The following is a 57671-nucleotide window of genomic DNA, read 5'->3' on the forward strand; positions in this document are numbered from 1 at the left end:
TTTTTGAACCGCAAGAGCTTAATAATAATGTAGCGATAAAGACTAAAGTTATTTTATTCATTTATAATAATTGATATTGTTAATACAAAATTATGATGAATAGAAGTCTTAAAAATTGATGTATGTTAAGAAACACCACTATGTGTAATTTCTTTTCTAATTCTACTTAAACTTTCTGTTGTTATTCCTAAATAAGAAGCAATATGGTAATTTTTAACACTTTGTTCGATATTAGGATAAGTAGTTATAAAAGATAGATATCTTTCTTTAGCAGTTTGAGAAAGGCTAGCAAGAATCCTTTTTTGAAAGCTAGCAAAAGCTCCTTCCATTTTTTTTCTAAAAAAGGTTTCTAACTGCGGAATCTCTTTCAATAGTTCTTCCATGTTAGACCTTGATATCTTATAAACGATAGTATCTTGAATGGTTTCAATATTCATAATAGATTTACCAGTATTAAAAAAAGCCGTGTAGTCACTAATCCACCAATCATTAATGGCAAATTGAATGGTATGCTCTTTACCAGCAGTATCAATAAAATAAGTGCGTAGACAACCTTGATCAACATAATATTGATGAAACACTGTGTCATGCGCCTGTAGTAAAGAGCTTCCTTTTTTTAAAAGCATACGTTCCATTTTTTCATCAATCATTCTACTTTCATTTTGAGAAAGTACAGTGTCTTTAAAGATTTGAGATATTATGGAATTGTATATGGTCATTATTAATTGATTAAAATTGTTATGGATTAGTAGACCATAACGCAGCACTTTTAAGCATCGCTCTTTTAGGTAACTTTAATCCTGCAACAATTAGTTCTGCAAAATCTTCTGGTTGTAAAACGCTGTCTTCAGAGTCCTTGCTTGCAATTCCTAAATCTATAGACATATCTGATGCAATAGTGCTAGGTGTAAGAGTACATACTCTAATGTTATTCTTGCGTACTTCTTTCATTAACGATTCTGACATACCTATAACAGCAAATTTTGATGCAGAATATGCTGATGTGCTTGCATTACCATTCAATCCTGCTGTAGAAGATACATTAATAATTTCTCCATGGTTTTGTTCAATAAGATGTGGTAAAACTTCTTTAGTCACATAATACATACCCATGACATTAGTTTGTATAATCTGACTCCATTGTTCTACTGGCATATCATTCAAAGTACCAAAAGCAGCAATACCGGCATTATTCACTAATATATCAATAGAACCTAGAGTGTCTATTAATGACTTTATACCAGTCTGGACCTCTTCATAATTACCTACATCAAATGTGGCATAAGTAGCTTTAACTCCTAACTGTTCTAGTTCAGTAACAGTTGCCTTAAGAGCATCTTCATTTCTTCCTGTAATGGCTACATCTATCCCTTCTTTAGCAAATGCAATTGCAGTTGCTTTTCCTAGACCACGACTACCACCAGTGATAATTGCTTTTTTACCTTTTAAATCTTGCATGTATTTAGTTTTAAAGAATAATGATCAAAATAAATAAACTTTTATAGCATTATATTTTGATTAAAATTAGTATTTATTAAGATGGCTAAATTATAGGTTTTGAGCGGTTATAACCATCTAGTTAATATTAATGATTTGTGAATAATTTTTTAGTGTTAAAGAATTATTTACTTGCATTTTTATATTGAAAATATGCCTTATAACTACTAGAAAAACCTAAATGATGAATAGCCATAGTATAAACAAAAACCATTACCAAGACTGGAATTTTATTTACAAAAGGACCATCTATAGAGACTAAACCTATGACCGCACCTAGTAAGGCTAGAGAGAATAAAACGATAGCTATTATTCTAGCCCATTGTTTTGCTTGAAATACAAATATTAATAAAATAACCGTTAGTAAAAATCTTACACCTTGCTGTACTAGTTTTGAAGAATTGATTTCTGGTAGGGCAGATTGATAGAAATATATGGTATGAATAGAAACCAGCAGAATACTAATAGAAATTAAGATGGTTCTACGTTTGCCTAGTTGTGCTAATTCGTTCATTATTATAGAATAATTTTATTGATAGCCTGCGGCCTGTAGATTAAATAACTTCTCATATAATTTAGGCTGTGACATAAGTTCTTCATGTGTACCTATTTCTGCTACCGTACCATTTTCAAGGACTAATATGCGATCTGCCATTCTAACGGTAGAAAATCGATGTGAGATGATAATACTAGTTTTACCTTTAGTAAGTCCTATAAATCGCTCAAATACATCATACTCAGCTTGTGCGTCGAGAGCACTAGTAGGTTCGTCAAGTACAATAACATCGGCATCTTTCATATAGGCACGAGCTAGAGCTACTTTTTGCCATTGTCCACCACTTAGTTCTTGACCTTTTGCAAAACGTCTTCCTAATTGTTGATCAATTCCGTCTTTCATAACTTCGACTACTTGGTTAGCGAGACTGCGATCTGCTGCGTCGTGTATCATCGGGTCGTTAGTTAATTCATCTATGTTTCCAACAGCGATGTTTTCGCGTAAGCTAAATTCATACTTAAAAAAATCTTGAAATATGACTCCAAAACGTTTTCTATACTCTTGTTTATTGAACTTAGAGATGTTGATTCCGTCTAGTAAGATTTCACCTTTTGTAGGTTCATAAAAACGTAAAATCAATTTGATCAAGGTCGTTTTTCCAGCTCCATTTTGTCCCACAAATGCCATTTTTTCTCCAGCTCTAATTTTAAAATTGATGCCTTTAAGGACTTCTATGTCACTACCTGCATATCCAAAATGAACGTTTCTGATTTCAAAACCTTCTTTTATTTCTGCAGGAATAGGAGTGTAGACAGTCGCCTCATCAGTGACCTCAATATCTAAAAAATCAAAATAATCTCTCAGATATAAGGAGCTTTCTGAAATGGCTGTAAATCTTGAAAAGAAGCCTTGTAAATTATTGCGCAGTCTATTAAACGAACCAGATAAGAACGTTAATTCACCAATACTTAAGGTACCTGAAATTACTTTAAAAATGATAAAAATATAAGCTCCATAATAAGATAATATTCCCAATACATTAAATAGAGAGCCATAAATGCTTTGCTTTAAGGATAGCTTTTTATTGATCTCATAATAATCACCAGATAATTTTCTAAATCGTGCAGCGATATAATCGGTTAGCCCAAAAAGCTTGACCTCTTTGGCGGTCTGATTATTAGCTCCTATAAACCTTAGATAGTCCAACTCACGACGTTCTGCCGTCCAGCTGCGTGCCACAGAGTAGCGGTGAGAGCTGTATTTTGCCTCATTTATAAATGATGGTATGATACTTAATACTAATAGGATGATAAGTAAAGGCTCAAAGTAAATTAAACCGGCAATTAACGATCCTATAGAGATAATACTTTGTATCTGACTTAAAGAGGCGCTCATCAATCCTACACGACCACTAGTTTGTTGTCTTGCGCGCTCTAGCTTATCATAAAAATCTGGATCTTCTAATTGTTCTAGAGTTAGTTCATTAGTTTTTCTAATGATTTTTTCTGAAGATGCATTAGAATATAAATCACCTATAAGTCCGTCCGTTAAATTGATCAATCGATTCAATAAATCAGCTATAATGGCTATTCCTAGTTCAATACCTACATAGGTCCATAATTGTGTCAGGTCTTGTTGATCCAGTGAAATTTGTAAAATCACCTCATCGATGATTAATTTACCGACCCATAAAAGTGCTACAGGACTAATAGCGGTAAGCAATCTTGCCACAAAATTGGTCACAAATAATTTAGGACTGGCACGCCATATTTCTTTAAAAAACCTAGGTAAAGTCTTTAATGCACTGAAAGAGAACGTTTTTCCCTTTTTACTTTGTTCTTTTATTGATGCAGGTGCTCTTCTCGCCACGTTATTTATTTATAAGGTAAAGGTAAAACGATTTATACAGTTCGCTTATGCAAAAAGGTATTTTAAACAATCCTTAAGAACTTTAAAAAACGTCTACTTTACTAGTAAAACATATTAAATACTCGAGCTTCTTTAAATGTAAGGATTACCGCCATAATGTCTAGGATATTTTTTGCTCCAATCTTTACGCTTATTATAAATCAATAGTTTAAGTTCATTCAATTCTGGATGGCTTTTTTCTAGCTTTTTCATCACTGTAGACATTTCTTTTACTTGTTCTACCGTTATGTGCTCATTCCATATTAGTTGAGTTCCATATTTCTCTATCGCTTGAATACGATGATGCTTCACAGCATTTTGAAAATGATGCCAGTCAGCATCTATAATTTTAGCGTCTCTCTTTTTTATTATTGATAAATAGTAGAAGAAGAAAATCACAATGGCAAGAGTAACCACCATTGTAATTGCAATTATGATGGCATTACTCATCAAAGTAAATGTTTTAATTATTTATCTTCCTTTTTTAAATCCACCATTTCAATGATGTATGGCTCAGTACCCAACATGATAAAGTCTACATGCAACGTGAAGAGTACATCCTTTTGAGATTTATCTTTAAAAATTAATAAGCCTTCATAACCTGGCTGTCCTAATTTGAATATCGCTCGTGTTTTATAGAGCAAATCCACATATTCAACTTTCTTCCAATTGATATTGAGTTTTTGTGCCGCGTCTCTTATGCCGTCGTGGTCTTCTTTAAGTAGTTCTGCATATCGAGTTCTACTCACTGCTTTTATAATTTCTTTATCCTCATCAGACATTAATAAATCTGGTGAGTCTGCAGCTTTATTTAAAAGAATAAGAGAAACCATATGACTCTTATAAGTCGATAAACCAAAAGCTTCTCGATCACTGATATCTTCAATTAATTCATAAGCTTTTTTCTTCATTAAGTTTACCGTTTCATTCTGTGCGGTACTCAATTGGAAAAATAAAAGTAGAAGTAGGGCTGTGGTGATGTTTTTCATAGAATAAAATCAAAGCCTAAATATAAAACTTTAAGCTTGGTCTTATTTTAATCAGTTGATAATTTAAATGGGTTGTATTGATGAAATTTTATACCGTTTAGGCAAATGGTCTATATTTGGACAAACTAAATTGGTCAACCAATTTTAGTAATTTACTAGCTCATGAATTTAAAGATTGATTATTCTATTAAAAAGCATCTGATATACATCATTTTATCAATTTTATTCGTTGCTATCGTTTACGCCTGCTCAGCTCATAAGAACACTATTCAAGGTAACTCAATATCTACTAAATTAGATCCTAATTTAACTCCTTCTGAAAATTTTGACTTATCGCATTGGAAAATCACATTGTCTTCTGGAAAAGAAAGAACGGTAGAAGAAATAAATAATGGATTTACACTTAACAATCAGTTTTACACCGATCCAAAAGATGGTGGAATGGTCTTCAAAAATTATCCTAAAGGTGCTGGGACGACACAAAACTCCACTTATTCCAGAGTAGAACTACGTGAAATGTTGCGAGGAAATAATTCCAGTATAAACACTAAAGGAATCACAGGTAACAATTGGGTTTTTAGTTCATCAACGATTGAGAATCAAGAAAAGGCTGGAGCGATTGATGGTGTTTTAAAAGCAACTTTAAAAGTTAATCGTGTTACTGAAACCTCTGGCAGCAAGGAACAAGTAGGAAGAATAATAATAGGACAAATTCATGCAAGTGATGATGAACCTATACGTTTATATTATCACAAACAACCTGATCATAGAAAAGGAGCTATTTACTTTGCGCACGAGCCTCGCTATTCACAAGAACTATATATTAACATGATAGGTAATTATGTAGACGAAAAGGGTAGTGCTGTCGGAAAATATAATGGAGCAAGTAGTCCTAGTAATGGAATAGCGCTTGATGAAGAGTTCTCTTATAAAATTGAGGCAAGAGGTAATTCATTAAAAGTAGATCTCTATGATAATGACGGGAAAAATATCGCTTCTGAAGAAGTAGACATGACCAGAAGTGGCTTTGCAAATGACTGGATGTACTTTAAAGCAGGAGTATATTCTGGTAATAAAAAAGTACTGAGTTCCTCAGATTTTGAGCAAGTTACTTTTTATAATTTAGAGGTTGTGCATTAATAACTATTAATGATTCTACATTGAGTATTTCTTAGCATGTTGATTAATTGTCGACCATTGATTATGCTGTTATGGACTTTGATCCTATAAGGTTGCTTTCTCTTGAAAGTGAAAATAACCACTAAAAGAAAGTCCCTAAACCATTTAGCTTAGGGACTCTTATAATGTTTGATTTTTTAATCGTATTAAATTTACATTAAATCAAAACGATCTAGCTGCATCACTTTAGTCCATGCTGCTACAAAATCGTTTACAAAACGCTCTTTAGCATCTTCACTAGCATAAACTTCAGACAATGCTCTTAGTTCAGAATTAGAACCGAAAATTAGATCAACGCGTGTTGCATTCCATTTTTTCTTATTAGTGTTGCGCTCTACAATATCAAAAAGATTCTTATTGTTCTCTACAGGCTTCCAACTATAATCCATGCTCAACAGATTTTTAAAGAAATCATTTGATAAAGTTCCAGGCTGCTCAGTCAAGATCCCTGTGGCAGAACCATCATAATTAGCGCCTAGCGCACGCATTCCACCTACTAAGACAGTCATTTCTGGTGCGCTCAATGTTAATTGCTGAGCCTTATCTACTAATAACTGTTCTGGAGTTAATGTATATTCCTTTTGCTGGAAGTTTGTAAATCCATCTGCCATCGGTTTCAATAAGTTAGTACCATCCATATCTGTTTGATCTTGTGTAGCATCAGTTCTACCAGGTGTAAAAGGTACTTCTATTGAGTAGCCTGCTTTTTTTGCAGCATTTTCAATGGCAACATTTCCACCTAGCACCACAAGATCTGCTATAGATATCTTTTTGCTTGAAGTATCAAAATCGTTTTTAATATCTCGATAAACCTTAAGTACTTTCTTTAACTGTGCTGGATTGTTTGAGGCCCAATTCACCTGCGGCTCTAGTTGTATTCTACCACCATTTGCTCCACCACGACGGTCTCCATGACGGTAAGTAGATGCAGCGTTCCATGCCGTTGTAACAAGCTCATTAGTTGTTAATCCATAAGCCTTTATTTTTCCTTTAAGTGTATTAACATCATTTGTAGATACTAGATTGTAGTCTCTAGCTGGTATTGGGTCTTGCCAGATAAATTGCTCTTGCGGCACTTCAGGTCCTAGATAAGTAGTGCTAGGTCCCATGTCTCTATGAGTTAGTTTGAACCACGCTTTCGCGAAAGCGGCATCAAATTCCTCTGGGTTTTCATAAAATCTCTTAGAAATCTTAAGGTATTCTGGATCTTTTATTAAAGATAAATCGGTCACTAACATTGTAGGAGCAACTTGCTTATTCTTATCAAACGCATGCGGATACATTTTCTCTGGATTAACGGCCTCAAACTGGTGTGCGCCTCCTGGACTTTTAGTTAGTTTCCATTCATGTTCAAAAAGACTTTTAAAATAACCAATTCCCCATTGAGTAGGTGTATTAGTCCATGTAACTTCTAGTCCAGAGGTAACAGCATCAGCTCCTTTACCGCTTTTGTGTGAGCTTTTCCATCCCATGCCTTGATCTTCAATTGCGGCACCTTCTGGAGCAGCACCTAAATTTTCACCGCTTGAAGCACCATGTGTTTTACCTAATGTATGTCCACCAGCGATTAGTGCCACGGTTTCTTCATCATTCATTCCCATACGTCCAAAAGTCTGACGAATATCGTGTGCTGCTAATACAGGATCTGGATTACCATTAGGACCTTCTGGATTTACATATATCAATCCCATTTGAGAGGCTGCTAGTGGTGTTTCTAATTCTCTATCTTCGTTGAATCGTTCATCACCTAACATTTCGCTTTCAGAACCCCAATAAACATTAGTCTGTGGTTCCCATGTGTCTTCACGACCACCAGCAAATCCTAATGTTTCAAGCCCCATGTTTTCAAAAGAAACATTTCCGGCTAGAATCATTAAATCAGCCCAAGAGATTTTTTGTCCATATTTTTGTTTTACTGGCCATAATAATCTTCTAGCTTTATCAAGGTTAGCATTATCTGCCCAGCTATTTTGTGGCGCAAATCGTTGTTTACCTTCTCGAGTACCACCACGACCATCACCAGTTCTATAGGTACCAGCACTGTGCCATGCCATTCTTATGAATAGTCCACCATAGTTACCAAAATCTGCCGGCCACCAGTCTTTTGAGTCTGTTAAGGCTAGTTCAATGTCTTTCTTAAGTGCTTCATAGTCTAGGCTTTCAAATTCTTTTTTATAGTTGAATTCTTCTCCTAGTGGATTAGACATATCACTGTTTTGACGTAGGACACTTAAGTCTAAAGAATTAGGCCACCATTGTTGATTAGTCTTTCCTTCACCCTTTATCATCGATCCGGCTGACTTTGTGCTGCCGAAACCAAGCGGACATTCTGCCTTACTTGTTGCAGCTACATCAGTAGGTTTATTCATGTGGAAGGTGTAATAATAGCCTCCAAAAAGACCTAGTAAAGCGACTATCGCTATACTTGAATAAATTAATATTGTTTTCATGTTAATTGATTTATTCGCAAACTTATCATAATTACAATCTATCAATAATAATTATCCATAAATATATTCTATTGAAATATTATGTAAAGTAATTTACCTATTCATACAATAACTTGCCCTTAGAAGAAGGTATTGAATCTATATGGAGTGGTGGTAGTGGTGTCTTAATGATAACACACAGTATATAACTTTATCGTTATCATTTTTATCACATTTGTTAGGTATTGGATAATATAAAAAAAATCCTTGAACTATAAGTTCAAGGATTTTTAAATATATCCAGTTAATTGAGTTCAATTAACTGTTAATTAAATTAGCTATGCTTATTTAACTTCTTCAAAATCTACATCTTCAACATCGCTTGTGTCATCACCAGCTTGTTGTTGTGCGCCAGCGTCTGGTCCAGGTTGTCCACCTTGAGCATCTGCTTGTGCTTTGTACATTTCTTCACTTGCTGCTGTCCAAACGGTGTTTAGTTTTTCTAGAGCAGGATCGATTACTGCGATGTCTTTGGTCTCATAAGCTTTCTTTAATTCCTCAAGAGCATCTGTAATAGGAGCTTTCTTGTCTTCTGGTAACTTATCACCAAATTCTTCTAACTGTTGTTCAGTTTGGAAAATCATCTGGTCAGCCGCATTTAATTTGTCTGCAGTTTCTTTTGCTTTCTTATCAGCATCAGCATTTGCAGCAGCGTCTGCTTTCATTTTCTCGATTTCTTCCTCACTTAATCCGCTAGAAGCTTCAATACGTATGTCTTGTTTTTTACCAGTCGCTTTATCTTCAGCACTTACTTTGATGATACCATTAGCATCTATATCAAAAGTTACTTCGATTTGTGGGGTACCACGACGCGCTGGTGGAATGTCAGATAAGTGGAAACGACCTATCGTTTTATTATCTGCCGCCATAGAACGTTCTCCTTGTAGTACATGAATCTCAACACTTGGTTGATTATCTGCTGCAGTAGAGAATACTTGTGACTTTTTAGTAGGGATTGTTGTGTTAGCATCAATCAACTTAGTCATCACACCACCCATAGTTTCAATTCCTAGAGAAAGTGGCGTTACATCTAGTAAAAGTACATCTTTTACATCACCAGTTAATACACCACCTTGAATGGCAGCACCTATCGCAACAACCTCATCTGGATTCACACCTTTAGAAGGCGCTTTACCAAAGAACTTCTCAACAGCTTCCTGTACTGCAGGAATACGAGTTGATCCACCTACAAGGATAATCTCATCGATATCACCTGTTGAAAGACCAGCGTTTTTCAAGGCTGTCTGACATGGCTCAATAGTTCTTTTTACTAAGTCGTTAATTAATTTCTCAAAAGCAGATCTAGTAAGTGTTTTTACAAGGTGCTTAGGACCACTAGCAGTAGCGGTAACATATGGTAAGTTAATTTCAGTTTGTGCACTTGAAGAAAGCTCGATTTTTGCTTTCTCAGCAGCTTCTTTAAGACGTTGTAGAGCCATAGGATCTTGTCTAAGGTCTATATCTTCTGCAGCTTTAAACTCATCTGCTAACCAGTCGATGATTTTTTGATCAACATCATCACCACCTAGGTGTGTATCACCATCTGTTGATAATACCTCAAATACACCGTCACCTAGTTCTAGGATAGAAACGTCATGTGTTCCACCACCAAAGTCAAATACCACGATCTTTTGATCTGTATCTTTTTTATCCATACCATAAGCTAGTGCAGCAGCAGTAGGCTCATTAATGATACGCTCTACCTTAAGACCAGCGATCTCACCAGCTTCTTTAGTTGCTTGACGTTGAGAATCATTAAAATATGCAGGTACTGTAATTACTGCACCAGTTACTTCTTGTCCTAGATAATCTTCTGCTGTTTTCTTCATTTTTTGAAGAATCATAGCACTTAATTCTTGTGGTGTGTACAAACGACCATCGATATCTACACGTGGTGTATCGTTGTCACCTTTAACTACACTGTAAGGTACACGTGAAGCTTCATTGCTAGACTCGCTAAATTTGTTACCCATAAAACGCTTTACAGATGCAACCGTTTTAGTTGGGTTAGTTACCGCTTGTCTTTTTGCAGGATCACCTACTTTAATCTCACCACCTTCTACAAAAGCGATTACAGATGGAGTAGTACGTTTTCCTTCAGCATTAGGAATTACTACAGGCTCGCTTCCTTCCATTACAGAAACACAGCTGTTTGTCGTCCCTAAGTCTATTCCGATTATTTTACTCATTATAAATGTATTTTAATTTTAATGTTCAATTTTTTTACACTTTCCTTAGGTCAATGTTTGTGCCATGACACCGATCGTGACACGATGTCATTATTGTTGTAAAACTGTCATTATTAAAGTTGTTGTCATCTCGCTTTCGCGAAAGCGTATCTCACCTTTCATCATCGAATAAAATGATCTATACTATTTATAAATGATGTAGAATATAGTCTCGAACTGGAATCAGGACTGCCTGAATGGTACTTAAAAATTATTTTTAATATAATGCTGAGATGTCAGTAAGAAGTACTTTATGAATCTGTCGCTTTTTTAAAACTTCTTATTAGATATATAAATATGAAAAATACCAGAGTTATCCATGGTGCTCCATGCATAAAGGTATCCCAGTAATCCATTAATCCCATGCCGTGACCACCACCAGCTATCCATTTAATTTTTCCCCAGATATGAGGCTCAGGATGAAATGGTGCAAGCCCTAATGTAAGACTAGCTATTAATGCGAGAAGTATATTACGTTTTATGTTCATGATAGCAATATAGGAATTGTTAGGAAAAAAAGCTGCTTTCAAATGGTAGAGCCATTATGCTATCTTATCTTAGCACTTCAAAATAAAAAAGCTATGTCAGAAGAAGTAAGAAAGCAGGAACCACAGGTGCTTTGGAATCATTTTGCAGATTTAAATGCCGTACCACGACCTTCAAAAAAGGAGGAACGCGTACGAGCTTTTATGGTAGATTTTGGTAAAAACTTAGGTCTTGAGGTTATTGAAGATGCCATAGGAAATGTAATCATTAAAAAACCTGCGAGTCCTGGAATGGAAGATTGCAAAACGATCATCATGCAATCCCATATTGATATGGTACATCAAAAAAATAACGATACTGATTTTGATTTCCTTACACAAGGAATTGATATGTATGTTGATGGAGACATTATCGCAGCCCATGGTACAACACTAGGAGCAGATAATGGAATAGGAGTAGCAGCAATTATGTCTGTTTTATCTTCTAATGATATTACACATCCTGCGATAGAGGCATTATTTACTATTGATGAAGAAACTGGTATGACAGGTGCAAAAGAACTGGATAAGACAATCTTATCAGGAACTATTCTTTTAAATCTAGATACTGAGGAAGATGATGAGATAGATATAGGTTGTGCTGGTGGTGTTGATATCACAGCAACTAAAATATATGAGTTAGAAAATATACCGGTAGATTATACTACTGCAGTTCTTACCGTTAAAGGTCTTAATGGTGGACATAGTGGTATGGATATCATTAAAGGGCTGGGAAATGCCAATAAAATGATGACTCGCTTGCTAAATGCTATGCAAAAGGCAGGAGATGTTCATATAGAAAGTATTCATGGTGGTAGCTTGCGTAATGCAATACCGCGTGAGGCAAGTGCAATTATCAGTTTTAAGAAAACTGATGAGCTAATGGATAAATTTAATCGTTGTAAAAGGGCTATACACGATGAGTATAAATCGCTAGAAGCAAAGCTAAAGATTTCTTTAACAGATACTACTGCCGCAAAACTGGTTTTAAATGCAGTTGATAGTCGTTATCTAGTATTTACTTTATTAGGTATTCATAATGGTGTTTACCGTATGAGTCCATATATTGCAGATTTAGTAGAGACTTCTAATAATCTTGCACGTGTAATATTAGAAAATGGAGAGTTACAAATAGCATGTTTAACACGTTCTTCAGTAGATAGTTCTAAAACAGATCTAGCCTCATCGATAAGTGGTGTAATGAAACTAGCAGGAATGAATGTAGAACTTTCTGGAGATTATCCTGGGTGGCAACCTAATACTGATAGTGTCATTTTAGAAATTGCAAAGACTAAGTATGAAACATTATTTGAACACACGCCTAGAGTAGTGGCATGCCATGCAGGTCTAGAGTGTGGTATTTTAGGAGAACGTTATCCTGGATTAGATATGATATCTTTCGGCCCTAATATTAGAGGAGCTCATAGTCCTGATGAGCATGTGGAAATTCCGTCTGTTCAAAAATTCTGGAAGTATTTACTAGAGATTTTAAAAGAAATCCCTAAAAATTAATAGAACTTTTAATTATTTTCATAAAGAAAAGCCCTTACTGTTTAACCAGTTAGGGCTTTCTTGTGGAATTATAAAGTCCCGATTACTTTATAATTACCTTCCTTATTTGAGGTCCATAACTAGTTTGCATGGTTACTATATAGTTTCCTGTAGCTATTTGTTCTACTGGTATCTTGATTATTCCTTGTTGTTCACTGACATCCCATGACTTAACTTCTTGTCCTAACATGTTAGTAAATATCACGGTATCTATATCCATTTGAATTCCTTTTTTAATGTGCAATGATTGTTGTCCAGAAGGAGTGAATAGTATGATATCGTTTTCAGTCAAAGGATTATTGTCGTTACTTAGTGTTGTTGGGTCGTTAAACACAATAGAAAATCTATCATTATAATCTCCTACTGCAAGTGGATCACTTACATAATTAGCATTTCTTAAATTATGATAGGTGTTATGAAGTGCATCTTTAAGATAAATATCAAGTGAGGTATCCACATTTTTAAGTTCATCAATTTTTATTGTAATAGTACCAGTAGTACCTACTTTAATATGAAGTGGTAAAACGGTAGTAATATCTACTTGATCTATAGCTTGTATATTTAACTCTTCATTATTTAAGTTGAAAGACATATCATCAATTTGTGGATCATATTGGTAACCATCAAAAGCTCTATCAAAGCCAGCGCTAGCATTAGGATCTATTGTAAGTAATAATTGTCTATGAATAAGATTAGGAGAATCAAATCCGAATCTGAACTTAGGCCTTAGGTCTGCTGTTGTATTATAATCAGAGAATGCATTGTTATTTGCATTACTTCCTGGTGCTGCTACAAATATGCTGTTACCAGAAGCTTCTGTAACAAATTGTCTTTGATCATTTCTAAAACGTATACTACCATTAGATATACCTGTTACAAAAAAGCCTTGTGCGACGGGAATAAATCTCTCTGGCTGTTTTACAGCAATACCACCTTGATTAACAGATGGGTGAGATGTACCTATTGTAGCATTACCTAGTCCACCAGATAGATTGTACATTGCATATCCACCTTGATACAGCTGTAGTTGATGAGAATTGCCACCCCAATGTTCCCATAGATATATGGTCCCATCTAAATCTGGATTATCATTAATAAATTCATGTGCATCAAGGGCACTAGGATAAGGATTCCCCACTAAATAGATATTGCCATCAAAAACAGTAAGATCGATATCTCCATTATTAGGCTTACCTACAAATACATAGTTTTGATCACTAGTAGAAGCTCCAGTGCCTTTCATGGTCCATCCTTCACCAGCTTTTAAAGTTCCATTAGGTCCTAAATAGGTCCAGTTGGAGTATTGTCCAGCAAGTAGGTTAGAATATTTATATAACCATCTACCAGATATTGTCGCAGCTGTGGTAGCATTACCTGGCAGACCATCTCTTACAGCTGTAGATGTCCAATTTAAATCTCTAGGAGTATCTACAAGAGTACCATCTTTAAGAACATCACTAATTGAGAAATCAGTATTGATACTGCTAGCATTTATTAAGCTTACTGGAGAAGACCAGTAGTTGTAACTAAACTTATCTGATGTACCTTGTTGGTCTCTTTCAATTTTCCCAGTACTAGTAGCTACTAAATCACTATTTGTATTTTGAATTAATTGAGATTCACCCTTTAAATCAATAGTTCCATCTAATAATAAGTGATGCGTTACAGTTAGTCCATGATTATTATTGACATTAATTTGATCTGACTCAACCATTAAACCTAATAAGGTAACATCTGTATTATTGATATCTAGCTCGTGATTTGTTTTTACGATGTTCCAATCAATTTTTACCGTAGCTCCATTAATATTTCTAAAGCTTCCAGGTGTATAAAGTTCTGATCCATTTTCCCATGAATTGATATCTTCCCAATCGTTGTTAGAGGATGATACGTAGGGTAGTGGTGCCTTTTGGAGATCCATTGAGAAACGATCTCTATCATATAGTTGAGCGTATCCTTTATTGATTGAATTATCATTAAGAGCTGTACCTATATAACTATTTAAATCATAGTAAGCCGTTAATTGATCCCAATCAATAGTTACGACTTCATTCTTAGTAACTGTTGTAGGTAAAATTTCTCCTTGAACTTGACTAGATATATCTTGAATTTCTTGATTCATGATATATCTTATTTGTGATTCTGTCAAAGTTTGATTCCATATTCTCAATTCATCTAGTCCACCTTTCCATTCATTATTTAGGGAACCGTTATTATTTCTACGAGCACCAATACTAAATAGATTTGAATTAGCAATAGGGGCAGTTCTTGTTACTTCATTATCTAGAACACCATCAATGTATAATTTTAAAGTTCCATCATAAGTAACGGCGACATGTCTCCATACATTATTTGTTAATGCGGTATTGCTTGTTAAACTTTGGTTAGAGCCATTATTCCACCACATGATTAATTTATTAGACCTATTTAAGTAAAAGTGGTAACCAGAACTACCTTGCCTTTTTGATAAAATAGTTTTCGCATTATTACGGTCATTATTACCATAACTATTGACCCAAGCAGAAATAGTAAAATTGCTATTTAAATTAACACCTTTTTCAACATTTAAATGATCGTCAGATCCGTCAAAAATCATTCCTCTAGAAGTATAAACTTTAGTAGCTGTTCCTATACTAAAGAACTGTATACCATCAAAGTCATTTTTGACTCTGTAATAGTCTCCATCTTCTTCAAAAAATATAGTTTTGTAGTTTGTATTAAAATTTTCATCATCTGCTACAAGTAAAACGTATTCCATTTCATTTGTAAGAGTAGGTAAATTGCTCAGATCATTTTTATGAACTCTTAACTCTACCGTAGGAATATCTGAATTGACTTCCTTAATTTTCCAGACGCGATTCATTTTATCAGTTGAGGTAGTTACTGTGTTAGTAAGACCGACTTGATATGTGACAGGAGTAGGGCTAGTGTTTGTATCTGCACCGTTATGTCCCCAAATTAAAAACTCCTTATCTGTATTAAAATTATTAGGATTATCTGTTCCTAGGTCTTCAACAATCCCTAAACCTATAGCGACAATCGATGTAGAGTTTTCGCTTTTTGATTGTTTTTGGTTTAACTCAGAATTATCATCTCTTCCTATAGCTGCCACATCATAATTATACGTAGCATTTGAGCTATAATCCCAGATAAGGTTATCACTACTATCTATATAGTCCCAATCTGCTTGATGATCATCTAAAGTACTAGATGCTTGATGTAATGATATACCATTTTTAATAGCTAAATAAGAGTAAACTTTTTGCTGATCACTTACTAATAATCTATCTGAATAACTGAAGACTTCTGTAATCTGGCCATTGAGGTGCGTTTCAAAAGGAAGTCCATTCAACTGATACCTTCCAGCTCCTAAATAGTATGGTTTGTCTAAAAATCCATTGAAAAGTAATGTTTCACCACTTGAAGAAGTAACTCCAGTAGCATTATCTACTTTTCTACCATTAATATAAATTTCAGTAGTTTTATTTAATGGATCATTTTTTACATTAATAATATTTACATCGTTAAATCTTCTCGATGGATCACTATATGCTCTTCCATAACCTTCATAATTATTAGTCAAGTTTGTAGGAACTGTTTCTACACTGTGGGCAAGTACCTCATTTGAATAACGTGCAGATACTGGTCCCCAACCTAATCCAGACGGGTCTTTAGCAGGATTTATCCCTGATACCTTTGCACTTAACACCATCGTTTCTCCCGCGTTTGAATTACTAATATCTAAAGTAGATTTTACTACAATCCAATAATCATTTGAATTAAATCCACCTTTTCCTTTCATATGTTGTTGTGTAGCTCTGTCAAAATCAACAGCAGGATTGAAGTTTACATTTTTATCAATATTATTGACATAAAATGGAGCATTTGCAGCAGCTTCCTTAGCATCGTTATCTAAGGCCATATCTTCCCAACTTAAAAGTTGTGTACCATTAGAACTTGTGATATCCGTAGCTCTAAGCCATAAGGATAAATCGTCACTTACGTTTGCAGGACCATCAGGTGCAGTGGGAGCAACCATAGGTACACCTCTTATAATAATATTATCTATTAAAACACCATCATCTCTAGTGCTATCAGCATCTGATGCAAATACGATTCTGAATTTGACTAATGCATTATTATTAAGAATAGTAGGTAATATATTTGAAGCATTTTCAAACCTACTATCATTACTTCCAAGAGTAGAATTATCACCTACCCAACCGTGGGAATTATTAGAGAGCGCATCTACATTATTACCATTATACCAGTTAACACCAGAGTTTTGAGCACCTAATACATTCCATGTTACACCATTATTTGCACTGTATTCTACTCGCATTCCATCATTCGCATCATTAGTATTAGTTCTAAAGTCTAACTGAAACTCCATATCTGTATAGCCTAATGTAGAAATTGTTGGACTTTCTAATGTTGCTCGTGAATTACTAGGATAATTATTAAAAGTATTAGTATAGAAGTATAAACCTTCACCTTTTTCAAAAGTAGTGCCTAAAGTCCAATTAAGGTTGGTTCCAGTACTAGTCCAACCATTTGCTCCAGAATCAAAATTTTCATAAAAAAATGTATTTCTTTTTGGCGTAGAAGTTGAAGTAACCTCAAATGTATAAGTTGCCTCATCTGGATCGTTTGAAGTTATTGTACATGTCGCAGAACTTGTTCCAGGTGTAGGTCTTGATACGTATGCAAAAAAGCTTAAACTACCACCACTAGGAATGATTCCAGTTGGTTGTTCAACCACATCATAATATGCTCCACCAGTACCAGAAAAAGTGACTGGATTACTTCCAGTCATTATCAATTGTTCAGTACCGACATTACTAATTGTGAATCTTTGATAAATTCTTTCAGGACCTTCTATAGATCCAAAATTTGTATTATTAGTGGTACTTGTAGTAGTTGTTCCATCTAAAATCTCTACATTATTAGATATAATCGATATGTCTGGGACAGTGTACATCTTAGAATCGATTATATCGTTATTAAAACTTATATCTATTGCTTTAACATTTGTTATGAATAGTATGCATATTAGTGTTATTAAATTTAATTTCATTTCTGTAAGGTTCAAAGTATGGGGAGATTTTTTATTATACGCTTTCGCGAAAGCGTGATAGAACAAATTCCATGATTCAAACTGTAATTAGTCTGAATCACGGATTATGTTGATAGTGTTGAGATTATTGGATAATGACTTTTCTAGACTGAGTACCGTAGTTAGTTTCCATAGAAACGATATAATTACCGCTTGCAATTTGATCTGTAGGTACAGTTATGATACCGTTTTGATCTGATACAGACCAAGTCTTAACTTGTTGTCCTAACATATTAGTTAATGAAATAGAATCGATAGTCATTTCAACTCCTTTTTTGATATTAAGGCTTTGTAGTCCTTGAGGAGTGTAAATAATTAGATCATCTTCATTTAAAACTACATCATCGTTACTAAGTGTTGTAGGATTGTCAAAGACAATAAAAAATCTGTCATTGTAGTTTCCTGCCCATAATTGTGGACTAGTATAATCACTAGCTCTTAAATCATGGAAGGTGTTAGTAACACTATCTTTAAGGTATATACCTTGAGAAGGATCTACATTCTCTAATTCATCAATTTTTATAGTGATAACACCTGTAGTTCCTATTTTAACATTAAGTGGTAGGATTGTGCTTTGAGAAATTTGATCTATACCTTGAATGTTTAAATTGTTGTTTCCTACTTTAAAAGACATGTCGTCAGTTTGAGTATCATATTGATGACCGTCAAAACCTCTATCAAATGCAGTACTCGCATTAGGATCAATAGTTAATAATAGTTGTCTGTGAATAACACTAGGAGAATCAAAACCAAATCTAAACTTAGGTCTAAGATCACCTTGAGTATTATATCCAGAAAATGGATTATTGTTTGCGTTACTGCCTGGTGCAGCAACAAAAATACTGTTACCAGAAGACTCTTTTACAAATTGACGTTGATCATTACGGAATTTTACTGTACCGTTAGATATTCCTGACACAAAGAATCCTTGAGCTACAGGAATAAAACGTCCTGGTTCTTTTGTAGCAATTCCACCTTGATTAACTGATGGGTGAGAGGTACCATATGTAGCGTTACCCAATCCACCAGAAAGATTGTACATGGCATATCCACCTTGATATTGTTGTAACTGGTGAGAGTTACCACCCCAATGTTCCCAGAAGTAAACAGTACCGTCAATGTTAGGATTATCATTAATAAACTCGTGTGCATCTAGTGCGCTAGGATATGGATTACCTACTAGATAGTCGTTACCATTATTGATAGGTAAATCGATATCACCATTATTAGGCTTACCTACAAAAACATAGTTTTGCTCATCTGCAGTTCCACCAGCACCGGTACCTTTCATGGTCCAGCCTTCACCAGGACTAAGGTTTGTGTTTTGATCGACTAGTTGCCAGTTAGAATACTGACCACCTGTTTGATTACCATATTTATACAACCATCTAGTAGAAATAGTAGCAGCTGTACTAGCGGTTCCTGCTGCACCATCACGTGTGTTATAGTTAGTAAAGTTTAAGTCACGAGGATTGTTAACATAAGTACCGTCTTTAAGTACACCTGCTATACTGAAACCATCATTGTTAGTAGTATTACTGATTCTACTTACTGGTGATGTCCAGTAATTGTAGTTAAATTTATCTGCAGTTCCTTGTTGATCTCTTTCTAAGTGTCCTGCACTAGTAGCTACTAGGTCACTATCCTCTGTTTGAATTAATTGAGATTCTCCTATTAAATCTATAATACCATCTAGTTCTAGATAATGTGTTATGGTAAGTCCGTGATCATTATCAACATTAATTTGACCAGATTGTGACATTAAACCTAGTAAAGCAATGTCTGTATTCAAAATGTCTAGGTCATGATTAGATCTAACAATGTTCCAATCTATTTTTACTGTTGCCCCATTGATATTTCTGTAACTACCTGGAGTGAATTGTTTATTTCCATTTTCCCAAGAGCTTTGGTCTTCCCATGTACCATTACCATTTGATTCATATGGTAGTGGAGCTGTTTGACTTTTAAGTTCAAAAAAGTTTTCGTTTGCCATACGACCATATCCTTCATTTACAGACTCATCGTTAAGAGCTGTACCAATAAAGCTATTCATACTGTAATAAGCATTAAGCTCATCCCAGTCTAGTGAGGCTATTTCATTTTTAGAAACGGTATAAGGAATGATTGTTCCATTTACAAGGTCAGAGTTATTTTCTAACTCTTGGTTCATGATAAATCTGATCTGATCCGTCGTTAGTGGAATGTTCCACATTCTTATTTCATCTAGTTCACCTTTCCAATGCTCTATGACATTACTTTCATCTTCAAATCTTGCGCCTATGCTTAGAGTATTAGAATCTGCAGTAGGAGGAACTAAAGATGCTGTATTATCAATTACACCATCAATATATAAAGTGACATCAGTTCCATTATAAGTAACTGCAATATGTCTCCAGGCATTATCTGCAACTGACGTATTTGAAATAATTTCTTGCGCACCACTATTATTCCACCATACAGCAACTCTATTGTCTGGTCTTAAATACATTTGAAAACCAGAGTTACCTGTTCTTTTTGCAACAATTGTTTTATTAGAGCTAGTGCTGTTAGCTCCTTCACTATAAATCCATACAGAGCATGTAAATCTACCACCTAAACCGTCAGACTCTGGGATTTCGATGTGATCATCTATACCATCAAATGAAATACTACGCTCTTCTTGTTTTACATAAGTTATCCCTATAGAAAAGTATTTAGTTCCATCAAAATCATATTTAGCTCTTTGATATGCGCCATCTTCCTTAAAAAATGCTGTTTCTAGATTAGTTGCAAAGTTTTCATCATCTGCAACGATTAGTACATATTTACTGTCATTAGTTAATGCTGGTAAACCACTAAAATCAGATGTTGATATTCTAACTTCAGTTTTAGTGATCTCATTTGTTGCAACCTCTTTGATTTTCCAAATACGGTTAATTCTAGTAATGTTGGTCTCAACTGCATTTACTATACCTAGATCATAATCTAGTGTAGTGGAATATGCATTTAAATCCTGTCCATTATGACCCCATACAAGAAAGTCCTTGTCGTTTAAAAAAGTATTTAAATTATCTGTTCCTAAATCTTCAACTTTGTCAAGACCTATTGCAACGATAGATGTAGAGTTTTCACTTTTAGATTGCTTTTGATTCAAGTCAGAATTATCATCTCTACCTATCGCAGCTACATCATAGTTATAATTAGTATTATTACTATAGTCCCATATGATATTATTATCACTGTTCAGATAATCCCAGTCTGCTCTATGGTCATCTAACGTACTTGCAGGATTATGAAGTGATACCCCATTTTTAATCGCTAGGTAAGAATAGATACGTTGCTGTACTGCAGCATTCAGTTTATCTCTGTAACTGAAAACCTCAGTTATCTGACCGTCTAAATGTGTTTCAAAAGGAAGGCCATTTAATTGATATCTACCTGCTCCTAGATAGAAAGGCTTATTTGAGAACCCTTCAAAATTTAAAGTTTGATTGCTTATAGTTGTTTGACCAGTGGAATTATCAATTTTTCGACCATTAAGGTATATTTCTGTTTGATTATTTGTTGGATTATTCTTTACATTAATAATATGTACATCATCAAAGGATCTTGAAGCGTCAGAAAAAGCGCGACCATAACCACTATTTGCATCATTTTCAGAAACAGTTCCTACACTGTGAGCAAGCACTTCATTAGTATATCTCGCAGAAACTGGTCCCCAACCTAATCCTGAAGGATCTTTTGCAGGATTGACAGGCGCATATTTTGCACCTATTAACATGGTTTCACCTGCAAGAGAATTAGTCATATCAATGCTACTTCTTACAACAACCCAATAATCATTAGAGTTAAAACCACCTTTACCTCTCATATGTTGTTGTTGAGAACGGTCAAAGTTAACAGTAGGATTAAAATTGATGTTTTGGGCAACATTATTTGCAAAAGTTGGAGCATCAGACGCAATTTCAGTTGCGTGATTACCTATCGCCATATCGTTCCAGTTAGTAAGTAAACTACCATCTGTTTGTGGTATATCTTGAGATCTTAACCATAAAGTAAGGTTATCGCTCACATCTGCAGGACCATCAGCAGCCATAGGTAAGGCTAGAGGAGAACCAGTAATGATAACATTATCAATTAAGACTCCATCATCTCGTTGTCCATTATTATCAGATTCAAATCTTACTCTAAATCTTACTAATGGATTATTATATAAAACAACAGGTAATTCGTGAGAAGCTTCTTCAAATCGGCTTAGACTAGAATCTAAAGCAGAATTATCACCTACCCAAGCGTGAGCGTTATTTGCTATTCCATCAACATCACTACCATTGTACCAGTTATCTCCACTACCTACAGCACCTAAAGTACTCCAGGTAGTACCACCATTTGCACTATACTCTACACGCATTCCATCTTCAGTATCAGCAGTATTTGTTCTGAAGTCTATCCAAAACTTTAAATTAGTATATCCTAATGTTGATATCGTAGGACTAGTTAATACAGCCTCAGCATTGTTAGGGTAATTATTAAAATTATCGGTATACCAGTAATCACCTTCACCTTTTTCAAAAGTTGTACCTAGTGTCCATTTAAATGACCCTGTATTAGATGTCCAACCAGCAGCTCCATTATCAAAGTTCTCATAATACATAGTGTATTGAGGAGCTACAGATTGAGCTGTGATATTAAAATTATAGGTTCCTTCATCACTGTCATTACTTATTATAGTAATAGTCGCGTTACTTGTTCCAGCAGTTGCTCTGCTAAAATTAATTGTAAAACTTTCAGATGATCCTCCTGTAATGGTTGCATTAGGCTGTGTTACAACAGAGAAATCTGCAGCGTTAACACCTGTAATTTCTACCCTAGGAGATCCAGTTAAGATTAAATCATTACTTCCAGAATTAGTAATGGTAAATACAGAACTTAATGTTCCAGTACCTTCTATAATACCTAAATCAGTTCCATCAATCGTGTCTGGTGTTGTATCATTATCACTTATTAAACTACCATTACCGTATATATCTATTTCTTGAGGACCCGATACACAAGCAGATCCACCACCATATACATCAAAATTAGCTGTAGAACTGGCACCACCACCATGGTTAGTACTCAATACTACATTACCACCAGAAGTGATAGTTACATTTGCTCCAGTACCATTCCATTGATCGCCATACCTATCGTACATTCTAATACTATAATTATTAGCATCAGTTAAACAACCCATGTTTACTGATGTATTGTAACTAGTGTTTGTACCAGTATAACAACTTGCAGGGTTACATAAATTTAATAGGGTAGTGCCGCTAGGATCATATACACGTAAATAATTTTCGCCAGACCAGGCTGGCCAGTTAACAGTTACTATTACTTCACTAGTTTGTGCTACTGATAATAGCGTCGTGAAGAATAGTAAAGCACTTAATAAGAAAGTTTTACAATTTAGGAAGGTAAAATTTTTCATAATCGTCTACAATTAATTTTTCGGGTGCAGTAAAATTAATGTAGTATAGCGATGAAATTTAGTATTTCATCCTAAAAATCGTCAAACAACCTATTTTTAATGTATTTAATCGATATAATTAACTTTAGTTAATTCTAAATAGCTTATTCCTTACGCTTTCGCGAAAGCGTTCTTGAAAAATTTAGTCTTTTAATCCTATCTTTACTTTTTAGAATAAGCAATATGAATCAAAAGCCTACCTTAAAAGTACTTGCAGAAAAATTACAACTTTCTACATCTACAGTCTCTAAAGCCTTAAAAGACAGTGCCGAAATAAGCATAGAAACTAAAGTACGTGTTAAAGAACTAGCTAAATTAATGGGGTACAGGCCTAATACGGCTGCGGCTTCTTTAAGAAATAGAGAAACTAGAACGATAGCTGTGGTACTTCCTGAAATCGTTAATGATTTTTTTGGACAAGTATTGATGGGTATAGAGGAAGAGGCCTCTCAACATAATTACAAGATTGTAATATGTATTTCTAATGAGTCTTATGTAAAGGAGCGTGATTATGTAGAAATGTTCTCTAATGGCGCCGTAGATGGTTTCATCATTGCCGCTTCCATGGAAACTCAAGAGCTTAATCAATATGACCATTATAATGATATTCTCAATTCTGGTTTAAAACTAGTCATGTTTGATCGTGTTATAGATGATCTAGATTGTGATAAAATAATAGTTGATGATGCCGCATCTGGATCTAGATTAGTCGATTTCTTAAAGAAAAAAGGAGATCGTAGTTTATGTGTAGCCTCTACTATAAGTAAATTGAGTGTAGGACAATTGAGAGAGCAAGGAATAAAGTTAAAGGTTGATAACTGTCCAGATTTAAAATTAGAATATGTTTTAGAAGATGATGACCAGCTTTTTATGCAAAAGATGGAAAAGACTCTTAAAGCTAATAAAACTGATGCAATTATAGCACTAGATCAACGCTCTGGGATTATGGCTCTTAATAAGACAAAAGAATTAAATATTAAAGTGCCTGAGGAATTACAAATAATATGTTATTCTAATAGTACAATGGCAAAGTATTCTTATCCACAATTGACTGTAGTAGATCAACATTCTAAGGAATTAGGTAAAAAGACTTTTACTAGAATTTTTAATTTAATGAAGAATAAAGATGAGGTGCAAGTGACTCGTATTCATACTTTAAAAACAACTTTACTAGAAAGAGGTACTACTAGAAAATAAAAAAAGTCCTCTTAAAAAGAGGACTTTTGTAGCGTGGGGCGGGCACGATCCGCCGACCTCAGCATTATGAGTGCTGCGCTCTAACCAGCTGAGCTACCACGCCGTGTTAAGCAAACTTGCCTAAGCGGCTGCAAATATATACTTATTTCTTTATTCCAACCAAATCTAATTCTCTTAATATTTTTCTGAAATTGATTTTTTCTTTTCAGGATTAATCTACTATATTGCCATCAAAGTAATTATCTCATGCAAGAACCAATCAAATTTAACCTGGAGTTTCCTATTCATGTATCGCCAGCTTTATTATATCAATACATAGCAACACCTTCTGGAATGTCAGAGTGGTTTGCAGATAACGTAAATAGTAGAGGAGAGTACTTTAGATTTATATGGGATGGATCTGAAGAAAAAGCAAAAATTGTTAAACGAGTAAGTGAAGAAAGAGCACGTTTTCAATGGGATTATGATGAGGATACAAAAAAATTCTTTGAAATGAGTATTCAAGTGGATGAGATTACAAAGGATGTTTCTTTAATGATAACTGATTTTGGAGATGATGAAGATGAGGTAGAGGATCAAAAAATGTTTTGGGAAAATCAAATTGGAGAGTTAAAAAAAGTACTAGGTTCTAGTTAAACCTAATTTCTATACCTAATTTTGAGCCCTGAATTAAACAGGGCTTTTTTTATGATTAATATTGACGGAGAGTTAAAATCTAGTGATAATGCTACTATAGCTTATAATAATAGAGGAACCTTTTATGGAGATGGTATTTTTGAGACAATAAGATGTTTCAATGGGCAACCTCTTCTATTTGAGGCTCATTATTTTAGACTTATGTCTGGTATGCGCATATTGAGAATGGATATACCTGATACGTTTACACCAGAGTTTATAGAAGAGTCTGTTATAAATTTATTGAATCATAACCAACTCAATACCGGACACGCGAGAATAAGATTCACTGTATGGCGTCAAACAGGTGGTTTATATTCTCCTTTAAATAATGGAGTGCATTACAGCATACATTCTTCAAAACTGGATGGATCTTACCAGAATGATATAAACCGCACTGCAGAGCTGTTTAAAGACCACTACGTCCTATCAGGATTATTAAATACTATTAAGTCGACTAATAAAATAGTGAATGTTCTAGCTGGTCGTTATGCCTTAGATAACGATTATGAAGAATTGTTTTTAGTCAATGAAAAGAAAATGATTACTGAAGGTATTTCTGGTAATGTTTTTGTAAGAACAGGGAATAAGGTGAAAACACCGCCTGTATTAGATGGTTGCCTTAATGGTTTAATGAGAGAACAAGTTATACAACAGTTAAAGCGCATGCTTGATTATGATGTTAAAGAAGAAACATTATCCCCATTTGAACTACAGCGAGCAGATGAAATTTTCACTACCAACGTTGTTAAGGGTATACAAAGCGTAGACAAATACAGGAAAAAAGAATTTAATCGTGTATTAGCAACAGAATTACTTGAAATATTTAATGATAAATTTTTAATTAATTATAAGAAGGGTTTTCAGGTGCATTCGACCACAACTTATAACTACCACCTAATTCTAGCATTTCTTTTTTCCATAGCCCATGTATTTCATCAGATAAAATAAGATCTGATGATGTGTTAGGTTTTATTATCCAGGAGTGCTCATTAATCTCTTGTAGCAGCTGATCTTTATGCCAACCAGAATAGCCTAAGAAAAATTTTATTTCTTCGCCAGTGATTTTATCATCGCTTATAAGTTGATGGACTCTTTGAAAATCACCACCCCAATAGATATTGTCAGCGATTAGATGTGAATTAGGAATAAGATCAGGAATAGAGTGTAGAAAATATAAATTATCCATTTCTACGGGACCACCTTGAAAGACAGGCAGTTCTAGTCCTATCTCAGGAATTAAATCATTAAGTGTGAACTGTAAAGGTTTATTTAATATAAAACCTACAATTCCATTGTCATCATACTCTGTTAGAAGTACCACTGACCTTGAAAATGATTCATCACCTATTATATTAGGTTCTGAGACCAGTAGACTTCCTTTATGTAGCTCTGTTATTTTCATTGATTAATTATTCTTAAACTTAAATAATAATTTTGAAAAACAACTATGCTGTTAGTGATAATTTTTAAGAATTATGCTTTTTAAAAATTTTAAGACAAAGAAAAACCCGATTCTTTTCAGAATCGGGTTAATACATTTTAAAAAGAGGTAATTAGTTTACAGCTTTCTGTAAATCACTACCTGCTTTGAATTTCACTACTTTTTTAGCAGCGATTTTGATAGTTTTTCCAGTTTGTGGGTTTCTACCTTCACGTGCAGCTCTTTTAGAAACTGAGAAAGATCCGAATCCTACTAATGATACTCTATCACCTTTCTTAAGACACTTTTCTACGTTACCTAAGAAAGATTCTAATGCTTTTTTAGCTGCTGCTTTTGAAATACCAGCGTGCTCTGCCATTCCTTCGATTAAATCTGTTTTGTTCATAATTGAAATTAAATTAATGTTGGTTAAACTAAAACGTGCAACAAATTTATACGGATTATGCTACCACACAAGGATTAGAGCGATAAATGATAAAATTTGTTTATAAAAGTGGACGATTGTTAATAAGTTAAGACGTTTTAGCTAAATTTATAGCAATCCGTTGTGGAATCTAGCGTCAGCGCTGAACTTATATCCATTCAATAGACTTTTTACATCCATTCTTTTTTTATTAGGTAATTGCATTTCATCTATGATTAAAAAACCATCGGTACATGCCACCTTAAATACATCATCTTCAATGACTATACTGCCAGGTTTCATTTTATGATTTTTTAATTCTACTGTCGTTTTATAAATCTTTATAGTTTCATTTTTATCTTGAATTAAAACTGCCTTTGCAACGGGAAATGGATATAATCCTCTAACCATAGCATCAACAGCTTTAGTCGTTTTATTCCAGTCTATCGTTGTATTTGTCGCATTAAGTTTAGGAGCCTCTTTAAGCTTATCGCTCATAGGTTGTATTTGTGTTGTAATCTGTCCTGTAGCTATATTATTAACTGTTTGTAGTGATAAGGTACTTCCCATATCCATAAGCTTTTTATATAGAGTCCCTACGGTCTCATTTTCTTCTATATCACAACTTTGTTGATCGATAATGGCACCAGTATCTATTTTCTCATCAATAAAAAATGTAGTGACTCCAGATTGTGACTCCTGATTAATAATCGCCCAATTAATAGGAGCAGCACCTCTATATTCAGGTAAAAGGCTAGCATGTAGATTAAAAGTTCCTAGAGCGGGCATGCTCCATACAACCTTAGGCAACATTCTAAAAGCAACAATAACCTGTAAATCTGCTTTATAACTTCTTAATTCTTCAATAAACTCAGGTGATTTTAAATTATTAGGTTGTAAAACAGGTATGTCATTTTGTATAGCAAATTGCTTAACGTGACTTTCATTTAATTTTCTACCGCGTCCAGCTGGTTTATCTACAGCAGTGACCACGGCAACAATTTGATGATGGGAATTATATAGCGTTTCTAATACGCCTGTTGCAAATTCAGGCGTGCCAAAAAACACTATTTTAAAAGTTTTATCCATTCCAGTGGTATTTTTGGTTTTTTTGAAGAGAAACCTTTCCCAGTTCTAATAACAAGCGTAGGGCTTCTACAATACTATTTTTATCTGTTTGAGGCAGCAAAGATGCGATATCGGAGCTGTTTAAATCCTTTTTTATAAGAACTTCTTTTATTTTATCTTTTAAACTAACCTTAGGTGTTTCTTTTTTACATACAGAACAATTGCCACATGGTTGAGTTTCCTCACCAAAGTATCTTAAAATAAGAACGTTAATACATTTTAAGTTTTGAGATATTAAATAGAACATTTGTTCTAATTTTTTCTTTTTAACCTCATTTTGTTGAGCAAGTTCTTTAGAAAATCTATTGATGGTGCGATCATCATCACGCGGTTCTAAGAAGGTAATTTGTGTGTCTGCATCAATAATGTTTGCTTCTATCAATTCTTGTGCTTCTAGTTTTTGAAGTGTTTCAATTACTTTTTGTTCATTTGTATTACTGCGTAAAGCGATGATAGAAGTATTAATTTCTAGATTTTGATAAGTACTACTTCCATAGGTGCGCAGTATGGCTTGAACTATGGCATTCATATCTTTATGATTTCCTAGAAAATCTATGATGTTTTTTCCGCTTTCGCGAAAGCGTATATTAGACCTTCTATGATAGCTTTGTGAAAGACTAATTACACTAAAACGATCGAGCGTTAATAATGCATTATAGCACATCATTCCATTAATGGAGTAGGTGCGAGCAAAATCTGAAAAGCTTAATTGATGAGTTGTATTTTCTCCTTCATGCATCGCGATGCGCAGGTAATTGTTGAGTTTGCGATAAACAAACTTGATATTATCTACAGTAGGTAAAGATTTGATGAATTGATTTTGCGCATGATTGATATCGTTGATATTGTAAAAAAATTGAGCAATACTATCTTTGCCATCTCGTCCTGCACGTCCTGTTTCTTGGTAATAACTTTCTATACTATCAGGTAGTTGTAGGTGTGTAACGGTGCGCACATCTGGCTTATCGATTCCCATTCCAAAGGCGTTAGTGGCAACAATAACTTGGGTTTGATTTTTCATCCATCGTCGCGCTGTGTCTACCTTAATTTTATTAGGTAAACCACCATGAAAAAATCCAGATGATATTCCATTAGTAGTTAGTAACCTAGAATACTCAATAGCATTTTTTCTACTACGTACGTAAGTTACAGAACTGCCGGTATGCTGTTTATAAAAATTTATAAAGGAGTTGTTCTTATCAGTAGTATTAGTGATTTGATAAGATATATTGGGTCTCAAATAGCTGTTTCTGTAAACCTGTACATCCTGTAACTCTAGCGTTTTGATAATATCTTCTTGAACAGTTTTAGTAGCTGTTGCAGTTACAGCAATTATTGGAGCCTCTTTATGCAGTGACCGTATGATGTTTATATCTCTATATGCTGGTCTAAAATCATGTCCCCATTGACTAACACAATGGGCCTCATCAACAGCGATAAGAGAAATACGCATTTTTGAAATACGTTCTTGAACGAGGTTTTGCTGTAATCTTTCTGGACTTAAATATAAAAATTGATACTGGCCATAAATACAATTGTCTAATATGTCATCTAATTCTTTGTAACTGATTCCACCAGTAATACCTGTAGCTTTAATTCCTTTTTTCTTTAAGGCATTAACTTGGTCTTTTATCAATGCTACTAGTGGCGATATCACGATGCAAATACCAGGGCGCACTAATCCGGGAATTTGATAACATAAAGATTTTCCACCACCTGTAGGTAAAAGAGCCATCACGTCATGACCATCAATAACGGCATTTATAATCGCCTCTTGCTGTGGTCTATAATCATCAAAGCCAAAAGTACTTTTTAATATGTTTTTTGCTTCCTTATTCAAGAGGTGAGATGATCTTGTATAAATTGAAAACGTTCTTCTATGCTGCCTTGCGGCACATCGATAGGTTGATAATTAAAATTCTTATAATAATTAACTAATATATCGCTGATTTGTTGGGCCTGTTCAAAAGTTTCATAGCGTTCATTATCAGATTGATATATCTCCTTCCATGGAGGTAAATGAAACACTACATCATACTTGTATTTTTTACATGCAGCTATATAATTTTGTGGTATAGGGTCACCAGTAAATACATGATAAGCAGGTACATCTGGTATACCACGATCATAGTAATTTACACCAAAAGCGGCATTTTTAAACTGGTTTATTCTTCCCTCTAACAGGCTATTACTAAAAGCTAATGGATCAGTTAAAAACAACTGTTCAATACCTTTTTCTTGAGCTTCTAGAGTTACTTGCCTCGAGATTTCGTGATGTACGATGAGACCTCTTGATTCTATAAAATTCACTAGTGTGGTTTTACCAGATCCTGGTCCACCTATTAATAATATTCTTTTACAATCTGTCATAACAAGTACAAAATAACTAAATTCAATTTTAGTGCAGCGTTATATGATGACTTATATTTGTACATATTTAAATTATGGACGCAAATAATTCTGACGCATTTTACAAAAAGCTGAAAGATCAACTAGCTGATACTAGTGTCTGGCCAGCAAAATATATGTATAAATTTATAGTTCCTTCTTTACCTGAAAAGGTGGATAAGATTTCTAAAATTTTTGATGGACTAGGAGCCATTATAGAAAATAAGGTTTCTAGTAAAGGTACATACACTAGTATTTCTATAAGAGTAACGATGTCTTCTCCTGAGGCCGTTATTGATAAATACAAAGAGGTAGGAGAAATAGAAGGTGTTATTTCTTTATAATTTTTATAGAACATTATTGCTGTAAATTGTTTATTTTGCAGCTCTTCACAAGTAATTAAAAAATCATTTTGGTACCATCATTAGAATATAATACAGAGCGTAATCATCTCAACATACCTGAATATGGAAGACATATTCAAAAATTAGTCGAGCATTGTAAAACTCTAGAAACTAAGGAAGAACGCAACCGCATGGCTACAGCAATTGTAGGCGTTATGGGTAACCTCAATCCTCATTTACGCGACGTGGCAGATTTCCAGCACAAGCTTTGGGATCAACTTTTTGTTATTGCAGATTTTGACCTAGATGCAGATTCTCCATATCCTTTGCCAGATCCAGAGCAACTTGCTGCTTCACCAGAGCGTATGCCTTATCCTCAAAAACGACCAAAGTATCGTTTTTATGGGAATAATATTCAGAACATGATCGATGTGGCATTAAGCTGGGAGAAAGGTGAAAAGCGTGAAGCTCTTACGTTTATTATTGCAAATCATATGAAAAAATCATTCCTTAACTGGAATAAGGATTCTGTAGATGATAATGTGATTTTTAAACATCTTTTTGAGATGAGTAATGGACAGATTAATCTGGCTGCAAAAGAGGAAGATCTTCTGGATTCAAAATCATTAATCCACAAAACCGTAGGTCGTAGAGATCATAGTACAAATCCACCTCGACGTAATAATAAACGTAATTATAAATCTAACAATCGCAATCATAAACGGTCTAGATAAATAATATAAGATTAACTAAAAAAGCAGCCTCAAGGCTGCTTTTTTAGTTAATAGTATTGTTAATTAAAACTGAATACTTATAGCTAGAAAGCTTTTCAGGCCGCTACTATACCCTTATTTTTAAATATTAATAAGATACAACAATGGGAACATTCATTATAGAAGGTGGACACCAGTTAAAAGGTGATATTCAACCACAAGGAGCAAAAAACGAGGCGTTACAAATCCTATGCGCTGTTTTACTAACAGATGAACCAGTGCGCATCAATAACGTTCCAGATATTATAGACGTTAATAAGCTTATTGCCCTTCTTAATAATCTAGGTGTAAAGGTTACTAAAAATGGACCTGAATCATATACCTTTCAAGCAGATCAAGTAGATCTAGATTTCTTACAATCAGAAGAGTATAAAGTGCAAGGTCGCGGCTTAAGAGGTTCAATTATGTTAGTAGGACCTTTATTAGCACGTTTTGGTAAAGGTTATATTCCACGTCCAGGTGGTGATAAAATAGGTCGTAGAAGATTAGACACGCACTTTGAAGGTTTTATAAAACTAGGAGCAAAATTTAGATACAATAAAGAAGAATATTTCTATGGAGTAGAGGCAGATGAGTTACATGGAACATATATGTTGCTAGATGAAGCTTCTGTAACTGGAACTGCTAACATCGTTATGGCAGCTGTAATGGCTACTGGAGAAACGACCATTTACAACGCAGCTTGTGAACCATATTTACAGCAACTTTGTAAGATGTTAGTACGCATGGGTGCAGATATTAAAGGTATAGGATCTAACATGCTCACCATCAATGGTGTTAAAAAATTAGGAGGTACTACACACACCATACTTCCAGATATGATAGAGATAGGTAGCTGGATAGGTCTAGCTGCTATGACTAAAAGTGAAGTCACCATTAAAAATGTGGCTTATGATGAACTAGGAATCATTCCAGACACGTTCAGAAAATTAGGTATTACCATAGAACGTAAAGGCGATGACATTTTCATTCCTGCGCATACAGATGGTTATGAAATTCAAAATTATATTGATGGTTCTATTCTTACCATATCTGATGCGCCATGGCCTGGATTTACGCCAGATCTTTTGAGTATTATTTTAGTTGTGGCAACACAGGCTAGAGGTAGTGTATTGATTCACCAAAAAATGTTTGAAAGTCGCTTATTCTTTGTCGATAAATTGATTGACATGGGTGCAAAAATCATTCTTTGTGATCCACATAGAGCTAGTGTTATAGGACATGATTTTCAGTCTAGTTTAAAAGCGACTACCATGACTTCTCCAGACATACGTGCAGGTATCTCATTACTGATTGCTGCTTTGAGTGCAAAAGGTACTAGCACCATACATAACATTGAACAAATTGATCGCGGATATCAAAATATTGATACCCGATTGAAAAAAATAGGTGCTAAGATTGAACGTTTAGCATAACTTTATTTTCTATATAATGGGTTTAATTACGCTTTCGCGAAAGCGTGATTAAACCTTTTTATATTACTTAAGTCATAATTATGTCTAAAATTCAACGTTTTAGGCAAGACTTTTGCTAGCTTTAAATCATGAACAAGTTTTTTATATTTCTTATCGTACTTACTAGTGCATTTACAACTGCGCAAGAAATCCCTACTACCACACCTCGTACCATAGAACCAGTACCTTCTGGAACTAATACTAGTGGTTCTATGTTATTTCCTAATAGTACAGAAGAGAAGCAGTATGTAAGACCTAGTGAAACGCCTACCATAGATCTTACCCAAAAGACAGATTTACTGGATCCAGGTGTACGCTTTCAAGGACAAAAATTTAAAAGCGATGCGCCACCAGTTAATTTTATCAATGATACTTATCTAGGTGAAATCAGAACTGGTAAACAAATCTTAAAGATGACTCTTTGGGATCCTAGGTTAGAAGATGGCGATCGTGTGCGTATATGGCTCAATGATGAAATCCTGATTACAGACATGACGCTCTTAAATGCCGCTCAGGGTTTTCCTATTACCTTAAAAGATGGATTTAATAAAATAGAAATTGAAGCTCTTAATCAAGGTTACTCTGCACCCAACACTTCTGGAATAGTTATTAGAGACGATGAAGGCGATGTAATGGAACAAAAAATATGTATGATAAATGCAGGAGTAAAATCACTATTAATTGTCATAAAGAAGTAGCGGTCTAATCTCTTGATCAGATAGTTCAATCACCTGTTGATTCTTTAATGAGAGTATATTATAAGGTCCGATTCTTACTCGAGCAAGTCTTAAGGTAGGAAACCCTACAACACCAGTCATTTTGCGCACTTGTCTAAATTTGCCTTCACTCAAGGTCAAATTTACCCATGATGTTGGACCATGGCGTTCATCTCTTATTTTTTGATTCGAATCTGGTAAATCTGGTGTCTGATGTTGTTTCTGGACCTGACAAGGCTTTGTATCATACGCTGATCCATTGATACTAATGGTTACGCCATTTTGCAACTGTGTGATAGCCTGTTCAGTTATTAAACCATCAACTAGTGCAGCATATTCTTTATCTACTTTACCAGATTTATTGATATGATGACTTAACTGACCATCTGTTGTAATTAATAATAAACCTTCAGATTGTTCATCTAGTCTACCTACAGCCATTGCATCCTCAGGAAAATCATAAAGCTCACCTAAAAACCTTTTGTTTTTTTGGTGTCTATCATTAGTCATAAACTGACTTAGCATGCGATAAGGTTTATAAATCAAAAAATGTCTATGCATCTTGCAAAAATGCAGAATTATAAAGTAATGTTAGAATTTATATAGATGAAGTTTCTGTGATAATTAAGAGGTAACATTGCACATGAAAAATTTATATCTATTACTTTATATTTTAGTAGCTGGTTGTCAATCTAACGTTCCCAAAGAATTAAAATCGGGCTCGTGGCGATTGACACTAGATCTAGGTAATGATAAAGAATTACCTGTATTAACAGAGGTTACAGAAGAATCACATATCATTCTTATCAATGATAAAGAACGTATCATGGTTGATGACGTTATTATGAAGGATGATTCTATAACTTTTCAACCACCTATTTTTGAAGGAATATTTAAAGGCGTTTTTGTAGATGAAACCACTATTAAAGGAGATTTTATAAAACCTAGTCTAGATAGAGTAGTGCCATTTACTATGCAATATGGTGATCAACAAAGATTTCAAGTAGGAACAAAAGAGCCTACTACCAATATTACCGGTAAATGGGAAACCGTATTTAGTCCCGATAATGATGAGGATCGATACATTGCATTGGGAATTTTTAATCAGCATGGCCAGCATGTGACAGGAACTTTTAGAACCACGACAGGCGATTATCGTTATCTAGATGGAGTGATAGAAGGTGATCAATTAAAGCTCTCTACTTTTGATGGTGCACATGCTTTCTTATTTGAAGCAACGGTAACAGACTCAACTTTGACTGGTGTTTTTTACAGTGGTAATCACTGGCAAGAGCCCTTTACAGCACGACTTAATAATTCTTATGAACTACCTGACGCTAAGGAATTGACCTTTTTAAAAGAAGGATATGACCAGTTAGACTTCAACTTTAAGGATTCTAATGGTGATACCATTTCATTAAGTGATCCACAATACAAAAACAAAGTAGTACTTGTACAATTATTAGGATCTTGGTGCCCAAATTGTATGGAAGAAACTCAATTCTATGTAGATTATTTAAAAACTAATCCTGAAACCGATATACAGATTATCGGTCTAGCTTTTGAATATGCTCGTACAGAAGAAAAGGCATTTGAGTCTATAGAGCGTATGAAAAAGCAATTAGAAATTCCTTATCCTGTTTTGCTAGCCCAATACGGTAATGTAGATAAGAAAGTAGCGCAAGAGAAATTACCGATGCTTAATCATTTATTATCTTACCCTACGACTATTTACATCGATAAAAAAGGGAAAGTAAGACGTATCCATACTGGTTTTAATGGTAAAGCAACTGGTGATTCTCATTTGAAATTCAAAGATGATTTTTACCTTTATTTAAACTCGTTGTCTGCTGAGTAAGATGCCATCTCGATCTTAAGTATTTAAGTTGTCTTCAGGTGTCTTTTATGTAAGCTTCAACCTCAGGATTATTAAATCGTTTTTTTTCATTTACATTTCTTTTACTCAAATTTATATTCATTTTCGCAAGAATATTCGTGTATAGTGAAATTGTGTTATCTTTAATTTGTGAAAATCGCAAATATTATGCAAGTTCAAGAGATGATTATAGAACGCTTCCGCGAAAGCGTACCCAAGACCAAGTCTGTTATTCAACACCTAGCAGATGTATTAGAAATAAGCTATGATGCTGCTTATCGTCGTATTCAAGGAAAAGCTAAATTAGAAATAGAAGAATCTATGAAGCTGGCAAAAGCTGGTCAATTTTCTCTAGATCACATTATGACTGCTCAACAAGATTTAACGGCCTTAGGAACTGCTACTGATACTATTAACTCCATAAATAGCCTTGAAAAATATTTTAAGGACATGGAAACTAATTTAAAAGCAGCTGGTAAAGATGATGTTGAGTGGATTTATAGTGCAAAGGATATACCTGTATTTCATCACTTCAATGATTCCATGTTGGGAAGGTTTAAAATTTACGTCTGGCTTCACTTACTGGATGATACCATGGAAGGTAAGCGCTTTGCAGATTTTCACTTACCGCTATCTATTAAAGAACAAATTAAAATAAATAAATCCTTATTTGAACAGTTTAAAAGAGTTGAAATATGGAATGATACCACAATATCTAGTAGTTTGCAGCAAATTCATTTTTATCACGAGGCTGGTTACATAGATCATGATACCGCTAAAGTTCTATGTGATGATTTAAGAGAATTACTTAAAAACGCCGCGGCAGACTTATTACAGGAATCTTACAATATTTATTATCACGAACTTTTATTAATGAGTAATAATGCCGTAGTGCGTAAAAAAGGTATTCCTGTTGCAGGATTTGTTACAATGACCATGCTGGGCTATATAAGATTTAGTGGCAGTAATATTCTCAATAGAATGAATGATTTTTTAATCACCAGATACGACAATCTACTTCAATAAAAGATAGCTCTTTAAAAGAGCGTTCTATTTTCTTTAATAAAATGGAGCAAAAAATAAACGCTCTAGAAAAATCTCTAGAGCGTTTTCATTTATAAGCTATTTTTAAATTGGATTTTTTAAAAATATTTTACTTCATTAAGGGCAATCTATATTAGTAGCTAGAACAACTTACCCTTAAATTTAATAGTTTTAAGGCTAATATACTTATAGTGTATCTATTCCTTATTTCAATATATTCTTAAAGATTACAACTGTACTTTTAAAGCTATCATTAGTATTTTTAATCTAATCTAGGTGATAGATTTCCATGATATCTTCCAGAATTTTAGCAAAGTCAATCTTCAGGTCGATAAGTTCTCCTGTAGCAAGGTCAAAAACCCAACCATGTACCGTGATACCACGGCGCTTAAATGCTATTTGAACATCACTGGTTTTAAGTACATTAATACATTGTTCTTGTACATTTAATTCTATAAGACGTCTGTATCGTAAATCTTCATCTGTGATGGCATTCAACTCATCTTTGTGCATTCTATACACATCACGTATATTTCTTAAATAAGGATTAAGAATACCTAGATCTTGTGACTGCATTGCAGCTTTAACACCACCACAGCCATAATGACCACAAACAACGACGTGATCAACTTTTAAATGTTCAACCGCATAGTTGATTACACCCATAGCGGTAAGATCTAGATTAGAAGCCATGTTTGCGATGTTTCTGTGTACAAAAACGTCACCTGGACCTAGTCCCATTATTTCCTCTGCGGTAGCACGACTATCTGAACAACCTATGTATAATATTTCAGGATCCTGACCAGAGGCTAGTTTATCAAAATAAGTGCTATCTGTTGCCAGTTTAGACTTGATCCATTCTTTATTATTGTCAAAAATTTGATTTATATTTTTCATACCTGTTTTTTTCTAGCATGAAAAATAAAGAATTACTTCGACATTACTACTATTAAATGAATCGGTCGTGATGATTTCTAAGAAATATTAGAAAAAATGTCTAGTTATCAAAAAAGGACTGCGTATGGTAAAACATACGCAATCCTTTTAATAATTAAGGCAATACCTATTTATTTTATAAAATCTAATAGAATTTTATTGACTTCTTCTTTGTGCGTCACATATAGTCCGTGTGGAGCGTCTTTTATGATTTCTAACTGAGAATTCTCTACTATTGAATGGCCTTGTTTTGAACTAGGCTCTATAGGAACAATGTTGTCTGCGTCACCATGAATGAATAGAGTAGGGATATCAATTTTTTTGAGTGCCTCTCTTAAGTCTGTGCGACCAAAAGCATTTATACAATCTAAAGTACCCTTAGGACTTGCATCTATTGCTATTTGAAAATTATAATCTAATTGCGCTTGAGATATGCGATCCTTGTTATCTTCATAATTAACAAACCCAGGTCCAAAATCTTTTAAGAATCCAGCGCGATCTTTTTTAATACCATTCTCCATACCTTCAAATACATCATTAGGCGCACCATTAGGATTATCTTCTGTTTGTAGTAAATAAGGTGCAATAGAACTCATGAAAACAAGTTTATCAATTTTACTAGTTCCAAATGTTCCTACATACCGCGCTAGCTCGCCACCACCCATGGAAAATCCAACTAAAATTACATCTTCAATTTCTAGTTGCTCAATGAGATCATTTAAATCCTCAGCCATAGTATGGTATTCATAACCATTCCAAGGTCGTGATGATTTACCAAAACCTCGTCGATCATATGTAATGACACGATATCCATTTTCAATCAACACGGGCGTTTGATATTCCCACATAGCACCACTTAATGGCCATCCATGTATAAGGATTATAGGTTGTCCTTCTCCTTGGTCTTCAAAATATATACTCACGTCTGCATCATGCTGTGCAGTTGTTTTTTCTAAATAAGGCATATTGTTATTTTTAATTAAAGATAAAAAACTAGATAAAAGTAGAATCTAATTTAATGTGAATTATGACTTTATTAATACCTGTTTCAATTTAGATATCAGATTAATAAGAATATACAATAGACCAGTCAACAGAATGATAGGAGCTTGAATTATGAGTAAAAATCTAAATCGATTTCCATAATCAATAGCGTCAGGATTATAGGTGTTTATATCAAATGGTTGCCCAGTAACTATATCCATTTGCAATAAGATATTCATGATTAGAAATAAGGTTACAAAACTAATATTAAGGATCAACAGCCAAGTGACTTTTCCACGCTTACCGTATGAATTTAATAAAGTAAACAATCCCATAGTAATTAGGTAGATATTGATTACAGTTATATATTGATACTGTGCAAAACATAATAAGTGTCTCCTAGACTTATGTTTAACGAATCTTATCCATGATTTAAAATAAGGTAACATATACTTATAGAGGTAAAAAATATAAATATAAAAGATATTCTATACTCGGTATTTTTTAGAATGTCTCTATTCAACACACGATTATTTTGAGATAGTTTGATCCTTGCCTACTTTAAAAAGCTTAGCAACTAAATAGATAATATTGAGAATAATAAGCGCAATGAGAGCATAAGCAATATACCAGCTATAAATAGTATAATCATCAAATCCCATATCATAAGGATTTACAAAGTAAGTAAGGTATAAGATGGCGCTACAAATAATAACTGCAGATGCCAGAATCAACCAGCATAGGTTTGCGATAAATGAATTGTTTTTATCAGACCACAACAATAACATAAAACCAGGAATAGAAACAAAAGCCGCATAAATAAATAAAGCCTCGCGATGCGCTTCCTTAAAATAAGTGTCTTTTTCTATATACTCCATGGTATCAATAGGGTTGTAGACGGCAGCAATAATAAGAACGACTGTAATCCCAAATAGTAAATAAGAAACTAGTCGTTCTACTCGCATGTCTATAACTCTACACTTCCTTTTCCTTCTCTAATCAATACAGGTTCATCACCTGTTAAATCGATCACTGTTGAGGCAACGTTATCACCATAACCACCGTCGATTACATAATCAACTAATTTATCCCATTTCTCAACAATAAGACTAGGATCTGTGGTATATTCAATGACTTCATCCTCATCTTTAATAGATGTAGATATAATAGGATTACCTAATGCTTGTACTAAACCTATCGCTATCGAGTTATCGGGCACTCTTATACCAACAGTTTTCTTTTTCTTAAATACAGATGGTAGGTTGTTATTTCCCGGTAATATAAAAGTATAAGGACCTGGTAAATTACGTTTTAATATTTTAAAAGTAGCGGTGTCAATCTGACTCACGTATTCACTTAAATCGCTTAAACTTTCACAAATGAAAGAGAAATTTGCCTTTTCAAGTTTAACGCCACGTATTTTGGCCACTTTTTCTAATGCGCCTTTGTGATTAATATCACATCCCAGACCATAAACGGTATCTGTAGGATAAATTACAAGCGCGCCATCTTTCATAGCTTTTGCGATACGTTGTAATTCTTTAGGACTAGGATTATCCTCATATATACGTACTAACTGCGCCATGATATGTTATGATTTATAAAACCAACTATGAATAGGAATACAAAGTAAACCTACAGCGATAATAAAGAATATCACTTTCAACCAGAAAATTACTTTACCGTTATCGAGATCATCTTTAATCTCATATCTATGTTTACCATTACGATCTATTTTGATCATGACTGATCTTTTAGTTTTGTCAGTATCTTCATCATACAGTCGATAAACTAAAAATGTACCTAACGCTATAACACTACTAATTACTAGTAAGGTCATCCAGTCTGTAGATGACATTAATAGTACTTGTAAATCTGTAGATGTTGTGCTGTAAAACATGATATAGTAATTCCTTATAAAGTTAATCATAAAACTTTATAATTAGGCCTTTTTAACCTCACTTTCTAATTTTAAAACCATATCACCATCATCTTGTTTAATGTATAGCGCTTTATTACCACTTTCTCCGTGTCTGGTAACTTCGTTACCATCTATGGTTTTAGTAATTGAATCTGTATAAGTTTTTTCTACTGTTCCTTTTGCTGTTCCGTTTCCCCATTTCCATGAGACATTACTACCTTCTCTAATCATTTTTTTCTTTTAAAGATAATGGTCATATCGCTTTCGCGAAAGCGTAATAACAACATCTTAAGGATACATTATGAGAATTTTGTGAGAACTAGAGCCATCGCAATGCTTTTTTAACCATGTTTAATTTGCCATCATAAGGTGCATATTTTACAGGTATATCGATCCAAGTTCCACGATGAACAACACTTTTTAAATGAGAAAAGGTTTCAAAAGTTTTTTTACCATGATAGTTGCCTATACCGCTATTACCAACACCACCAAATGGTAAACGATCATTCACAAATTGAACAATACTATCATTAATAACACCACCACCATAGGAGAATCGATTAATAAACCATTGCTCAAAATTTGAATGACTACAAAATAGGTAAGCGCCTAATGACTTCTCATAAGAACTGATCCAATCGATAAGGTCGTTTTTAGATTTATAAGATATAATAGGTAGTAAAGGACCAAATATCTCTTGCTGCATCACCGTGCTTTCCCTAGATGGTTCATCTAATAAAGTAGGAGCGATATATAAATTATTGACATCATGTTTACCGCCAGTGAGGATTTCCTGACCTTGTAACATTTCTACCAATTTATTAAAATGCTGTTCTCTTATGATTCTAGGGAAATCTGGACTCTCTTTTGGGTTTTTACCAAAGAAATTGATGATTTCGGCTTTTACATGTTCAATGAACTTTAGTTTTATACTTTCATGAACTAAAATATAATCTGGAGCTATACAGGTCTGGCCAGCATTGAGAAATTTTCCCCAGACTATTCTACGAGCAGCCACCTTAAGTTGTGCACTTTCATGTATCACACATGGGTTTTTACCACCTAGCTCAAGTGTTACCGGAGTTAAATTCTTTGCAGCAGCCTGGTAAATGGCCTTTCCTACTGAAGGACTACCAGTAAAAAATATATAATCCCATTTGAGACTGGTCAACTCTTTAGCAACTGCAGCATCGCCTTGTATGACTTTTACATGTTGTGGTATAAAAGCTTCATCGATAATATCTTGTAACAGTTGCGATGTAGCGGTAGAAAATTCACTAGGTTTAAGGATTACGGTATTACCAGCAGCGACAGCACCTATTAAAGGAGCTAGTGCCAATTGAAAAGGATAATTCCATGGTGATATGATTAAAGTATTCCCATAAGGTTCGGGATATTGCCGCGCTTTTGAAGGAAAGTTAAGTAATGATGGTCGTATTTTTCTAGGGCTTGACCATTTTTTAGTATTCTTGATGTACTTATCTAATTCACTTGTAATAACTTGATATTCTGTTATAAATGTCTCAAATTCACTTTTACCTAAATCACTTGCTAGCACGTCATAAATCTCTTGTTCCTTGAGCTTGATTACCGATTTTAGTTTTTGTAATGCAGTTATGCGATACATAACGTCTTTAGTTTGCTGAGAATTAAAAAAATCTTGTTGCGCTTTATGGTCATGGAGAATTTGGTTCATATCAGTCATTAGTGGTGTGTTAGTAATGAATTTGTAAATAGTGAATCTGCCTTAAGATTATGGTTTTCTAACTGATGCTCTTGCAACCATTTTAAAAATTCATTTACTCTAGAAGGTTCCATAATGCCCCAACTTTTTTTATCACCTATAGCTTCACACGTAATTTTAATACACTTCATTAAATCGATAGATTTATCTGCTTCTGGTAAGTGTGGTTTTAAAATTTGTGCGGCTTGATCTGGATTTTCTTGAGCATATATAAAACCTAATTTAGTAGCATTAAGAAAATTTGAATATATGGATTCTTGTTCTTTTATTGTATTACTATCAACTACGATAACAGGTGAGTAAGAATATGGGATTTGATAATCTTTTAATTTAAATGTAGTTAGATCCAGACCTTGTTGTTGCGCTATAACGCCTTCCCAATTCATAAAGATCCACGTTGCGTCTACTTGATTATTTTTAATTGTATTCCATATACCTAACTTAGCTGGATATTGAACTTCTATAGTGCCAGATCCACCATCATTAATTATCATTTGTTTTATGATAGCATCTTCATATCGTGCCTTATAGCTGGCATAAGATTTACCATCAAGATGTTTAGGTGATTTAATACCGCTACTAGATTTACATACTATGGCACTTAGGTCTTCTTTAAAAAGAGTTGCTATCGCTTGAAGCGAGTAAGGAATTGCTTTAGTCTGATAGCTCATGACACTTTCTAGAGGACACAATGCAAAATTGACTAATCCTAGTTCTACCTTTTTTGCTGGTGTGGTTTTATAATGGTCTTCGCCAGCATGTATTATTTGTAAATCAATACCGGTATTTTTATAAAACCCCATTTGTTGTGCGACATAAAAGCCTATATGATTTGCATTAGGCGTCCAATCTAAAGCAATTTTAAGTGATTTCATTTTGTTCAATTTGATCACTAAAATAAGACCATAGCTTTTGATCTCTAGCCAATTTTATGTTAGAACTAATAGATTACTATATCCTATTTAGAAACAGCTTTCCATATAGCGTCACCGTCAGGCACAGGCGCAATTATCTTTACTGGTTCTTTCTTAACAGGATGAATAAATTCTAACTGGCGTGCGTGTAAATGGATGCTGCCATCTTTATTACTGCGTCTTGCACCATATTTTAAATCACCTTTAATCACGCAGCCTATTTTACTCAATTGTGCTCTGATCTGGTGATGTCTACCAGTTTCTAGAGCTATTTCTAATAAGGTATATCGATCCAGCTTTTGAACAACTTTATAAGATAGAATGGCTTCTTTTGAATTAGGTACGGCATGATCGTGAGCATAACTTTTATTCTGCTTTGTATTGCGTACTAAGTGATGTATCAATCGATCTTGATTTTTGGGCGTTGTACCTTCCACAACAGCCCAATAGGTCTTGCGCGTCTCGTGATTTGCAAATAACTTGTTCATGCGTGGTAATGCCTTTGAGGTTCTAGCAAAAACCACCACGCCACTAGTAGGACGATCCAGTCTGTGTGTAACACCTAGAAAGACGGCACCTGGTTTATCATATTTTACAGCAATGTATTCTTTAATTATATCAGGTAAAATAACATCACCTGTTTTATCGCCTTGTACCAGATCACCAGATTGCTTATTTACGGCGATAAGGTGATTATCTTCAAAAAGAATACGATTGTTAATAGACATGAAGTATTTAATTTTCATTACAAATTTAATGCTTAAAATAGGTAACGACTCATGGAATATCGTTAATCTGGCTTAATGGGTAAATAGGTTTTTCTTAACCATCCAGCCACTAAAGTTCCCATAATAATTAACATGGTTAGATAAAAGCCTTTCCCTTTATGAATATGTATTACTACAATAGTTGTCATATAAAGGCTTAAAATGAGTGTTCCATAAAGTATGGTCCTATGATATATAAATAGCCCGATAGCTATTAGTAAAACTAAACCAGTTGTGATAAGTAGAGTAGGGCTCGTGCCTATTTTATCCAGTTGATCGTGCTTTATTATTTTTTCAAATGCATTTTGCACAAAGAAGATAATAACGGGAATGCTAGGTAACCATAGCAATATGGTTTTCACGATATTTTTATAGCGCATGGATAGTATTATTAACGCATAATTTTTTCCATTTTGCGTCCTTTAGCAAGTTCATCTACTAGTTTATCTAAATATCTACATTGTCTATAGATTAGAAAATCATCTTCTATGTCTTCAATACGGTATCCACAAATAACGCCTTTAATTAAATGAGCGTTAGGATGCATATTTGCTTCATTATAAAAGGTTTCAAATGTTGCTTTTTCATCAATTAAAGTTTGTACACGATTTGCATCATAACCGGTGAGCCATTCTATTACCTGATCTAATTCTTCCTTAGTTCTACCATTCTTTTCTATTCTACTCAAGTAATGAGGATAAACCGACCCAAAAATCATTTGGGCTACTTTTTCATTTTTTTCGGCGGTTACTTTCATGGTTGTGCTTTTTTTTGATTTATATATAAGTCTCAGGAAATAAACTTTTAAATAGTCCTATAATTTAATTTCAAAATCTATTCGGTACCAAATACTTTTCCATTTAATGTATGCGTGCAGCAATTGCAGTATGGTATCATATCCTTAGCTTTTAATTCTGGATTAGTTAACTGCAATTTATTCTCTACATCAACATACAATCCAGAGAAAAAAGAGGATTCTCCAGTTCTTACATATTCTTCTTTTTCATTTTCATCTAGTGCCACAATCCAAAATATGGGGTCTGTCTTATCAAGTCTTGAACTAGCCTCACTAAATATATCATCCCAATTCTTTCCAACCTTAGATAGTAGAAATCTGAATAAAGGAGTGTAATCAAGTCCTCTTTCTTTTTTACCATGCATAGAGCCTTTGGTATGTTCTACAGTTTCTCGCTTTTTATTTCTAGAATATTTAAAATCACTTCCAAAATTGTGAATAACACCTCTTGCACGTGTGTTTACCTTTCGATACAATGGTTTTTTGTCTCTATTCATGAATCTAATTTAATGAAATTTTAAATTGAAAGGATTGTAGTTCAATCAAAAACTGTTATTGCGACTACTTTTTCATATTAGAATTTACTAATCCGAGTCCTTTCCAGAATTCATCTGGATAGCTTAATTCTTTAGGTTTACCTATCCATCCATTGGTTAAGTCTAGTTGATAACCACTATCTAGCTTTTTATATTTTACCGAAGTGAATATTATTTTATCCCAATCACCTATATATTTTAAACTATCTAATGATTGTGGATAACTGCCTTCTCTTATATTATGCAATTCTTTCTATAAGAGAAATTGCTGTTTTAAAATGCTGATCACCAAACTGTTGATTTGCTTTTTCTTTAAAGTTATTAGGGTTGCAACTAGTGATCACTAGAAGCATTGAAAATGTAAAGATGAATCTGAATAATTTATAAATCATTCTTAATTTGTTTATCGTTCCGTAAAACTATAGAATAATAATAAAAGCGTTATTAAGCTCTATGTTATGCTAACTCCTTTTAAAAACAACTTCAGCTTGATTGATTTGTAATGTAGGATTATTTGTAGCTATTAAAATTCCTTTAAATGTGTATGTGGCATCATCATCTATTGTTAATGAAGTATTTTTTCCTAGAAAACTCCAGTCGGTTTTACCGTTGATACTCTTTTGAATTTCACCTATGGTAATGTATTTATCTGTTGGATCGATATCTATGGTGGCGATCCTTTTACTATTCTTAAACATTGTTAGTTTAAAGGTTAAAGTAACCTCACCAGTATACTTCATATCCATTTCGGACCATAAACCAATTTCATCACCCTTTTTAAGGTCGACTGTAAATTCTTTTAATATTTTGTTATCGTTACCAGTACTTACTTCATTGATGGATAGTCTGCCTATTTCTTCACCGGTAATGCTGTCACAGCCTATTAAGGTAATCGTAAGTATTATTAAGACAATTAGTTTTTTCATATACTGGGATTAATAAAGTGGTTGTAAAGGATTAAAAAATTTAAAATTATGGGTTTTAGATTTATCATCGTTTATTTTCAATCCCAACAATCCATCTTTGAAATTTAGTAATGGTGATGGAAACATTTTCGCGAGCATACCTGTTCCTATGAATTCTGCTTTACTTTGATGAGTAAGTTTTAAATCATGTATGGCGAGTACTTCGTCTGCTAATGCTAGAGCAATACTTAACTCGTGACTAGAGAATATGATACACTTTTGATGTTGATGGCAATAATCTCTAAGTTTCAGTAAGATTTCTGCTTTATGATGTACATCGAGATGACTAGTAGGTTCATCCATGACTATATAAGGCGTGTCTTGAACTAATGCTCTAGCGATAAGTACACGTTGTAATTGTCCATCACTTAATGTTGATAACCTACGAGATCTCAATTTTAGGATTTCAAAGTCAGTCATGATCTCTTCCACAAAATCAATATCTGATGGTGTAAGCTTTCCTAAAAAATTAGTGTAAGGTGCACGACTTAAATATAAGATTTCTTCAACTGTTAAAAACTGACTAAACTCTCGATTTGTTAGGACTACTGATATAGTTTTTGATTTATATAAATCACTTATATTATTTGTGTTATAATCGTTTATGTAAATATTACCTTTAATAATGTGTTGGTTGTTAGAGATTGCACGCAGCAAGGTTGATTTACCAGTTCCATTAGCACCTATAAGTGTGATAAATTTACCTTTTGCGCAAGCGATATTATTATCATTTTGTGCAATAACACAATGACCATATCCTATCTGTAAGTGCTCTAAACGGATCATTAAAAATGTAAATTACGTTTTCTTAAGATAAGCCAAATTACTAATGGTGCGCCCAACAATGAGGTCACTGCATTAATAGGTAAAGAGTAATTTGAAAAAGGTAATTGTGATATAATATCACATGCTAATAGGAGTGAAGCACCTAGTAAAACAGCGGTAGGAATTAATATTTTATGATTAACCGTAGGTAATAACAATCGTGCTAGATGAGGTACCGCAAGTCCTATAAATGCTATAGGTCCTGCAAATGCGGTTATGCTACCAGCCAATAAACTAGTAATGATTATAATGATCCATCTAGTAGACTTGATATTGATTCCTAAACTGCGAGCATAGGTCTCACCTAACAACATCGCATTGAGTGGTTTTAATATGACAATTACTAGTAAGCTAGAAATCAATAAAATAATCGTTAAAATTAAAATATCGCTCCATTCAAGATTACCTAAACTACCCAAAGACCAAAATACATAACGTTTCAATTGCTCGCTAGAACTGAAATATGATAAAATGCCAACTACAGCACTACTTAAGCTACCTACCATTAACCCAACGATAAGTAATCCCATAGTATCTTTAATGCGCAAGGACATGAGAATAATAAGCATCATTACCAATATACTACCTATAACACTAGCCGTTACAAGTCCTAACCCAGAGACTGCACTAATTCCTAAAATAGCACTTCCCATAACAACTATAGCGACACCTAATCCTGCACCAGATGATATACCTAATACAAATGGTCCTGCTAGTGGATTTCTAAATAGTGTTTGCATCAATAATCCAGCAATCGCAAGTCCAGCACCAGTTAAAAGAGCCATAACCGCACGCGGCAAACGCAGTTGAGTAATAATATAATTCTCTGATGCGCTATTATTTGCACCTATTAATACGCCCCAAATCTTATGCGGTTTTATTAAAACCGTACCTAGACAGATGTCTGCTATGAACAGCGCAATAACAGCTATGATTAATAAAAGAAGGACTTTGTTTTTCAATCGTTCAGGGGCTTAAAAAAGTAGAGTTGATGTTGCGGTAAACTATTAGGGTGCAATATTTTAACTAGATCTTTTAAAACTAAATCTGGTCTCATAGAAGCCTCTTCATAATAAGTAACGCCACCACGTGCACCTACATTAAGTGCAAAGGTATAGGCCTGTCTATTTTTAAAGGCATCAAACTGGCTGTAAGCGCTATTATCTTCCTCCATTGCTCTATAGCTGGTATACTGCCCAGGCGCTATCCATATATCAGCATTTTGCCCATCTGTAAGGACACGTTCTACATGATATGATAAAGAACCTGTACCTGTGGTATTTGCATAGATATAATCACCATTTGCATCTGCAATAATTTTACCTTGCCACGAGTTTCCATAAGGTAGATACCAATTCTCTTTCCATGTAGCACCAGCTATTACGCTAGGAGATTCTAAGGATTGAGCAAGTTTTTTGGTCTCAAGATATTCTTTCTCAATTTCTTTAAAAATACGATCAGCTTCTTTTTCTTTCCCATATAAAACACCGAATAGTTTGATCCACTCTGCCTTACCTAATGGATGCATCTCTATCCAGTCACCATTGTATATAACAGGTATGCCAGCTTTTTGTATAGATTCATAAATAGGGTTATCGCCATCGATACCATATCCCATTACTAGATCTGGTTGCATGGTCACCACTTTTTCAATACTTATGGTCTGGTTTTGTCCCAGTTCTTCAACGAGTCCATTATCGATAAGCGCTCTTACGCTAGTATCACTAATATAATCGGTACCAGGAAATCCTATAATTGTAGATTGTTCATTAAGTAAAACTACAGGTGGGATATGAGTAGTAGAACTCAATATCACTTTTTGCAATGGTATTTTAATGATTTGAGGTGCATCATTTTCTGGCACACGATGCACTGTTGATGTATCTTTTTCTAGTTTAAAAGAATACTCTAGATCTGCTTCTGGCCATGGATCTTTTATGGTGATGTAATATCCTGTGTCTGTGGAATTAATACTAAAGCCAGTGGCGTACTTTATCTCTACATCTGAATATTTAAGTTTAGATGTTTTAACATTTTCTATCGTTGTTGAGGTTTCATTGTTTTTACACGACGTAATCAACAATATGGAAAATAAGAGAAAATATAAGTTCTTCATAGCATGCCAAAAATACTATTATTAACATACATTTGCCCTGTAAAATTGGTTTCTCTAGTTGGATTACGCTTTCGCGAAAGCGAGATATAAGAAGATTATAGAATTAAAAGGGAATCTAGTGCAAATCTAGAACTGTTCCCGCAACTGTAAAGTTTACATCTTTTCATAAGATGTCTCGTAGAGATTTTTATCAACGGTCACTGGGTCCTAGATCTGGGAAGGCGATAGAAATAAATAAGTCAGGAGACCTGCCACTTTACACAAACTAATTGTTAACCTTCGGGATAAAGGTGGCGAGTCTTTTAAGCAACGTTGATGGATGATCTTTTACTATACGGTCATGCATAAATATTGTGCTTAATGTGATTTCTCTTCTCTTTTCTCGTACTTAAAATCATTAAAATGAACAAAAAAATCATTGCCATGAGCGCTATGATGGTAGCTGCTGTGTCGGGAATTGCACAAGTAGATTCTACTGCAACTAAACTGGATCAAGTACTTATTAGTGCTGATTCAAAATTTGAATTAACAAGAAAAGATAGCGGTAAACCCGTTATCAAAATTACCAGATCAGATATTGAGGCACAAAGCGCAGCAAGCCTTGCAGATTTGTTAAATCAATATGCTGGTATTGAAATGAATGGTGCCCGCAGTAACGCTGGCCAGAATCTTGGTTATTTTGTACGTGGTGGTAGCACTAGACAAGTAGCTTTTTTAATAGATGGAGCCCAGGTAAGTGATGCGAGTAACATCAATAACGAGTTTGATATTAGACTAGTAGACCTTAATCAAATCGAGGAAATTGAAATCCTTAAAGGAGCGGCTAGTACTTTATATGGTGCAAATGCTAGTACGGCGGTCATTAATATTAAGCTGCGCAAGTCTCCAGAAACTGGTGTGCGAGTAACCGTAGCCTCATTCATAGGTACTAATAAAAGCGTAGAACAAGCAAATAATGGTCCTGATGAGTTTACTAATAGCGTACAATTACAAGGTACTGCAAAAAACGGATTGACTTATGGAGTAGGTTTTAATCATCAAGCAACTAATGGTGGCCTAAGTGCTGCCGAAGCTGCAGATGGAGCATCACCTAATGACTCTGACGACTTTAACAGAGTTAATTTATTGGGTAGAATAGGATATGATAACAGAAAAAACTTTAAACTGTCTAGTTATTTGTCTTTTGATGAATATACTGCCGAATTTGATGATTTCACATTAGTTGATGCAAATAATGAAACCTATAGTCGTCAGGTAAGATGGGGAACAAATGTAAACTGGAAATACTCTGATAAAGGTGAACTGGTTTATACAGATGTTAGTACACATACACGGCGAGACACGAGAAGTAGTTTCCCATCACTTTATAATGCAGATGGTTATTCTCTAGATTTATATAACAAGTACACCTTTGATTTAGGAGAATCTACAAGTTTGAAAACGATTCTAGGTTTTAACTTTAGAACAGATCGCTATGAGGATTTTAGCATCCCATTCGGAAGTTCTAGTTTTGAGCAAAATGCTGATAAAGATGATGTTAATGCACAGATTTATGATCCGTATTTAAATGTTGTTTACATCAGTGATTTTGGTCTTAATGTAAATGCTGGAACTCGTTATAATAAGCATAGTAATTATGATGGACAGCTGGTTTATAATTTAAATCCGTCTTATCGATTTGACTTAGGTAAATCTAGTTTTAAAGTTTACGGAAGTTACAGTACGGCTTACATCACGCCATCTTTATTTCAGTTATATGCTGCTGGTTTTGGTAACGATGAGTTGGAACCAGAAGAGAATGCTACTCTTGAAGCTGGTTTATCATGGACTAAAGGTAATAGCACCATCACTGTAAGTGCTTTTCAACGTGATGAAAATAATCTTGTACAGTTTGTAACTATTGATCCTGTAAATTTCATATCGCAATATCAAAATGTTGATGAAGAATTAACTGCAAAGGGAATTGAAGTTACCGGTCAGACTACTTTGTTTGATAAATTAATGTTGACCGCAAATTATAGTTTTACAGAGCGTAATGATCAAGCTTTATTGCGCCGTATACCAAAACACAAAGTTAATGCTAGTGCAAGAATTGAAGCAATAGCAAGAGGTTTTGTTACCTTAAGGTACCAGTACAATGATGATAGAGGAGACTCTTTCTTTAATTCAAATACTTTTACTAATGAGGCTGTGGTTTTGAGCAGTTATCATTCCCTAGATCTGGACCTGACATATGGTTTAAAAAACGTTCCAGTTACATTTTTTGCAGGAATTAATAATGTGACCGATACTGATTTCCAAGAAATTTTTGGATATCAAACTAGAGGTAGAACATATAGAGTAGGTGTGAGGTACCAATTTTAGATGAGATCTATCTCCATAAAAAAAATCCCATTTCAATTTGATCTTTGAAATGGGATTTTTTATGTAGAGCAATTAAAAAATTAATTGTTCAACAAGTATATCAGTACAGGTGCAACTCTTTGTCTCCAATAGTTTTCATCATGTCCATGCCCAATATATTTAAGAGATTTATAGTTAGTTGAATTATAGCCTTTTGCTTTAAAGATAATGTCTACACGCAATTGATAAGGTTCATAATCTTTATCTAAGGTTTCTGTACCATAATCAAAATAAATACGATGATTTTTTGATTGTGGAATGGTCTCTGGTAAACTTTCTATAAAAGCTTCACCTAGAAAAGGAACTGGCCAGTGAGTGCTTAAACATCCAGCATTACCAAAGGTTCTAGGATACTCCATCATTGCATATAATGAGATAAGACCACCCATACTACTGCCCATAACAATATTGTCTTTAGGTTCTTCTGATACTTGAAAATACGTTCTAATAAATGGTAAAACTTCAGTGGTTACAAATTTTAAATATTGATCTGAGTATAGCTGGTCATAACCTGTGTTTTTCTTTAATTCTGATTTTGCAAATTCTGATAGGGTAAGTTCTTTAGGTTGTTGCGGCATGTATTCATTCATGCGCTTATTAGGGTGTGACCAGGTAGTAACTACAATAGTAGGTTCGATTAGATTTTTAATTGATAAGGAGTCCATTTTCTCATCTATTTCCCAGGCTTTATTGTAATTAGAGGAACTTTTATTAAACACATTCTGTCCATCGTGCATATATAAAAGTTTATAATCTACACCGGTTAAAGGATAACCTTGAGGCAACCATATTTCTAACTGTCGCTGGTCAACATAATTAGACTTAAAATTTTTCACATATAAAATCGTGTCGTTCTCAATCGGGTTTTGAATCTCAAGGCCATTTGCATTAGTTGCAGCAATAGGTGTAAATACATTTGTAGGTGATTGATCCTTACAAGAGGTCAGTATAATAACCAAAAACAGATAATAAAAACTTTTCATATTTATTGATTATAGTGACCATAGCGTTGTAGGGCATATTTATAAAGCTCATTTTTCCCTTCTAACTGTAACTTATGAATCATATTTTTTCTGTGTTTCACAACTGTACTCACTGCGGTTTGTCTTTCTTCCGCTATTTCTGCAGATGTTTTCCCTATTGCTATAAGTTTCAAGATTTCTGTCTCACTGCGTGATAATGATTGTTTGTCATCTACATTTTCTTTTTTATGTACCTCTGTTAAATCTATTGCTGTATCAAAATAGCTGTTACCTGCTGCAACTGTCTCTATAGCTTTTTTGAGTTCCGTTAGCGGGCTTATTTTTAGTACATAACCATCTGCTCCAGCATCAATCATCTCTTTAATTGCACCTGGATTATCATACATGCTTAAAGCAATAACTTTAATGTTGTCAAAGGTAGATTTAATGGTTTTACATAGCTCAACACCATTCATCACGGGCATATTAATGTCTGTAAGCACCACTTGAGGTTTGACAAATTTGAGCATTTCTAACATTTCTTTTCCGTTAGGAGCATTTCCTATGATCTCTATATTAGAATCTTGTTCTAGAAAAACTTTAAGCCCATCACTGAGAGAGATGTGATCTTCGGTAATTGTTATAAATATCATAATAAGGGAATTTCGATATTGATAGTTGTACCACGATTAATTTTAGTGTCTATTTCCATCGTACCATCTAGGTGCTGGACTCTAGCTTTAATACTTTCAAGACCTGTACTTGTATTGCTAATCGTGTCTGGTAAAAATCCTTTACCATCATCTTCAACCATTACACTAATGTGATCTTCATATCCAGTAAGTATGATGCTGGCATGTTGCGCCTGTGCGTGCTTAATGGTGTTATTGAGTAATTCTTGTATAATTCTAAAAAGCCCTAGCTCCATACTATTACTTAAATTTCCGTGTAGTCCATGATGTATAACTTCAACCTGTATGGATTTACCAGCGTTGATGCGACTGGCTAGTTGTTCTAATGTACCTATAAGTCCATGTGAACTAAGCACACTACTTTTTTGAGCATGAGAGATATTGCGTACTTTAGTATAGGTGTCATTTAATAAATCATATGCATTTTCAAGAATTTTTTTATTTTCAACTTGATCACTTTTTCCTATCACATTTTCAATACACATGCGTGCTGTAGTTAGAGAACTACCTATATCATCATGTAAATCTTGAGCGATTTTTTACGCTCCTTTTCTTGTCCAGTAATCATGGCGTCTATTCCTGCTAGTTCTTGATCCCGCAATAATTTTTCTTCTCTTTGCTTTTGCGTTTCTGCTTGAGCAGCAAGTAATTTTTGTTTTTGTTGCATTCTATTAAATAAATAGGCACCTATACCGGTGATACAAGCAAGAATAAAAAGCAATAGATATATTTTATTTTCACTGTTTAAGTTTTTTGCTGTAAGTTCAGCATTCTCTAGATCTTTTTCTGCGGTTTCATACTTCGTCTGTAGCTCTTTTAAGTTTTGTGCTATATTGCTGCGTTGTAGAGAATCCTCTTCTGAAATAAATTGATTGTAATAATCAATCGCCTCGACATAATTGCCAGCAGCGGTTTGTGCATCAGCAATATTGCGCAAAAGCCCTACACTTAATTCTTTATCATTTTTATCTTTAATCAATTCTGCAGCTTTAATTAAATTATCTACCGCTGCCTGATGTTCGCCTATTGCGGTTTGTAGCATGGCTAGATTATTAAGACGTACCGCTATATCAAAAGTGTCTTTTTTTGCAACTACATCAGCTAGATTTTTTTCATAATAAAACAATGCAGAATCGTTTCTGGATTGATAATAATGCAAAGTTCCTAAATTAAATTCTGTATCAATAAGTTCTTGTTTTAAGTCATTATCAAGACTTATTTTTTTCATTTCATAGCATATATCTTGAGCTTGTGAATAATTACCCAGCTGTATTTCTTTAAACATAAAATAGAACTTGCTTTTAATTAATAAAGTTGGGTCATTAAGTTGTGTAGCGATAGATAGATTTTCTCTCATTAATGATTCTGGGGCAACATGCAATTCTGTTGTTGAATTACTGAGCTCCATCATATAATCGTTTGCCATAAAGGTGACACGCTTATTGCTAGAATTATTTTTTGCTTTTTGTAAATCTTTATAAGCGTTTTCAAAATCATCGACCGCATATTTAATTCCGCCTGTGGCAAGAAAATATAATGCTTGATCGCTTTTTTCTAGTGCTTCTACATCGTGCATGGCCACAATTTCCCTTAACTCTGGAATTTCATTACGGTTCAATAAACTCATAACACTATCTAGTGGTTTTACCTGTGCTTTAACCAGTTGAAAAGAAGTGCATATAAATAGTAATGCAACAATAAATCGAGCAATCGATTGATGATAGAGGGAAAAAAGTAAAGTCATTTTAAGTGTAGGGAACGATGTACTTTCAAATATAATAAACTATGGATAAGAAATCTTCTACTTATAAAATCTATTCCTACATTATTTGCAATCTGATTAATTCCTTAAATTTGGATGAAGGTAGGATGACTGTTTCTTCGCTTTCGCGAAAGCGTAATAGACACCATTCAAACACTTTAAATAATTATAACTTATGAAATACTTAAAGATTGCTAGCATAGTACTAGTAACAACAGCAATGATTTCTTGTAACGATCAAGTACCTGAAACTGTGGATGCACCTGTTAAAGAGTTTAGCTATGATGTAACAGAATTTGCAGATATTGGAGTTTTGAGGTATCAAATTCCAGGATGGGAAGAACTTAATCTTCAACAGCAAAAGTTAGTTTATTACTTAACTCAAGCAGGATTAAGTGGTAGAGATATTATATGGGATCAAAATTACCGTCATAATTTAGAATTACGTAAAGGTCTAGAGTCCATTTACACAACATATAAAGGAGACGTTAATGATGTAGACTGGAAGGAGTTTGAAATTTACTTACATCGTGTATGGTTTGCAAATGGAATCCATCATCACTACAGTATGGATAAAATGAAACCAGGATTTGATGAAGACTATTTTAAAAAGTTAATGGCACAAACAGATGTGACTATAGCTGAAGACGTGTGGATGGTCATGTTTAATGATCAAGATGCTAAAAAAGTAGATAAGGCAAAAGGTAAAGATATCGTGCTGGCAAGTGCTGTAAATTTTTATGGTCCTGATGTTACAGAAGCGGAGGCAAGAGCATACTATAAGAGTATAGATGTTGATCCTAAGGAGCCTATAGAGGTTGGATTAAATTCACAACTGGTTAAAGAAAATGGAGTTCTAGTTGAAAAACCTTATAAGAGTGGTGGTTTATATGGTCCTGCTATGGATCAAATGATTTACTGGTTACAAAAAGCCCAAGGAGTTGCTGAAACGGATCAACAAGCAAAAGCACTAGGTCTACTTATTGAATACTATCAGACTGGAGATTTACAGAAATGGGATGAATATGCGATTGTATGGGCAAAGTCCACAGATGGCGCGGTGGACTGGATTACCGGTTTTGTAGAGGTTTATAATGATCCTATAGCATATAAAGGCAGTTATGAGACAATAGTGCAGATTAAAGACTTTGACATGTCTCGTAAAATGGAAGTATTGAGTGCAAATGCACAATGGTTTGAAGATAACTCTCCATTAATGGATGAACATAAAAAGGAGAAAGTTACTGGTGTAAGTTATAAAACGGTAAATGTAGCAGGTGAGGCTGGAGATGCGAGTCCGGCAACACCTATAGGAGTAAACTTGCCTAATAATGTATGGATTAGAGAAGTGCATGGTAGTAAATCGGTTTCTTTAGGTAACATTATTGAGGCTTATGGTAGTTCTGGTAGCTCAGGTAGATTAGAAGAATTTGCCTTTGATGAAGAAGAGATTGCTCTTGAAAAAGAATATGGAGCGCTTGCAGATAAATTACATACTGCATTACATGAAGTAGTAGGTCATGCATCTGGACAAATTAATGAAGGTGTTGCAACGCCTAAGGAAACTTTAAAAAGTTATAAATCTACTATAGAGGAAGGTAGAGCCGATTTATTTGGTCTTTATTACTTAATGGACCCTAAACTAGAAGAGCTAGGTCTTGTAAAAGATTGGAAAAAAACTGGAACGGCTGCATATGATGGTTATATAAGAAATGGATTGATTTCCCAATTAGTACGTTTAGAGTTAGGTCAAGATGTAGAAGAAGACCATATGCGTAATAGACAATGGGTGAGTGCATGGGTTTATGAAAGAGGACTAGAAGATAATGTTATTGAAAAAGTTACTAAAGACGGTAAGACCTATTATGACATCAAAGATTATGAAAAGTTGAGAACACTTTTTGGTGAATTATTGAGAGAGACTCAACGTATTACAAGTGAAGGTGATTTTGAGGCTGCACAAGCACTAGTTGAAGACTATGGTGTTAAGGTAGATCAAGATTTACATCGTGAGGTGTTAGATCGTAATAGTCAATTTAAAACACCAGCTTATAGAGGTTTTGTAAATCCTATGATTACGCCAATTATGGAAGGTGATGAGATTACCTCGTTTACCATCGAACAACCAGAGACGTTTGCAGATCAAATGTTGATGTATTCAGAAAAGTATGGTCATCTAGACTAATCAGTTATAGTTTTAAATTTAAGAGGCTTATAAAAAGATAGTATAATCTTTTTATAAGCCTCTTTACTTTGGTTTAAATAAAATAGTTTTTTTGATTTCTTTTAGATCAGCTCTTTAAATTTATTCTTTTTCTTTTTTGATTTTAAACGATGGTGGAATGGTATTTTGAGACCTATATAAAAATCTGCAGCTTGAGAATCTTCTGAAATAAGGTTACTAAGAATAGATCCTGAACCAAAGCTCAATGGACCAA

Annotated in this window: 55 protein-coding genes, 1 tRNA gene and 1 riboswitch (2 of these 57 only partly in view); of the genes, 13 read left to right on the forward strand and 43 right to left on the reverse strand. The window is 34.2% G+C overall.

The genetic code is table 11. The annotated features are described in order from the left end of the window. The 7 genes from BST92_RS12835 to BST92_RS12865 all read right to left on the reverse strand — a co-directional run. On the reverse strand, positions 1 to 61 hold the start of the coding sequence (locus BST92_RS12835) for a type 1 glutamine amidotransferase domain-containing protein (protein ID WP_105071812.1). It extends 740 nt beyond the left edge of the window; only the first 61 of its 801 coding nucleotides appear in the window; its start codon is at positions 59 to 61; the stop codon falls past the left edge of the window. Positions 62 to 125: 64 nt separating this feature from the next. Continuing rightward, positions 126 to 719 carry a Crp/Fnr family transcriptional regulator gene (locus BST92_RS12840; RefSeq protein ID WP_105071813.1) on the reverse strand — a complete coding sequence of 198 codons (594 nt, stop codon included), beginning with the start codon at positions 717 to 719 and terminating at the stop codon, positions 126 to 128. Between the two features lie 19 nt (positions 720 to 738). Beyond that, on the reverse strand, positions 739 to 1458 hold the full coding sequence (locus tag BST92_RS12845) for a 3-ketoacyl-ACP reductase (RefSeq protein ID WP_105071814.1): 720 nt from the start codon (positions 1456 to 1458) through the stop codon (positions 739 to 741). Between the two features lie 163 nt (positions 1459 to 1621). After that, a complete protein-coding gene (locus BST92_RS12850) occupies positions 1622 to 2011 on the reverse strand; it encodes a hypothetical protein (protein WP_105071815.1) in 390 nt (129 codons plus the stop codon). Positions 2012 to 2026: 15 nt separating this feature from the next. Beyond that, positions 2027 to 3862 (reverse strand): ABC transporter ATP-binding protein, encoded by a 1836-nt coding sequence (locus BST92_RS12855; protein ID WP_105071816.1) that lies wholly within the window; start codon positions 3860 to 3862, stop codon positions 2027 to 2029. Positions 3863 to 3994: 132 nt separating this feature from the next. Continuing rightward, positions 3995 to 4351, reverse strand: coding sequence for a hypothetical protein (locus tag BST92_RS12860; protein WP_105071817.1), 357 nt, complete (start codon positions 4349 to 4351; stop codon positions 3995 to 3997). A 17-nt stretch (positions 4352 to 4368) separates the two neighbouring features. Next, a complete protein-coding gene (locus BST92_RS12865; protein WP_105071818.1) occupies positions 4369 to 4890 on the reverse strand; it encodes a hypothetical protein in 522 nt (173 codons plus the stop codon). A gap of 162 nt (positions 4891 to 5052) precedes the next feature. Here BST92_RS12865 and BST92_RS12870 point away from each other — a divergent pair, with 162 nt between their 5' ends. Next, a complete protein-coding gene (locus tag BST92_RS12870) occupies positions 5053 to 6030 on the forward strand; it encodes a polysaccharide lyase family 7 protein (RefSeq protein ID WP_105071819.1) in 978 nt (325 codons plus the stop codon). Positions 6031 to 6221: 191 nt separating this feature from the next. Here BST92_RS12870 and katG read toward each other — a convergent pair whose 3' ends face one another. From katG to BST92_RS12885, 3 genes are all read right to left on the reverse strand, one after another. Next, complete coding sequence (gene katG, locus BST92_RS12875) at positions 6222 to 8519, reverse strand: catalase/peroxidase HPI (RefSeq protein WP_105071820.1); 2298 nt, start codon at positions 8517 to 8519, stop codon at positions 6222 to 6224. A 323-nt stretch (positions 8520 to 8842) separates the two neighbouring features. Then, positions 8843 to 10747, reverse strand: a complete 1905-nt coding sequence (dnaK, locus tag BST92_RS12880) for a molecular chaperone DnaK (protein ID WP_105071821.1) — start codon at positions 10745 to 10747, stop codon at positions 8843 to 8845. 290 nt (positions 10748 to 11037) lie between these two features. Then, positions 11038 to 11274, reverse strand: coding sequence for a hypothetical protein (locus BST92_RS12885; RefSeq protein WP_105072283.1), 237 nt, complete (start codon positions 11272 to 11274; stop codon positions 11038 to 11040). A 93-nt stretch (positions 11275 to 11367) separates the two neighbouring features. On the opposite strand from BST92_RS12885, the gene BST92_RS12890 reads away from it, so the two are divergent. Continuing rightward, positions 11368 to 12822 (forward strand): aminoacyl-histidine dipeptidase, encoded by a 1455-nt coding sequence (locus BST92_RS12890; protein WP_105072284.1) that lies wholly within the window; start codon positions 11368 to 11370, stop codon positions 12820 to 12822. 82 nt (positions 12823 to 12904) lie between these two features. Here the strand turns inward: BST92_RS12890 and BST92_RS12895 are convergent, their stop codons facing one another. Beyond that, positions 12905 to 17938: a DUF8202 domain-containing protein gene (locus BST92_RS12895; RefSeq protein WP_105071822.1), complete on the reverse strand. Its 5034-nt coding sequence runs from the start codon at positions 17936 to 17938 to the stop codon at positions 12905 to 12907. A 124-nt stretch (positions 17939 to 18062) separates the two neighbouring features. After that, positions 18063 to 23429 (reverse strand): DUF8202 domain-containing protein, encoded by a 5367-nt coding sequence (locus tag BST92_RS12900; RefSeq protein ID WP_105071823.1) that lies wholly within the window; start codon positions 23427 to 23429, stop codon positions 18063 to 18065. A gap of 222 nt (positions 23430 to 23651) precedes the next feature. Between BST92_RS12900 and BST92_RS12905 the strand changes: the two genes are divergently transcribed. Then, the gene (locus BST92_RS12905) at positions 23652 to 24665 is read left to right on the forward strand and encodes a LacI family DNA-binding transcriptional regulator (protein WP_105071824.1); all 1014 of its coding nucleotides are present in this window, start codon (positions 23652 to 23654) and stop codon (positions 24663 to 24665) included. Positions 24666 to 24694: 29 nt separating this feature from the next. Here BST92_RS12905 and BST92_RS12910 read toward each other — a convergent pair. Then, positions 24695 to 24768 (reverse strand) — tRNA-Met (locus tag BST92_RS12910). Between the two features lie 143 nt (positions 24769 to 24911). On the opposite strand from BST92_RS12910, the gene BST92_RS12915 reads away from it, so the two are divergent. Further along, on the forward strand, positions 24912 to 25301 hold the full coding sequence (locus tag BST92_RS12915) for an START-like domain-containing protein (RefSeq protein ID WP_105071825.1): 390 nt from the start codon (positions 24912 to 24914) through the stop codon (positions 25299 to 25301). 51 nt (positions 25302 to 25352) lie between these two features. Further along, entirely contained in the window at positions 25353 to 26291 is a 939-nt protein-coding gene (locus BST92_RS12920) for an aminotransferase class IV (RefSeq protein WP_105071826.1), read from the forward strand. Here the strand turns inward: BST92_RS12920 and BST92_RS12925 are convergent. The 5 genes from BST92_RS12925 to BST92_RS12945 all read right to left on the reverse strand — a co-directional run bounded on the left by BST92_RS12925 (position 26185) and on the right by BST92_RS12945 (position 30685). After that, on the reverse strand, positions 26185 to 26745 hold the full coding sequence (locus BST92_RS12925; RefSeq protein ID WP_105071827.1) for a YqgE/AlgH family protein: 561 nt from the start codon (positions 26743 to 26745) through the stop codon (positions 26185 to 26187). The genes BST92_RS12920 and BST92_RS12925 overlap by 107 nt on opposite strands. Before the next feature lie 151 nt (positions 26746 to 26896). After that, on the reverse strand, positions 26897 to 27169 hold the full coding sequence (locus tag BST92_RS12930) for an HU family DNA-binding protein (RefSeq protein ID WP_036585005.1): 273 nt from the start codon (positions 27167 to 27169) through the stop codon (positions 26897 to 26899). A 147-nt stretch (positions 27170 to 27316) separates the two neighbouring features. Further along, positions 27317 to 28276 carry a methionyl-tRNA formyltransferase gene (fmt, locus tag BST92_RS12935; protein ID WP_105071828.1) on the reverse strand — a complete coding sequence of 320 codons (960 nt, stop codon included), beginning with the start codon at positions 28274 to 28276 and terminating at the stop codon, positions 27317 to 27319. Next, positions 28269 to 30155 (reverse strand): RecQ family ATP-dependent DNA helicase, encoded by a 1887-nt coding sequence (locus tag BST92_RS12940; protein WP_105071829.1) that lies wholly within the window; start codon positions 30153 to 30155, stop codon positions 28269 to 28271. Before BST92_RS12940 ends, fmt begins: the two co-directional genes overlap by 8 nt. Next, the gene (locus BST92_RS12945) at positions 30152 to 30685 is read right to left on the reverse strand and encodes an AAA family ATPase (protein WP_105071830.1); all 534 of its coding nucleotides are present in this window, start codon (positions 30683 to 30685) and stop codon (positions 30152 to 30154) included. Before BST92_RS12945 ends, BST92_RS12940 begins: the two co-directional genes overlap by 4 nt. Before the next feature lie 74 nt (positions 30686 to 30759). Between BST92_RS12945 and BST92_RS12950 the strand changes: the two genes are divergently transcribed. The 4 genes from BST92_RS12950 (at position 30760) to BST92_RS12965 (ending at position 33972) form a co-directional block, all read left to right on the forward strand. Further along, complete coding sequence (locus BST92_RS12950; protein WP_211292500.1) at positions 30760 to 31047, forward strand: DUF493 family protein; 288 nt, start codon at positions 30760 to 30762, stop codon at positions 31045 to 31047. Positions 31048 to 31115: 68 nt separating this feature from the next. After that, complete coding sequence (locus BST92_RS12955) at positions 31116 to 31781, forward strand: DUF4290 domain-containing protein (RefSeq protein ID WP_105071832.1); 666 nt, start codon at positions 31116 to 31118, stop codon at positions 31779 to 31781. A 143-nt stretch (positions 31782 to 31924) separates the two neighbouring features. Further along, positions 31925 to 33235 carry a UDP-N-acetylglucosamine 1-carboxyvinyltransferase gene (gene murA, locus BST92_RS12960; protein ID WP_006795269.1) on the forward strand — a complete coding sequence of 437 codons (1311 nt, stop codon included), beginning with the start codon at positions 31925 to 31927 and terminating at the stop codon, positions 33233 to 33235. Positions 33236 to 33363: 128 nt separating this feature from the next. Beyond that, on the forward strand, positions 33364 to 33972 hold the full coding sequence (locus BST92_RS12965) for a hypothetical protein (protein ID WP_105071833.1): 609 nt from the start codon (positions 33364 to 33366) through the stop codon (positions 33970 to 33972). Here the strand turns inward: BST92_RS12965 and BST92_RS12970 are convergent. Beyond that, a complete protein-coding gene (locus BST92_RS12970) occupies positions 33952 to 34551 on the reverse strand; it encodes a pseudouridine synthase (protein ID WP_105071834.1) in 600 nt (199 codons plus the stop codon). The two genes, BST92_RS12965 and BST92_RS12970, sit on opposite strands and share 21 nt — an antisense overlap. Positions 34552 to 34633: 82 nt before the next feature. Between BST92_RS12970 and BST92_RS12975 the strand changes: the two genes are divergently transcribed. Next, positions 34634 to 35848, forward strand: a complete 1215-nt coding sequence (locus BST92_RS12975) for a peroxiredoxin family protein (RefSeq protein WP_170061758.1) — start codon at positions 34634 to 34636, stop codon at positions 35846 to 35848. A gap of 168 nt (positions 35849 to 36016) precedes the next feature. After that, a complete protein-coding gene (locus BST92_RS12980) occupies positions 36017 to 36892 on the forward strand; it encodes a hypothetical protein (protein WP_146105162.1) in 876 nt (291 codons plus the stop codon). A gap of 285 nt (positions 36893 to 37177) precedes the next feature. Here BST92_RS12980 and BST92_RS12985 read toward each other — a convergent pair whose 3' ends face one another. From BST92_RS12985 to BST92_RS13070, 19 genes are all read right to left on the reverse strand, one after another. Next, positions 37178 to 37807: a carbonic anhydrase gene (locus tag BST92_RS12985; protein ID WP_105071837.1), complete on the reverse strand. Its 630-nt coding sequence runs from the start codon at positions 37805 to 37807 to the stop codon at positions 37178 to 37180. Between the two features lie 170 nt (positions 37808 to 37977). Further along, the gene (locus tag BST92_RS12990) at positions 37978 to 38811 is read right to left on the reverse strand and encodes an alpha/beta fold hydrolase (protein ID WP_105071838.1); all 834 of its coding nucleotides are present in this window, start codon (positions 38809 to 38811) and stop codon (positions 37978 to 37980) included. 60 nt (positions 38812 to 38871) lie between these two features. Beyond that, on the reverse strand, positions 38872 to 39165 hold the full coding sequence (locus BST92_RS12995) for a hypothetical protein (protein WP_146105163.1): 294 nt from the start codon (positions 39163 to 39165) through the stop codon (positions 38872 to 38874). A gap of 195 nt (positions 39166 to 39360) precedes the next feature. Next, positions 39361 to 39795, reverse strand: coding sequence for a hypothetical protein (locus BST92_RS13000; RefSeq protein WP_105071840.1), 435 nt, complete (start codon positions 39793 to 39795; stop codon positions 39361 to 39363). 2 nt (positions 39796 to 39797) lie between these two features. Continuing rightward, the gene (locus BST92_RS13005; protein WP_105071841.1) at positions 39798 to 40415 is read right to left on the reverse strand and encodes an L-threonylcarbamoyladenylate synthase; all 618 of its coding nucleotides are present in this window, start codon (positions 40413 to 40415) and stop codon (positions 39798 to 39800) included. A gap of 6 nt (positions 40416 to 40421) precedes the next feature. After that, positions 40422 to 40760, reverse strand: a complete 339-nt coding sequence (locus BST92_RS13010; RefSeq protein ID WP_146105164.1) for a hypothetical protein — start codon at positions 40758 to 40760, stop codon at positions 40422 to 40424. A gap of 12 nt (positions 40761 to 40772) precedes the next feature. Beyond that, a complete protein-coding gene (locus BST92_RS13015; protein WP_105071843.1) occupies positions 40773 to 40982 on the reverse strand; it encodes a hypervirulence associated TUDOR domain-containing protein in 210 nt (69 codons plus the stop codon). An 88-nt stretch (positions 40983 to 41070) separates the two neighbouring features. Beyond that, positions 41071 to 42447, reverse strand: coding sequence for an aldehyde dehydrogenase (locus tag BST92_RS13020; RefSeq protein WP_105072285.1), 1377 nt, complete (start codon positions 42445 to 42447; stop codon positions 41071 to 41073). An 8-nt stretch (positions 42448 to 42455) separates the two neighbouring features. After that, positions 42456 to 43370 (reverse strand): ABC transporter substrate-binding protein, encoded by a 915-nt coding sequence (locus tag BST92_RS13025; protein WP_105071844.1) that lies wholly within the window; start codon positions 43368 to 43370, stop codon positions 42456 to 42458. A gap of 83 nt (positions 43371 to 43453) precedes the next feature. Next, complete coding sequence (locus BST92_RS13030) at positions 43454 to 44155, reverse strand: RluA family pseudouridine synthase (protein WP_211292501.1); 702 nt, start codon at positions 44153 to 44155, stop codon at positions 43454 to 43456. Between the two features lie 44 nt (positions 44156 to 44199). Then, on the reverse strand, positions 44200 to 44556 hold the full coding sequence (locus BST92_RS13035) for a hypothetical protein (RefSeq protein WP_105071846.1): 357 nt from the start codon (positions 44554 to 44556) through the stop codon (positions 44200 to 44202). 11 nt (positions 44557 to 44567) lie between these two features. Continuing rightward, a complete protein-coding gene (locus BST92_RS13040) occupies positions 44568 to 44933 on the reverse strand; it encodes a DUF2200 domain-containing protein (protein ID WP_105071847.1) in 366 nt (121 codons plus the stop codon). 77 nt (positions 44934 to 45010) lie between these two features. Next, positions 45011 to 45469: a hypothetical protein gene (locus BST92_RS13045; RefSeq protein WP_105071848.1), complete on the reverse strand. Its 459-nt coding sequence runs from the start codon at positions 45467 to 45469 to the stop codon at positions 45011 to 45013. A 64-nt stretch (positions 45470 to 45533) separates the two neighbouring features. Further along, positions 45534 to 45755: a hypothetical protein gene (locus BST92_RS13050; RefSeq protein WP_211292502.1), complete on the reverse strand. Its 222-nt coding sequence runs from the start codon at positions 45753 to 45755 to the stop codon at positions 45534 to 45536. Beyond that, entirely contained in the window at positions 45748 to 45900 is a 153-nt protein-coding gene (locus tag BST92_RS15175) for a hypothetical protein (protein ID WP_211292503.1), read from the reverse strand. Before BST92_RS15175 ends, BST92_RS13050 begins: the two co-directional genes overlap by 8 nt. 69 nt (positions 45901 to 45969) lie before the next feature. Next, on the reverse strand, positions 45970 to 46434 hold the full coding sequence (locus BST92_RS13055) for a hypothetical protein (protein ID WP_105071849.1): 465 nt from the start codon (positions 46432 to 46434) through the stop codon (positions 45970 to 45972). A gap of 9 nt (positions 46435 to 46443) precedes the next feature. Continuing rightward, the gene (locus BST92_RS13060) at positions 46444 to 47259 is read right to left on the reverse strand and encodes an ABC transporter ATP-binding protein (protein WP_105071850.1); all 816 of its coding nucleotides are present in this window, start codon (positions 47257 to 47259) and stop codon (positions 46444 to 46446) included. Then, positions 47259 to 48260, reverse strand: coding sequence for an iron ABC transporter permease (locus tag BST92_RS13065; protein ID WP_105071851.1), 1002 nt, complete (start codon positions 48258 to 48260; stop codon positions 47259 to 47261). Before BST92_RS13065 ends, BST92_RS13060 begins: the two co-directional genes overlap by 1 nt. After that, the gene (locus BST92_RS13070) at positions 48257 to 49414 is read right to left on the reverse strand and encodes an ABC transporter substrate-binding protein (RefSeq protein WP_105071852.1); all 1158 of its coding nucleotides are present in this window, start codon (positions 49412 to 49414) and stop codon (positions 48257 to 48259) included. The genes BST92_RS13065 and BST92_RS13070 overlap by 4 nt, the downstream gene beginning before the upstream one ends. Positions 49415 to 49444: 30 nt before the next feature. Then, a riboswitch (cobalamin riboswitch) is annotated at positions 49445 to 49684 on the forward strand. 132 nt (positions 49685 to 49816) lie between these two features. Between BST92_RS13070 and BST92_RS13075 the strand changes: the two genes are divergently transcribed. After that, positions 49817 to 51778, forward strand: a complete 1962-nt coding sequence (locus BST92_RS13075; protein ID WP_105071853.1) for a TonB-dependent receptor plug domain-containing protein — start codon at positions 49817 to 49819, stop codon at positions 51776 to 51778. Between the two features lie 80 nt (positions 51779 to 51858). Here the strand turns inward: BST92_RS13075 and BST92_RS13080 are convergent, their stop codons facing one another. Genes BST92_RS13080 through BST92_RS13095 form a run of 4 tightly spaced genes read right to left on the reverse strand, consistent with a single transcriptional unit; the run spans position 51859 to position 55215 of the window. Then, on the reverse strand, positions 51859 to 52800 hold the full coding sequence (locus BST92_RS13080) for an alpha/beta hydrolase (RefSeq protein WP_105071854.1): 942 nt from the start codon (positions 52798 to 52800) through the stop codon (positions 51859 to 51861). 2 nt (positions 52801 to 52802) lie between these two features. Beyond that, a complete protein-coding gene (locus BST92_RS13085) occupies positions 52803 to 53432 on the reverse strand; it encodes a response regulator transcription factor (RefSeq protein ID WP_105071855.1) in 630 nt (209 codons plus the stop codon). Then, positions 53429 to 53956, reverse strand: a complete 528-nt coding sequence (locus BST92_RS13090) for a sensor histidine kinase (RefSeq protein WP_105071856.1) — start codon at positions 53954 to 53956, stop codon at positions 53429 to 53431. Before BST92_RS13090 ends, BST92_RS13085 begins: the two co-directional genes overlap by 4 nt. A 23-nt stretch (positions 53957 to 53979) precedes the next feature. Beyond that, complete coding sequence (locus tag BST92_RS13095) at positions 53980 to 55215, reverse strand: DUF4807 domain-containing protein (protein WP_105071857.1); 1236 nt, start codon at positions 55213 to 55215, stop codon at positions 53980 to 53982. 193 nt (positions 55216 to 55408) lie between these two features. On the opposite strand from BST92_RS13095, the gene BST92_RS13100 reads away from it, so the two are divergent. Next, the gene (locus BST92_RS13100) at positions 55409 to 57418 is read left to right on the forward strand and encodes a dipeptidyl-peptidase 3 family protein (RefSeq protein ID WP_105071858.1); all 2010 of its coding nucleotides are present in this window, start codon (positions 55409 to 55411) and stop codon (positions 57416 to 57418) included. A 101-nt stretch (positions 57419 to 57519) separates the two neighbouring features. Here the strand turns inward: BST92_RS13100 and BST92_RS13105 are convergent, their stop codons facing one another. Further along, a protein-coding gene (locus tag BST92_RS13105; RefSeq protein WP_105071859.1) for a DUF5723 family protein crosses the window boundary here: on the reverse strand, positions 57520 to 57671 show its final stretch. The gene runs 1228 nt beyond the window's last position; the window shows 152 of its 1380 coding nt (coding positions 1229-1380); its start codon lies beyond the right edge, outside the window; it ends in the stop codon at positions 57520 to 57522.

The sequence above is a fragment of the Nonlabens arenilitoris genome, assembly GCF_002954765.1.
Taxonomy (GTDB): domain Bacteria; phylum Bacteroidota; class Bacteroidia; order Flavobacteriales; family Flavobacteriaceae; genus Nonlabens; species Nonlabens arenilitoris.

Coding starts and splice junctions, on each gene's coding strand:
- BST92_RS12840 (WP_105071813.1), bottom strand. CDS start 719: ATGACCATATACAATTCCATAATATCTCAAATCTTTAAAGACACTGTA.
- BST92_RS12845 (WP_105071814.1), bottom strand. CDS start 1,458: ATGCAAGATTTAAAAGGTAAAAAAGCAATTATCACTGGTGGTAGTCGT.
- BST92_RS12850 (WP_105071815.1), bottom strand. CDS start 2,011: ATGAACGAATTAGCACAACTAGGCAAACGTAGAACCATCTTAATTTCT.
- BST92_RS12860 (WP_105071817.1), bottom strand. CDS start 4,351: ATGAGTAATGCCATCATAATTGCAATTACAATGGTGGTTACTCTTGCC.
- BST92_RS12865 (WP_105071818.1), bottom strand. CDS start 4,890: ATGAAAAACATCACCACAGCCCTACTTCTACTTTTATTTTTCCAATTG.
- BST92_RS12870 (WP_105071819.1), top strand. CDS start 5,053: ATGAATTTAAAGATTGATTATTCTATTAAAAAGCATCTGATATACATC.
- katG (WP_105071820.1), bottom strand. CDS start 8,519: ATGAAAACAATATTAATTTATTCAAGTATAGCGATAGTCGCTTTACTA.
- dnaK (WP_105071821.1), bottom strand. CDS start 10,747: ATGAGTAAAATAATCGGAATAGACTTAGGGACGACAAACAGCTGTGTT.
- BST92_RS12885 (WP_105072283.1), bottom strand. CDS start 11,274: ATGAACATAAAACGTAATATACTTCTCGCATTAATAGCTAGTCTTACA.
- BST92_RS12890 (WP_105072284.1), top strand. CDS start 11,368: ATGTCAGAAGAAGTAAGAAAGCAGGAACCACAGGTGCTTTGGAATCAT.
- BST92_RS12895 (WP_105071822.1), bottom strand. CDS start 17,938: ATGAAATTAAATTTAATAACACTAATATGCATACTATTCATAACAAAT.
- BST92_RS12900 (WP_105071823.1), bottom strand. CDS start 23,429: ATGAAAAATTTTACCTTCCTAAATTGTAAAACTTTCTTATTAAGTGCT.
- BST92_RS12905 (WP_105071824.1), top strand. CDS start 23,652: ATGAATCAAAAGCCTACCTTAAAAGTACTTGCAGAAAAATTACAACTT.
- BST92_RS12915 (WP_105071825.1), top strand. CDS start 24,912: ATGCAAGAACCAATCAAATTTAACCTGGAGTTTCCTATTCATGTATCG.
- BST92_RS12920 (WP_105071826.1), top strand. CDS start 25,353: ATGATTAATATTGACGGAGAGTTAAAATCTAGTGATAATGCTACTATA.
- BST92_RS12925 (WP_105071827.1), bottom strand. CDS start 26,745: ATGAAAATAACAGAGCTACATAAAGGAAGTCTACTGGTCTCAGAACCT.
- BST92_RS12930 (WP_036585005.1), bottom strand. CDS start 27,169: ATGAACAAAACAGATTTAATCGAAGGAATGGCAGAGCACGCTGGTATT.
- fmt (WP_105071828.1), bottom strand. CDS start 28,276: ATGGATAAAACTTTTAAAATAGTGTTTTTTGGCACGCCTGAATTTGCA.
- BST92_RS12945 (WP_105071830.1), bottom strand. CDS start 30,685: ATGACAGATTGTAAAAGAATATTATTAATAGGTGGACCAGGATCTGGT.
- BST92_RS12950 (WP_211292500.1), top strand. CDS start 30,760: ATGGACGCAAATAATTCTGACGCATTTTACAAAAAGCTGAAAGATCAA.
- murA (WP_006795269.1), top strand. CDS start 31,925: ATGGGAACATTCATTATAGAAGGTGGACACCAGTTAAAAGGTGATATT.
- BST92_RS12965 (WP_105071833.1), top strand. CDS start 33,364: ATGAACAAGTTTTTTATATTTCTTATCGTACTTACTAGTGCATTTACA.
- BST92_RS12970 (WP_105071834.1), bottom strand. CDS start 34,551: ATGCATAGACATTTTTTGATTTATAAACCTTATCGCATGCTAAGTCAG.
- BST92_RS12975 (WP_170061758.1), top strand. CDS start 34,634: ATGAAAAATTTATATCTATTACTTTATATTTTAGTAGCTGGTTGTCAA.
- BST92_RS12985 (WP_105071837.1), bottom strand. CDS start 37,807: ATGAAAAATATAAATCAAATTTTTGACAATAATAAAGAATGGATCAAG.
- BST92_RS12990 (WP_105071838.1), bottom strand. CDS start 38,811: ATGCCTTATTTAGAAAAAACAACTGCACAGCATGATGCAGACGTGAGT.
- BST92_RS12995 (WP_146105163.1), bottom strand. CDS start 39,165: ATGGGATTGTTTACTTTATTAAATTCATACGGTAAGCGTGGAAAAGTC.
- BST92_RS13000 (WP_105071840.1), bottom strand. CDS start 39,795: ATGCGAGTAGAACGACTAGTTTCTTATTTACTATTTGGGATTACAGTC.
- BST92_RS13005 (WP_105071841.1), bottom strand. CDS start 40,415: ATGGCGCAGTTAGTACGTATATATGAGGATAATCCTAGTCCTAAAGAA.
- BST92_RS13010 (WP_146105164.1), bottom strand. CDS start 40,760: ATGATTAACTTTATAAGGAATTACTATATCATGTTTTACAGCACAACA.
- BST92_RS13015 (WP_105071843.1), bottom strand. CDS start 40,982: ATGATTAGAGAAGGTAGTAATGTCTCATGGAAATGGGGAAACGGAACA.
- BST92_RS13020 (WP_105072285.1), bottom strand. CDS start 42,447: ATGAACCAAATTCTCCATGACCATAAAGCGCAACAAGATTTTTTTAAT.
- BST92_RS13025 (WP_105071844.1), bottom strand. CDS start 43,370: ATGAAATCACTTAAAATTGCTTTAGATTGGACGCCTAATGCAAATCAT.
- BST92_RS13030 (WP_211292501.1), bottom strand. CDS start 44,155: ATGAAAATTAAATACTTCATGTCTATTAACAATCGTATTCTTTTTGAA.
- BST92_RS13035 (WP_105071846.1), bottom strand. CDS start 44,556: ATGCGCTATAAAAATATCGTGAAAACCATATTGCTATGGTTACCTAGC.
- BST92_RS13040 (WP_105071847.1), bottom strand. CDS start 44,933: ATGAAAGTAACCGCCGAAAAAAATGAAAAAGTAGCCCAAATGATTTTT.
- BST92_RS13045 (WP_105071848.1), bottom strand. CDS start 45,469: ATGAATAGAGACAAAAAACCATTGTATCGAAAGGTAAACACACGTGCA.
- BST92_RS15175 (WP_211292503.1), bottom strand. CDS start 45,900: ATGATTTATAAATTATTCAGATTCATCTTTACATTTTCAATGCTTCTA.
- BST92_RS13055 (WP_105071849.1), bottom strand. CDS start 46,434: ATGAAAAAACTAATTGTCTTAATAATACTTACGATTACCTTAATAGGC.
- BST92_RS13060 (WP_105071850.1), bottom strand. CDS start 47,259: ATGATCCGTTTAGAGCACTTACAGATAGGATATGGTCATTGTGTTATT.
- BST92_RS13070 (WP_105071852.1), bottom strand. CDS start 49,414: ATGAAGAACTTATATTTTCTCTTATTTTCCATATTGTTGATTACGTCG.
- BST92_RS13075 (WP_105071853.1), top strand. CDS start 49,817: ATGAACAAAAAAATCATTGCCATGAGCGCTATGATGGTAGCTGCTGTG.
- BST92_RS13080 (WP_105071854.1), bottom strand. CDS start 52,800: ATGAAAAGTTTTTATTATCTGTTTTTGGTTATTATACTGACCTCTTGT.
- BST92_RS13085 (WP_105071855.1), bottom strand. CDS start 53,432: ATGATATTTATAACAATTACCGAAGATCACATCTCTCTCAGTGATGGG.
- BST92_RS13090 (WP_105071856.1), bottom strand. CDS start 53,956: ATGTGTATTGAAAATGTGATAGGAAAAAGTGATCAAGTTGAAAATAAA.
- BST92_RS13095 (WP_105071857.1), bottom strand. CDS start 55,215: ATGACTTTACTTTTTTCCCTCTATCATCAATCGATTGCTCGATTTATT.
- BST92_RS13100 (WP_105071858.1), top strand. CDS start 55,409: ATGAAATACTTAAAGATTGCTAGCATAGTACTAGTAACAACAGCAATG.